This is a genomic window from Tissierella praeacuta (assembly GCF_040396155.1).
GTDB classification, from domain to species: Bacteria; Bacillota; Clostridia; order Tissierellales; family Tissierellaceae; genus Tissierella; species Tissierella praeacuta_A.
The window spans coordinates 57,672-115,342 of record NZ_JBEBOY010000009.1; the positions used below are offsets into that span (position 1 = coordinate 57,672).

The following is a 57,671-nucleotide window of genomic DNA, read 5'->3' on the forward strand; positions in this document are numbered from 1 at the left end:
CTAAAATCTAAAGTAGATAATATAATATCTATAAATGCAAGGGAAATAGCAGAGGAACTTGGAGAACCAAGATCTCAGAATATAGTAATGTTAGGACTTATAGTTAAAGCATTAGGCTTAGAAAATATAGATTGGAAGAGTAAAATTAAAAAATTCCTTCCAGAAAGAGTACATGAAGTAAATATTAAAGCATTTGAAAGAGGAATAAGTTTATAAAGATAGTGGACACTTTAAGGTGTCCACTATTTTTATCTGAAAGCAAGGAAATTAGTAGTCTAGATATAAATTTAACATTCTGAGAATAAAAAATATTAATTTTTTGTAACAAATATGAAAAAATGAGATAATAAGAGAAATACTTAAATAATAGGCGGAAAATAAAGAAAAAATTATTATTGATACCTGATACATATATTATTCTAATTCCTATTAACCATTAGGAAGATTATTTAAGTTTACATAAGTTATAAGAGGAGTATAATAGTTTAGTCGAGGAGTGATAGTTATGGATGAAGTTATCAATAAGATAATAAATATTGATAAGGAAACAGTGAGTATGAAGCTTAAAACTGAGGAAATTGTAGCAGATAAAGAGAGGACGTTAAAAGAAACTCTTCAGAAAATAGAAAAAGAATATATGGAAGAAGGTAGATTAGAAGGGGAAAGGATTTATAAAGAAATAATAAAAGATGGTGAAATGGAAATAGGAAGATTACAATCTCAAGATATTGAGATACTAGAGAATATAGACAATGTCTATAAAGTAAATAAAGAGAAGTTAATAGATGGACTATGGAATAAATTGTTCAGAGGCAGAGAATAGAGGGAAAACCATGAATAGTGAAAGAATATTTGCAGCTATAAACACTAAGATAAGGGTCTTGCGGACAAATTTATTAGATAAAAAAGATTATATAAATCTAATGGAAAAGGAAAATGTAGAAGAACAAATACATTATCTTAGGGAAAACACCATCTACAAAGAAGAATTAAGTAAGATAGAAGATTTAGATAATATTCAGCAAATAGAAATAGAGCTAAAACGTCATTTAATATCTGAATTTGAAAAGATAATGAAATATTTTACTGATGAATATAGAAAATTATTTAGAACCTTGATGTTAAGACACGAAATAGAAGAATTAAAACTATATTTAAGAGCATTTGAGAGAAAAGAAGATCTTGTAAAAATAGAAAATTTAAGTTTATTAAAAGAAAAATATTATAGTTTTGATCTTAAAAAGGTAAGGAATTCATCTAACTTAGAAGAATTCATTGAAAATTTAAAGGACACTATGTATTATAAAGCCTTAAACCCTTATAAAAATGAAGAACATTCAAAGGTTATATTTTATATGGAAATGAACTTAGATAGACTATATTTTAATGAATTAAAATCCCAATCTAAAAACCTGAAAAAAGAAGATAAAATAATATTTGAAAAAATTCTTGGAGTAAATGAAGATCTGTTGAATATTGAATGGATTTATAGAGGCATTAAGTTTTATAATTTACTTCCAGAGGAACTAATAAACTTTACATTACCCTATGGATCCGAATTTAACTATAAAAAATTAAAAGAAATGTGTTATTCAAATGAGGAACAATTAAAAGAGATAGTTTTAAAAACACAGTATGATTTCTTGTTTGATACTGAAAAGGATATAGATTTATATATGGAAAGAAGGATTCAAAGATATCTATATTATAGGTTTTTGGATGTTTTTAAAAGGGCAAAAATGGATATAAACTTGTCCATGGCATATATCCATCTTTTAGAATATGAAATAAGGGATATTATTTCTATATTGGAAGCTAAAAAATATGGACTAACTTTACAAGAGACAAAAGATTATTTAGTAAGGAAAGTCGAAGGAAGTGATGAGTAATGTCTGTTGAAAAGATGACTATGATGAATGTCATTGGAAATATATCAGATGTAGATAATGTACTAAAAGATATAATTTTATCTGGCAAAGTAGATTTAGTATCTGCATTATCACAAATAGAAGAAAATAGTTTTGTTTTTAATGTAAAGGATGAAAACTTAGAAAAAGTAATAGATTTAAACTACATTACATCTTTTTCAAAGGATAAAAGCTATGAAGAACTTCTTAAAAAGGGAGAAGAGTTAGAAAAAATATTAAATATAGAATCTGATTATATGAAATCTGACCTTAAAGAGGATACAGATATAGATACGATTTCTCAAGTATTAAATAATATATATGAAGAAGTAAAAGAACCTAGCCAAGTCTTAAACTTAACTAAGGAAAAGTTAGAGAAGACTCAAGAGTTTTATAAGAATTTTTCTGAAATCAGAGACATTAATATCCAAATAGATAGTTTAAGAGATCTTTCATATTTTGATTTTAGGTTTGGAATTTTATCTAAGGAGGATAGGATAAAACTTAAGAAAAATTATGATAATATTTTGGCTGTTATTCTTCATACTGGAACAGGTAAGGAAGGCGAGGTATATTTAGTACTCTATCCTTCTAATATAAAGGAAGAAATGAATAGAATTTTAAGATCCCTAAACTTCCAGGAAATTCAATTACAGGAAGAGTATAAAGGAACACCTAAGGAACTAATTGAGTATTTAAAGGGTAAAAAAGAAAAACTACAAAAAGAAATAGATTCTCTAGAAAACACATTATCAGATTTAAGAGAAACTCATAAAGATACTATATTATCTTTAGTAAATCAATTGAGGACAAAGGGAAAAATAGAGGATATTAAAGAAAAATTAGCAAGATCAAATAAATTCTTCTATCTTTCAGGTTGGGTATCTAAGAAGGACAAGGAGAAAATAGGGGAAACTTTAAAATCATATAAGGATATATTGACAATATTTAAAGATGAAACTGATCTTACTCCCCCTACAAAACTGAGGAATATTTGGCTTTTTAAACCCTTTGAGTCTTTAGTTAAAATGTATGGAATGCCATCATATAACGAATTGGATCCTACTCCATTTTTATCTCTTTCATATATGTTTTTATTTGGGGCAATGTTTGGAGACTTAGGACAAGGACTTATATTGCTATTAGCTGGAATATTATTGGGACGTAAAAATAAAATGTTCGGCGGTTTATTGGGAAGACTTGGGTTTAGTTCCATGGTATTTGGAACCTTATATGGTGCAGTATTTGGATTAGAAACAGTCATACCTGCACTGCTTATAAAGCCCTTTGAAAATATAAATAAGGTTTTAGTATCAGCCATATTCATAGGTATAGCTCTTATACTTATATCCTATATTTATGGAATGATCAATAGCGTCAAAAGAAAAGATATGGAAGATGGATTATTTGGGAAAGAAGGATTGGCAGGATTTTTATTCTATTTATGTTTACTTATTTTAATAGGTGGAAATCTTTTGAAAAAACCTATACTTTCCATGGAAGTAGGAGTAGTAATTATCCTATTATGTATAGCAGTTATGATATTCAAGCAACCATTGACTCATTTAATAAAGGGAAAACGTCCTTTACATGGTGAAGATGTTACAGGATACTATATAGAATCTGTATTCTCCATTATAGAAACTTTACTCAGTATGTTAAGTGGTACAGTGTCTTTTATTAGGGTAGGAGCATTTGCTTTGACCCATGTTGGTTTATTTATAGCTTTTGAAACCATAGGACATATGATAGGAACTACAGTAGGGAATATTATAGTACTCATTATAGGTAATATTGTTATTATAGGTATGGAAGGACTTATAGTATTTATTCAAGGGCTAAGACTTCAATACTATGAATTATTCAGTAGATATTATAAAGGTGAAGGTAAAGAATTCAAACCTGTAAATATTAAATAATTAGGAGGAATTAAAATGGAATTTATATTAATATCAACAACTTTAATGGTTTTAATGACTATAGGAACTGGAATTTTTATGATTTACAAAAATGTAGAAGGTAATAGAAGGAAATTAAAGAAGGTTTTAAGAACAAATTTATACGTATTTTTACCAATACTTGTTGCAACAATAATAACTTTAGTACCAGGAATAATTAACGCTGAAACAGCTGGCGCATCATCAGTATCAGGATTTGGATTTATTGCAGCAGCATTATCAACAGGTCTAGCAACAGTAGGTGCTGGATATGCAGTTGCCGTAGTAGGTTCTTCAGCTCTAGGAGCTGTTTCAGAGGATCCTAGTATATTAGGTAAGACTTTAATTTTCGTAGGTCTTGCAGAAGGTATCGCCATCTATGGTCTTATAGTATCTATATTAATTCTTGGAAGGTTATAATATGAAATCCTTTCTAATTAGTGATAACAAGGATACAATCATAGGACTAAGATTAGCTGGAATAGAAGGAGCCTTAGCAGAAACTAAGGAAGATATTGAACTTTACTTTTATAAATCCGTTCATGACCCTGATATTGGGATTATCATTATAACAGAAAAGATATTTGAAGAAATGAAGGAAAAGGTATTAGAGCTTAAAAGAACTGGGAGTACACAAATAATAACTACTATTCCAGATAGAACAGGTCTAAGGGATAAAAACTTTATAATGAGATATATAAAGGAATCCATAGGTATAAAAATTTAGGTGGTGATTCAATGATTACTCTTGATGATAAATTAGATATATTCTATAAAGTAATATTTAAAGAAGAAGAGGAAAAATGTAAAAAAACATTAGAAGAACTGGAAGCTAAGAACAACTCCATCTTAGAGGAGAAAAAAATAGAGCTGGAAAAAAAGAGAGATGAAATAATTAACAGAAAGAGAATGTTAGCAGAAACACAAAAAAATGAAATGGTTTCAAAGGCTACTCAAGAAAATAGAGAAAAGATCCTTGTAAAAAGAGAAGAGGTACTAAAGGATTTAATATCTTCTTTAGAAGATAAAGCAAGAAAGTTTGTTTTATCTAATGATTATAATGATTATAATGATTATATTCTTAGTAAAATTACAGATATAATAAAAGAAGTGCCTGAAAAAGAAATTATTATAAATGTTATAGAAGCAGATAAAGAAAGATTCCAAGATTCCATTATTAAAATAGGTAAGGAAAACAATAAAAATATATCTTTGGGGATTACTTCATCGGATATAATTGGAGGATTTACATTATCAGATAAAGATAGAAATTATAATTTAGATAATAGCTTTAAGACTATTATAGAGGAAAACAAATACCTAATAGGTAAGAAATTATACTCATCCCTAGAAAAGACAGGTGGTTTAAATGGATAATTTAACAGGTAAAATAGCCATGATAAATGGCCCAGTAATAGTTGGGAAAAATATGACTGGATTTAAGATGAGGGAAATGGTATTAGTAGGAAACAAGAAGTTAATCGGTGAGATTATATCCATAGATGGCGATCATGGTACAGTACAAGTATATGAGGAAACAGAAGGACTAAAAAGAGGAGAGTTAATAGTATCAACAGGTAAACCCCTTTCATTAAAATTAGGACCTGGTATGCTTGGAAATATGTTTGATGGAATTCAAAGACCACTAAAGAAAATAAGAGATGATTTCGGCAGTTTCATACCAGAGGGTATAGGTCTTATATCCATTGATGAGGAAAAACTATGGGAAGTAAATTTAAATGTAAAAAGCGGAGATTATTTAAAAGAAGGTCAAATATTTGGAACTGTACAAGAAACTTCTTTGATTACCCATAGACTTCTAGTGCCTGTTGGCTTAGAAGGTAAGGTTACTAAAGTAGTTAAAAACGGAAAATATAATATTGAAGAAGAATTAGTTGAATTAGAGGATAACTTTGGAAATAAACATTCACTTAAGATGTATCAAGAATGGCCAGTTAGAATTCAAAGACCTGCTAAGGAGAGATTACCTATAGATAAGCTATTGGTTACAGGCCAAAGGGTATTAGATATATTCTTTCCTATAGCTAAGGGCGGAACAGCTGCAATACCTGGTGGATTTGGTACAGGAAAGACTATGACTCAACATCAATTGGCTAAATGGTCAGATGCAGATATTATTGTATACGTTGGCTGTGGTGAAAGAGGAAATGAAATGACAGAAGTACTAGAGGATTTCCCTGAACTTATAGACCCGAAAACTGGTAAGCCTATAATGGAAAGAACTGTTCTTATAGCTAATACATCTAATATGCCAGTAGCCGCAAGGGAAGCCAGCATATATACAGGAATTACTATGGCAGAGTATTTTAGAGATATGGGTTACCATGTTGCCATAATGGCGGACTCTACTTCCCGTTGGGCAGAAGCCCTAAGGGAGATATCAGGAAGATTGGAAGAAATGCCTGCAGAAGAAGGCTATCCCGCATACTTGCCTTCTAGACTTGCTCAGTTCTATGAAAGGGCAGGATATGTAAAGTCCTTATCTGGAGAAGAAGGTTCTGTAACTATTATAGGGGCAGTTTCCCCTGCAGGAGGAGATTTCTCTGAGCCAGTTACAGAAAATACTAAGAGATTTGTCAATGTATTTTTAGGATTAGATAGAGAATTAGCCTATTCAAGACATTATCCAGCTATTAATTGGCTAAATAGTTATAGCGGCTATATTGAAATGTTAAAGGGATATTATGAAATGGAATTAAATGAAGAAGTAGAAAATCTTCGTGGAAAGATGCTAAGACTTTTATTTGAAGAAAGCAGACTTCTTGAAATAGTTCTTTTAGTTGGAGAAGATGTTTTACCAGATGATCAAAGATTAATTCTAGAAATAGCAAGGGTAATTAAAATAGGATTCTTGCAACAAAATGCTTTTCATAAAGAAGATACCTATGTACCATTGAAGAAACAATTAGAAATGTTAAAGACTATAGACTTATTATATGAAAGAGGTCTACAAGCTATAAAAAGTGGAATACCTATTTCTCAAGTTAAAAATGGAGAGCTTTATGGTGAGATTATAAAGATGAAGTATTCCATACCTAATGATAATATAGGTAAGATAGAAGAATTAAATAATATGATTAACGATTTTTACAATAAATTAGAATTAGATTATTCTAAATAGTAGGTGAAGCTATGAAAAAAGAATATTTAGTATTAGACAAAGTAGAAGGGGCATTAATTGAACTATCAAAAGTTCATGCAGTTGGATATGGAGAAATAGTACAGGTAGAAAACAATTTAGGTGAAAAGAAACTAGGCAGAGTTATTAAAATAGATGGGGATAAAGTAGTAGTACAGGTTTTTGGTTCTACATTAGGACATTCTGTAGAAAATACTAAGGTAAGTTTTGAAGGGAGACCATTTGAAATCCCTTTGTCTAAGGATATATTAGGAAGAACATTTAATGGTATAGGTATGCCTATAGATAACGGTGGGGATATATATTCTGATAATTTCTATAATGTAAATGGCAGACCTATAAATCCAGTATCTAGAGAATATCCAAGGGACTATATTCAAACTGGAATATCTTCTATAGATGGACTTATTACTTTAATTAGGGGACAAAAATTGCCTATATTTTCAGGCTCAGGACTTCCTCATAATGAATTGGCTGCCCAAATAGTCAGACAGGCAAAGATTAAAGTAAAAGGAGAAGAAAGCAACAATTTCTCCATAGTATTCGCAGCCATAGGTGTAAAACACGATGAGGCATTTTTCTTCAAAGAAGCTTTTAAAAAAGCAGGAGTTCAAAACAAGGTTGTTATGTATATTAATTATGCAGATGACCCAATAATGGAAAGAATAATAGCCCCAAGAGCTGCCCTTACAGCGGCGGAATATTTGGCCTTTGAAGAAAATCAACATGTATTAGTTATAATGACAGATATAACTAGCTATGGTGAAGCATTAAGGGAGGTTTCTTCCTTAAGAGAAGAAGTACCTAGTAGAAGAGGCTATCCAGGATACCTTTACTCTGATTTAGCATCCCTTTATGAGAGAGCTGGAATGTTAAAGGATAGGGAAGGTTCTGTAACATTAATACCTATTTTAACAATGCCAAATGACGATATAACCCATCCTATACCAGATTTAACTGGTTATATAACAGAAGGACAGATTGTATTATCTAGAGAATTGCATCAAAAGAATATTTATCCTCCTATAAATGTACTTCCTTCACTATCAAGACTTATGAAGGATGGTATAGGTGAAGGATATACAAGAGAGGATCATCCAGATGTAGCCAATCAATTATTCTCAGCATATTCCAAGGTTCAAGATGTAAGGGCATTGGCACAAATAGTTGGGGAAGATGACTTATCTGATAGAGATAAAAGATATATGAAATTTGGAGAAGCTTTTGAGGCAAATTTTGTTACCCAAAGTTATAATGAAAATAGAGATATAGATAATACATTAGATTTATCTTGGAAAATTCTTTCCTTATTATCACAGGAAGAATTAGATAGATTAAAACCAGCCTTAATAGAAAGGTACATGAAATAAGGTGATTAAATGGCAGTATATAAATTGACTCCTACAAAGGCAAATTTGTTAAAATCTAAAAATTCCCTTCAGTTTGCAAAGAAAGGATATGAATTATTAGATAGGAAAAGAACAGTTCTCATAAGAGAAATGATGTCCTTAATAGATAAATCCAGTGAGTTACAAGAAAGAATAGATACAGAATTCAAAGAAACCTATGAGGCTTTAAAATTAGCCAATATAACCATGGGTACTGAGTCAGTAGAAGAGATATCAAGTTCCATTGAAAAGGAAGAAGATTTCCATATACTATTTAAATCAGTAATGGGAGTAGAAGTCCCCATAATAAAAAAGGAAGATACTAAACTTACTACAGAGTATGGATTTTTTAGAACAAATCCAGCCTTTGATAAAGCTGTATTACAATTTAATGATATAAAAAGACTTATTTATGAATTAGCAGAACTAGAAAATTCAGTATATAAACTAGCAATGGAAATAAAAAAGACTCAAAAAAGAGCCAATGCCCTAGAAAAAATCCAAATTCCTAAATATACTGCAACTATTAAGTATATTGAAGAAGTATTGGCAGAAAAAGAAAGAGAAGATTTCTTTAGACTTAAGAAAGTTAAAGGAAAATAAATAATAAAATTCCAGAAAAACTTAGTGTTTTTCTGGAATTTTATTATATTTAGATTATTAATTTATTCCCAAGGTAAAGCAATAGCCGTTTAATCCAAAAAATGACCACTTAGTCCAAGCTTTAACAATAATTAAGTAATATCTGTTATGATTGCTATAAGTTAATTATTTTTTGTCTATTACTATTTCTGTGACAATGTATTTTAGTTTTGTATTTTAGAAACAAAAATGTATGGCTATTTAAGAACAAGTAAATCATTGAAATTATGGATTTGTATATGCTGAATAGATTACTATTAGCAATAGACTTAATAAAAATTATTTAAATGGTGGAGGTAATACTGCTTCTGTTGTTTTAAGATATATCTATACTTATGAAGCTACTAAAGATATTATAGATATTGGGGGAGCAGCCAAGGGGTTATAGGGTTATTTTATTTAATAGAGTGGATAAACAAAGGTCTTTATTCGTTAATGTGAGAGGGTTGAGGCTAGTATGGAAAAAAATAAAAAAATAGGTTTTTCTTTAATTATTTTTCTTATAGCAATAATAATAGGGAAAATATTTGCAACATATTCACAAATGGACAGAATTGAGTCCTTATTATTATTGATATTTGCTGTGAATTGTATGATTTTATTTTTGCTAGTTGTTGATGAATAATAAAAAAATAGAATTCACTTTCAAAGGACTTGGAATTTTTCTGGGTCGTTTTTTACATAGTGTATATAGAGCATTTAATGAATATGATATAAAAATCTGAACTAGGATTATTGGAAGAAATTAAGAACTTTAAGTACAACTAAAAAATACTATATACTATGGCTGGTGGGAGATTATTGTAATCTTGATGATTATATAGATGCAAGAGGGACAATAAGCCAATAAATTAATTTCAAACGAAGCAATGGTTACCATTATAGGTAACCTATTGCTTTTCGTCATTTAAATTTTTAATATATTATTTTTTTATATAATGTACAAATCATCAATTTCACTGGAGGATTGAAGTATGATAATTCATGAGATAATTAGATTGATTACAAAATTAAACATAAAAGTAGATGGAGTAGCTATTGTATTAGTAGCTATAGCTTGTTATATATTTTATAGAAAATCTAGGAGAACTAGAATATTAATAGAAGAGAAAAATCTATTGAAAAAACAAATGCTTGTAATTTTTATTACTTTTTCTTATATAATTCTAATTTTTGATGTTACTCTCTTAAATAGAGGAATGTACGTTGATAAACATGTTAATTTTGATTTGTTTAGTTCCTACAGACAAATCTGGGATACTTTCAATAAATCAAGTCTGCAGCATATAATATTAAATATATTAATGACTGTACCATTAGGAATACTGTTGCCAATTCTACATAATAAGTTCTATAAAGTAAGATGGACAATTGTAGCAGGTATAATATTTATATTAGCAATTGAATTTACACAATTAAAAACAAATTCGGGAGTTTTTGATGTAGATGACATTTTTAATAACAGTATTGGAATATTGATAGGGTATTGTACTATAATGTCAGTTTTGAATATAAGAAAAGGGCAAAAAAACGGATTTTCAAAAGCATTAAAATATACATTACCACTTTTCATTATGACAATTATATTTGTAGGAATGATTATATATTACAATACTAAGGAGTTCGGCATTTTAAAATTACCGGGATACATAAAAATGAATACTAAAAATGAAGATGTTAAGTTTGAAACTGGATTAGACAGTAGGGAATACATGATTCCTATATACAAAGCTCCAGATTTTAATAGTAATAAGACAAAAATCTTTGCTGAAAGTTTTTTTAAAAATATAAACATTGATGGTATAGAGTTAGAAGAAGATTTATATACTAATTTAGTTTATTATTGGTTAAAGACTAACAATAAGAACTATGTATTGATGATAAAATTTTTAGATGGAAGCTATGATTATACAAATTTTTCAAAGCATGAGGGAACTGAATATATAAATATGGATGAAAAGACATTACTAGAAGAATTAAGTCGTTTTAATATAAAAATTCCAGAAGGAGCAATATTTAGCTCACAAAAAGACAACACTTATACATGGAAAATAGACAAGCACATATATGGAGATTTATTAACAGATGGACAGCTAGAGTGTATGTGTTATGATGATGGAACAATCGAAACAATCAAAAATAATATAATTACTTATACCAAGGTAAAAGATGTTCTTATCATGAGTGAGAAAGAGGCATATGAAAAAATACTGGAGGGAAATGCATGGATGTTCTTTTCCGCTGAGGAAATTGATTCTATTGAGGTTATAGATGTATATATGGACTATAAATTGGATTCAAAGGGATTCTACCGACCAGTATATATTTTTAATTGTAAAGGTGATGGAAAGAAATTTGAAATTGTTGTAGACATATTGAAATAAGGATGGATTTTCCGCTATGGAAATCTAAAACTCATAAACCTTGAATACGAGTGGCAACTTTTATTTAATCCAGGTTAATGGTTTATACCATATTTATTTTTAGCAGTATTATTAATTATAATTTTATTCTTGCATAACTAAAGTTATAATCTAAATACTTTAATAACTAGAATGTATGATACAATTAGTTAAAGGAGAGGATTTTTTATGAAAAAAACGCTTATTACTATTTTCATAATTATATTAATTATTATTTCAATTTTATTTTTTTTCGATCGTGATAAAATAACTTTTTTTCTGACTAAAAATACAAACTTAGAAAATGAGAATATAGATAATATAAAAATAACAGATAATATAAATTCATCTTTTTTTATTGAAAATTTTTCTAATTATATCAATCCTGAATATCATAATATGTTTTACTTTAGAAATCCAAATATAAAATCTTATCGTTTAACTTTTAATGAAGAAAACGCTCCTCAAATAACAGTAGGTTTTATTGAGCAAACTAAGGAAATTGTATATATTTCAAAATATAGTGAATTCGGAAAAAACTCATCAAGGAAAAAAATAGGAAATAAAGACATTTATATAGGTGATAATCTAAAAAAGGTTATAGAAGTTTATGGGGAAAATTATTATAATTATGGTCATAATGATAGTGGTGCTAAAGGCATTGGATATGTAGATAAAAGAAATAAACTTAATGCTATTTTTTTATATGATGGTCAAAATAACATATATTTTTATTCAATAGAAAAATATAAAACATAAAGAAAAAAGCTATATTAAAATGAAATACCTTCTTTCTTTATTTTTGTACTAATTTTTATAATTATTACAACAAACAAAACTAAAGACAGTTTAAATTTGGACTAAGTGGTTATTTCTTGTATTGAATGGTTACTCAAATGGAGAATAATAGTAACTGAATATTCATTATTATCCTTTTGTATATCTATGTAACCATCATATTTATTTACAATATCCTTTATTATACTAAGACCATATCCAGAGGAAATATACTTCTTCTTATTAAAGTAAAATTTTTTATCAGAAGTATTGCTAATAGAACTGTAGCTATTTTTAATCTTATAACATAAGAAGTTTCCATCAGGATATAACTCTAAAGAGATATATTTATTTTTTCCATCATAATTTAGACAAGCTTCTATTGCATTGTCTATAGTATTAAACAATATAGAACTTAAGTCCATATCATCAATGTTTACTTTGGGAGGGGCTATTGCCTTTATGTCAAAACTTATTCCTTGAGAAATTCCTTCTAGATATTTATCGTTTAATATTATATTAATTAATTTATTTCCAGTACTTATTGTATTAGGGATTGATTTAAGTCTGTTTTTTATTGAATTAATATATTCATTATGAGTGCTACTTTCTACTTTGTCCATACTTTCCAATACCTTAATATGATTTCCTATATCATGCCATATTTTAGATAAGGTATCATTTCTTATTTCAGCATTAGTAATAAATTTTTCATATGACCTATCGTAAATCCTTTTAGTAGTTTCTTTTTGTAAATCAATATAAAAATTATTTGCATAAAAATAAATTATCAAAATACCTATGCTGATAAATAAGGTGAATAAACAAATAATAAATAAAATAAATTGAATACTTTTAGACGGTGATTTCAAATTAGAATAAAACAATAAAACCATAGAGATTGTGGATAGCAGCAATATAAATATAATAATATAATTTAAGATTATTGGGAGTATAATTTTCCTATTAGCAAATTTTCTTTTGACTAAGGAAAGAATTAATACAGCCAAGAACTTACTAATTATCCCTAAGAAGAAAAAAGAATAGCTATACCCTCCAATACTATCTACCCCTGTCCTTAAAATATTTGAGGCTAATAAAGTAATCAATAATTCCGAGATAATTAATATAAAATAATACAATATAACGATTAAAAGTTGTTGATAAAATTTAAGATCATATAAAAATGTTGCAAAAAATAACAGTATGGAAATGAGGACTATTTTAGTGTAAAGAACAATCCCCAGTTGAGTAAAGAAAAATATTAAAATAGATATTCCAGCTATTATAACAATATCATCAGTGAACTTATATCCATTTTTATTGTTTTTAAAAATATATAGTAGATTTATAAAAATCATAGCATCTATTATACAAAATAAAAAGTTTAATGTAATATTAAGACTTGACATTATTATCCCTCTCTTTTAGATGAAATATATTTATAGAACTCTTCTTTAAATCCATGGAGTCTTCTTCTTGCAATATAAACTATATCTCCATTAGAAAGCATAATTTTATTATCTATGAAATCCTTCACATGATTGAGATTAACCATTATACCTCGATATACTTCATAAAAATGTTTTGTTGTCAAATCAAACGGAATATCTTTTAAGGAACGATAGGTTGAAATGTATGTGTTTTCTCTGGTATGTATAATTAGCTGTCTGTTTAGTATTTCAAGATATATAATATCGTAAAGTTTAAAATAAATATTATTATCATCTATTGGAAAAGCATATTTTTCGGTTAAATAGTCAAGTTTTTTTATTAATGAATCAAGGATTAAATTAATTTCCTTTTGAAAGTGACTTTTTCTAATAAAATGGAAAATAGTTAAATCTAAAGCTTCATATACTTTTTCATCTAAATATGTGATAAATATAAATATGATATCATCATATAATTCTCTAATTTTTCGTGCCACTTCGATTCCATTTAATTTTGGAAGTTCTATATCAAAAAATATGACATCATATTTCATCTTTGAATTTAATATTTCATCAAGAATATCTTCTCCTGAATAAAAACAGTTTATATTATACTCTATATTATACTGATTAAATTTTTTCTCAATAATTGATTTTAATTCAGATGAAAAGGATTTGTTATCTTCACAAATTGCAATCTTGAACATAGGTACCCCCTTAAAAAACCGTTTAATCCAAAAAAAGACCACTTACTCCCAATTTAAATTATACCAAATTTTACCTGATATAATTATTATAAGGGAAAAGGATTAGGATTAAAAGTGATAAGCTAATTTATCAGGAGTTGTTTTTTACAATTAACAACAGATGAAGATGAGATTGAAGTAATATTTTATGGGATGAAAATAATTATTCCTTTATCATTAACAGTTTTTGATGATATAGCATTAAGTATTAATAATAAAACTATAGGGGAGGGCTATTTTGTGAAAAAGAACATTTCTAAAATTTTAATAATTATTATCTTTATAAGTATATGTTCAATTATTTATACAAAAAGTGTAAAAGCAGATATTGTTGACATAAGAGGAAATAATGATTTTTGGAAAGCATCTCTAAATATAAGTCCAAGGTATAATTGTGAATTAGTAATTTCACCAGCTACAGATGAATTTGAACTGCCTTCTGAAATAAATGTTGATGTTTTAGTGAAGAATAAAAGTATATATACTGATAAGTTAAAAATAATAAAAAACAAGAATTTTTCAAAATTTGGTGTATATAAGTCTACTTTTGACTCAAATAAATATTTAGAAAGAAACTACAAAGATGTATATGTAGTTATAAGCTTTAATGATGAAACTAGCGAAATTCCATTAACATTAATAAAATATCCTTAGCATACTATATATAAACTAGGAATATAAGAAAGGATTATCTTTTATTCTTAGTTTAATTAAAGTAGCACAGATAGAAAGTTACTCATACAAATTTATTATCATGTACTCCATTTTTTTAGTTTTCCATAAGCAAATATATATAATTGCTTTAATTAACTTTTTATAAACTTATTTATCATTTAATATTGTTTATATATTTATTTTCTTAAGCATTATATGGTACATTACAATAGTGCTTTTTTCTGCCTTTTTATAAGAACGAATTCTCATGCTTCTATGGTTTATAAACTCATTCATTAATGGAAAAGTAGTTCGAGAGAGTTGAGTAAAGTTCTCGAATTATTTTACATTCACTATAAATAAAACATCTTCTTTGGTAAACTCGAAGTTATTAAAGTTCTTTTCACTTTGAAAGTATTTAGAGAATTTATCGAAGCTTATATACTCTTTTTCACAAGTTTTGAAGAATTTTTCATAATATCCAGTAGCACATTTAGAATTATCTTCCCATACTACAATAAATTTAAAATTACCAAGTTTTTTAAATTCTTTTATTAACCACATAAAATACTCATGCTCTCCAAAATTTTCACATAGGGGCAAATCTTCTTTATATTTTTCTAGTTTGCTTGTGTTAGATAAAACCCATGGCGTACAATTATAATATCTATAACCTGGTTTAGCATCATAAATATAATTTACATTTTCTTCTAACAAAAATCTCATTATACGAGATTGTGCGATAACCTTAAAAGGTAATTCTTCCTTAGTTACAATATGGTAAAATCTACTCATCTGATCAGCTCATTTTTTTCCACAATTATATATCCATGATTATAACAAATAAAACTAAAGACTGCTCAAATATGGATTAAGTGGATATTTCTTGGGCTGAGTGGTTATTTAGATAAAGAACGATAACAATCGAGTATTCTTTATTATCTTTCTTTATATTCATAAATCCAATATATTTATTTATAATATATTCTATTATACTGAGGCAATGTCTAGAGGAAATATATTGCTTTTGATTTTCTTAAAGAAATTATTATTAACAGGCATATATATGTTTTTAATTTTATTACGTAGGAAATTTTCATCAAGATGTAATTTTAAATAAATATATCATTTCTTTTCACTGTAATTCGCACAAGCTTCTATTGTGTTATTTATGGTATCACTTTAAAAACCGTTCAGTCCAAAAAAAGACCACTTACTCCAAATTTTAACTATTTCGAATTTTACTTGTTATAATGATTATAAGGGAAAGGGGTAAGGATTAAAAGTGATAAGCCAATTTATTAAAAGTTGTTTTTCACAATTAACAACGGATGAAGATGAGATTGAAGTAATGTTTTATGGAATGAAAATAATAGGAACTAGTATTTTAACGGCTTTAGTTGTTATTTTAATTGGAATGAGTATGGGACAAGTCGCATCTGCTGTTATATACCTGAGTGTATTGATTTTACTTAGAAGAAATGTAGGAGGATATCATAGTAAGACATACTTAGGGTGTCTATTTATTACATGCTTGAATTTTATAGTAATAGTATTTTTAGAAAAATGGCTGGATCAGAATTTAAAAGAAATTATAGGAATATTATTTATTATTTATGCTACTATAAAGATTTATCTCTCTAGACCTACAGTGCATAAAAATAGAATTGTAAATGAAGAAATTATAAATAAAAGTAATACCAAAAAAGATATATGGCTAAGTATTATCTTAGCTTTAGCAACAATATGCCATGCATTAACAGTAATGGGATTAGTAGATGAAATTAATTACTTCTTTGCCGTTAGCAGTTCTCTAATGATAGTGGCATTGAGTATTAATAATAAAATAAAAGGGGAGGAATAGGAATATGAAGAAAGTTTTAAGTAAAGGGATGGAGAAAATGGGTAAGGTTGCAAAAAAAGTAGCACAAGAATCTCCAAATACAATTTCTGCATTTTTATATTATGAACCTAAGGCACCTAAGGCTCTAAAGAAATAAGATAAGAAAAGAATACTTAATCTCCTTATTCTTATTTGTAATAGAGTGATTTAAATTTTCAATGAAAGCCTAAGAGCTAGATTATTTAATTTGTCCAGATTTATTTAAATTACACTGGTTTTCAGAATTAATCTGAAGACCAGTGTTTCTTTTTTCATTGATACATATATTGAGTATAAAGTTGGTACTAAATATTTATTTTCAATTAATAATATAAAATATATAATTGAACAGACTGCTGACTTAGCTGAATTTAGATATGAGGTTAATGCTAAAATAGACAAACTAACTGAAGAATTTTATACGATGGAAATAGTCACGTCAAAGAATTGGAATGATATAGCCAAATTAAAAGCAGCTAGATAATACTGAGAACTGAGAATATAGAGAATGTAAATAACTTTGTGCTTTAGAGATAATTAATAATCTCTAGTCTGACAAGAAATATTAAATTGGATAAAGCTTACAACTGAATATCTTGATTTTATCTTTGCCAAAGCTATTTTATTTTATGCATTAAAATGATTAGTTTTGGCAATAATTTTATATAAGTGATTTTATGACTTTTTGTAAATATATATTAGATATATCTTTACAAAAAGATTTTTTGTTTTTAGGAATCAGAACTTTTTACCAGTCTCATGTATTATCTTAAGACCCAGAATTCCAGGCTTAGGAGGTTCTTATATATTATATAATGCTTACATTACCAGTAAAAAACCGAGATGCTTCAATATTGAAATATCTCGGTTTTAATATTTACCTATGTTTTTTTAAGAGTTCATTTTTAATATCCCATAATGATTGAGATAAATCTACAAAATATCTATGGGGTTTTTCAAATCTTTTGACTTCATCCCACATTAAATCTAATTGATCTTTGCAATATTCCTTTACTTTATGAATATTTGGATTTTCATAAATACAATGACCATTTTCAAATATCTGTACTAAAAGTTTTTTAGCGTAGAAATTCTCTAAGATTTTTCTCTTCCATGTATATAGAGGATGGAATATTTCATAAGGCTTAGTTTCATCGATGACCTCATCATGTAATGTGATTACATCAGCAATAGCCTTATTTGTTATTTTATCAAATAATCTGTAAACCTGTTTAAATCCTGGAGTTGTTATTTTACCTACATTCTCACTAACTTTAATCGTTGGTATAAGTTTTCCGTCCTTCTCTATTGTAGTTAATTTGTAGACTCCACCAAAAACTGGCTGAGATTTTGCAGTTATAAGTCTTTCTCCAACACCAAAGGAGTTAATTTTTGCACCTTGGATTAATAAATCTCTTATAACATATTCATCTAAGGAGCTAGATGCTACAATACCACAATCCTCAAATCCTGCTTCATCAAGCATCCTACGAGCTTCTTTAGATAAATAGGCAATATCTCCACTATCAATTCTAATGCCTTTTGGTCTAAATCCTAATGGTATAATCTCCTCATTAAATATCTTTATTGCATTTGGAATACCTTCTTTTAAGGTATTGTAAGTATCGACTAGAAGAGTACAGTTGTCTGGATAAATCTTAGCATATGCCCTAAATGCGTCTAATTCAGTAGGAAACATTTGTATCCAACTGTGAGCCATAGTTCCCATTGCAGGAATGTCAAAATCCCTATCTACTATGGTATTGGCAGTTCCAACACATCCACCAATATAGGCAGCTCTGGCACCAAGAATTGCACCTTCATAACCTTGAGCACGTCTAGAACCAAATTCCATTACAGCTCTGCCATCGGCTGCTCTAACTATTCTATTAGCTTTGGTAGCGATTAAACTTTGATGATTTATAGTTAGAAGAACCATTGTTTCTATAAGTTGGGCTTGTACTACAGGGCCTCTTACAATTACGATAGGTTCTTGAGGGAATATGGGAGTACCTTCTGGAATTGCCCATACATCGCATTCAAACTTAAAATTCCTTAAGTAATTTAAAAACTTTTCACTGAAAAACTTTTTAGATTCAAAATATGCAATATCTTCTTCATCAAATTTGAGATTTCTTAGATACTCTATTAGTTGTTCAACACCAGCCATAATAGCAAATCCACCATCATCTGGTATGTTCCTAAAGAACATATCGAAATATCCAATTTGATTTTCCATGCCATTTTCTAGATACCCGTTGGCCATAGTGAATTCATAGAAATCTGCTAACATAGTAAGATTCTTTCTCTCTTTCCAATCTAAGCTTATCATAGGTAGTCTCCTTTTTATATATTGTTACTCTCATTATAGACCTATACTGAGGAAAGTTCAACAAAGGAAATAAACAAAAAAATAGATAGGCAGCTTCTAATATCTTTAGAAACTACCTATCATTTAAAATAAAACTTTTTATAACCATTCCAACCAAGTGGACTTACTTCAACTGCTAAACTCAATCTTATGATACACTCCTTACGTTGATTTAATGAGGGTTTAAAAGGTTTTAACATTTACTATACAGAATATCTTCTTCATTTACTGCCGATCAACTGTTGTTGTTTTTAAATATTTACTAATGAGCCAAATACTAAATTTTGGGTTGGAAATAGTTAAAGTTTTATTTAAATTAATTATACTGCACTTTAGCAATTTATTCAAGTAAAATATTAAAATATATTTTATTTTTTTCTAGTTTTAGATATAAAAAAAACCTTGTTAAAAGAAGAATTTAGCAAGGCCTTTAATACATCAATGATTTATATATTTTCTAATAACCTTTTTCCTTTATCAGTTATTGTAATAGTTTTTATTGGGACTGAATTACAAAAAGCTTTCATTGAACAACAACTACATTTGGTTTCACAAGTAGGTGAACCCATGTCTTCAACAATATACTCCATTCTTGATAATTCCTTTACTCCATCTTCAACTAAGACCTCAGATATATCTAAATTTTTTGCTATTAAATGTATGGAGAATACTTTAGCACTAGATATTTCTTTTAAGATATCTTTAAGCATGAGAACCTCCTAAAAACCTAATAATCTACCAACTTGATAAACGATTACTGCTGATATCCAACCTATTATAAAAGTATAGATAGCCATGAATATTGCCCATTTAGCAGAATTAGTTTCCTTTTTTACAGTACCTAGTGCTGCAGCACAAGGAGTATATAAAAGTGTCATTACCATAAAGGAAATAGCAGTAAGTGGAGTAAACACATTTTGTAAGGCGCTAACTAACTGAGAGCCTTCAGATACGCCAGCATATACCATGCCTAGAATAGCTACTACAGCTTCCTTAGCTGCTATACCTGCAAATAGACTAACTGTAGCTTGCCAAGTACCAAATCCAGCAGGTATAAATATTGGTGCTAAAATAGTACCTATTTTACCTAAGACACTTTCTTGACTATATGGTTCCACTCCAAATGGCAATATAGATAAAAGCCAAAGTAAAGAAACTACAATAAATATAATAGTTCCGGCCCTATGAAGGAAATCCCATACCTTATCCCACATATCCCTTAAGACATATTTAAATATAGGTAATCTATATGGTGGTAGTTCCATAATAAAATGAGATGATTCACCTTTAAATAATGTCTTTGAAAATATTTTACCCACTAATAATGCCATTACAATGCCTAGAGCATAAAGTGCAAACAATACTATTCCACCATGTCTAGGGAAAAATGCAGCAATAAACACTAAATAAATAGGTAATCTTGCTCCACAGGACATAAATGGATTAATAAGAAGGGCTATCATTCTATCTTTTTTATTATCTAAAGTCCTAGTAGACATTATACCAGGAACGTTACAACCAAAACCTACTATCATAGATATAAAAGTCTTACCATGAAGACCAAGAGATCTCATTAATCCATCCATTACATAAGCGGCTCTAGCCATATAACCTGTATCCTCTAATATACCAATGAAAAAGTATAATACTACAATAAGAGGTACAAATTCAAATACAGCACCAACTCCGCCAAAAATACCTTCAGAAATAAAAGATTGTAACCATTCTGGTGAATTTGCCATAACCAATAGATTAACTACATATTCCCCAATTTTCTCTATAATAGTTGCCACATATCCTCCGAGTACATCTTGACCAAGGACAAAAGTAAGCTCAAATATTCCAAACATAATTAAAGCAAATATAGGAATTCCCCAATATTTATGGGTAACAATTTTATCTATTTTATCAGTTAGTGTTTCTGATGTATCAGATGGTTTTTTTACAGCTTTATTTACAATTCCACCAATAAAATCATATCTTTTATCTACGATTTGCAATTCATATTCTGTAGCTTTTTCTTCTAAATAAACAAGTCTTTCTTTAATAGGTGCAGGACCTTCATTTTCTATAAGTCTGTAGACTTCCTTATCACCTTCTAATAGTTTTATAGCTACCCATTTATTAGGATATTCTAAGCTTGAATTACTAAGCATAGACCTTATATTTTCAATTTCTTTATCAATATCTTGTCCATAGCTAAATGTCAAATTGGAACTTTCTTTTTCTTTGGCATATTGAATAGACTTATCAATTAATTTATCTAAACCCTCAGATTTAGAAGCAATAGTAGGTATTACTGGAACCCCTAGTTCTTGTGATAATTTATCTAAATCTATTTCAATATTCTTTTGTTTAGCTTCATCCATCATATTAAGGGCCACAATAACTTTTGTACCCATTTCAATTAATTGTGTTGTTAAATATAGATTTCTTTCAATATTAGTAGCATCAACTACATTGATTACGACATCTGGGTTTCCTTTAAGTATATAATCACGAGCAACCACTTCATCTTCTGAATAGGCTCCAAGACTATAGGTACCAGGCAAGTCAACAACATTATATTGATTACCTTTATATTTAAATTTTCCTTCCTTTTTTTCAACAGTAACCCCGGGCCAGTTTCCAACATGTTGGTTAGAACCAGTTAGGGCATTGAACAACGTAGTTTTTCCACTATTAGGATTACCTACAAGAGCAATGGTATTCAAAAAAATTCCTCCTTTATAAATGATAGCCATTATCAATTAACAACAAAAAATTAACGCTCCACTATAATATGACAGGCTAACCCACGACCTAGAGCCAATTTGTTGCCAGACAGATTGATAATAAGAGGACCAAAGTCGTTTTTTATAACTTTAACACATGCATTTTTATGAAGTCCAAGCTCATATAATCTTTTTTTAGCCTTACAACATCCTGAAATTTCCTTAACCCTTCCGCACTCATTAGGCTTCAAAGAAACTAAAGATAAAGTGCCCATAAATATCATCCTTCCATATGCGATATAAATCATAATGATAACGATTCTCAACATTTTAAGTATAATATATTTTTTAGATAAAAGCAATGATTTTGTTGCAAATAGTGGCTTGTATAAATTGTAAATTAATTCGTTGGAAACCTATAATTCTAAATCTTTTATTTTCCGATATAGTGTTCTAAGACTAATGCCTAATTCCTCAGATGCCCTTTCTTTTCCTTGTAAATCCCAGCCATATTTATTAAGGGTATCGATAATTAAATCTTCCTCTTTTTGTGCAATTAATTCTTTAAAATCCTTTCTTCTATTGTTAGCTTTTATAATTCTCTTGGGAAGGCTTTCAAGCTGAATAGTTTCTGTATCCTCCATATTGATTGCATATTCAATTGTATTTTCAAGTTCTCTTATATTTCCAGGCCATGAATATGATTTCATAAGATCTAAGGTTTCCTTGGAAATACTCTTAATACTTTTCATCAATCTTCTATTATATTTATTTATAAAATGAATAGAAAGTAAATCTATATCAGATAGCCTTTCATTTAGTGGAGGTAAATAAATTGGTATAACATTTAATCTATAGAATAAATCGTCTCTAAATTTATTTTCGCTTATCATTGATTCTAGATCCTGATTAGTTGCGGCTAATATTCTAATATCTAATGGAATATTTGTAGTACCACCTAATCGTTGAATAGTATTTTCTTGAAGTACTCGAAGTAGCTTAGACTGTAGATGAATTGGCAGTTCACCTATTTCATCTAAGAAGATAGAGCCGCCGTTGGCCATTTCAAATATACCTAATTTACCACCTTTTTTAGCACCAGTGAAAGCCCCTTCTTCATAGCCAAAAAGTTCAGATTCAAAAAGTGATTCTGGTATATTGGAGCAATTTATTGGAATAAAAGGATTATTAGCTCTATTGCCGGTATAATGAATGGCTTTTGCTATCATTTCTTTACCTGTTCCTGTATCACCAGTTATTAAAACTGATGATGAGGAATTAGCTGTTTTCTTTATCATTAATTTGATATTTTTAATTTGATGATTATTAGAGATAATGGCATCTAAATAGTCTTTATGAATAATATTCTTTGAACTACTTTTTTCTCTTTCCAATTTTAAAATATAAGCCAGTATCTCTCCACCTATTTTCAAAGGCTTAGAGTGTAGTATTCCTTTAAAATTTTCTGTAGCACAGTACTTTTTACCTTCCTTTATTCCGTTAAATATCCAATTTGTAATATCCTTGGGAAACATAAGGTCTATAGTCTGAGTATATAAATCACAATAAGAAAATAAATCTTCTACACCTTTACTCCAATGAATTAGAACTCCCTTATTATCTATAATAAGATAATTATTATCTGTTTCTTCAATAATAGATCCTATTATTTCATGGAGAATTTGAGTATATTTTTTGGAGTTTTCATTAAAAGCAAACATAGATATTAAATTTGAGATATCCTCCAACATATCTGTATAAACACGAATATTATCTTCAATCCTGTTATGTCCTTCTTGGGAAAATGATGTAAGGCTTATTACACCTATAGGATCTCCATTTAATTTTACACAAGATAAAATTTCTATAGTTGAAGGACAGTTATTAACAAATCTACAGCCAATACATGATTTCATAAGTCCCGGTTTGTTTACAATTACATTTCCTTGATTTAGAACTTCTTCAATAGATGCTGAATGTACGTTTTGACCTTTTCTTTGTAAATAGACTTGAGTGCTACTTACTAATTCTGCATTAGTATTAAATATTGCATATTCCATGTCAGTTAGGTTAGCCATTGTTGATATTATATTTGTTAAACTACCTTTTAAGTTTCTTAAATCAATCATATTGGTCACCTGCCATATGTAGCAATAAAATTGCTATATTTGTCATTAAAGACAATCTAATTATACCACATTACTCTAATAAAATAATTGTGAAATTATTAAAAGTCTGAAAATATAGGGAATTTGATAAAAATATTTTTTTACCTAGCATTTTGGCATGATTAATGCAATATAGTCATATCAATAGGACTTAATGAAAATTATTTTACGAGGAGGAGAGTTATGAATAACCCATTGAGTTTAGAAGGTAAGGTGGCAGTTATTTCAGGAGGAGCTTCTGGTATAGGACTTGGTACAGGTAAATTGTTAGCGGAATATGGTGCAAAGGTTGTATTACTTGATATTAATCAGGAAAAAGGGGATATGGCAGCTGGAGAAATTATAGATGAAGGCAATTTTGCCATATTCAAAAGATGTGATGTAACTAATGATGAGAATTGTAAAAATACTATTGAATCTATAGAAAAGGAATTTGGAAGAATTGATATATTATTTAACAATGCAGGAGTTACTGTTAGAAAGACAGTTGTCGATTTAACAGAAAAAGAATGGGATTTTGTCATTGGTGTAGGTCTTAAAGGTACGTATTTGCTTTCCAAATATACTATACCGATTATGGCTAAAAATGGGGGAGGAAGTATAATAAACACTGGTTCAGGCTGGGGACTAAAGGGTGGAGATAAGGCTGCTGTATATTGTGCAGTAAAAGGTGGAATTGTGAATCTAACTCGAGCTATGGCAATTGACCATGGTCCGCAAAATATTAGAGTCAATTCTATAAATCCAGGGGATACTGACACAGCAATGTTAAGAGATGAAGGAAGACAGCTTGGAGAAACGGAGATAGATGATTTTCTTGTGGAATCAGCTAAAGGTAGACCGTTAGAAAGATTAGGTACACCACTAGATATTGCAAAAGCAGTACTATTTTTGTGCAGTGATTTATCAACTTGGATTACTGGAGCTGCCTTAGTTGTAGATGGCGGTGGAATTGCATAATAAAATTTAGGAGGTAGAAGTATGACAATACGTGGATTTAAAAATCATCCCTATATTCCAAATTCAGATGTAGAAGTTCAGCAAGAGATGTTAAAGGAAATAGGTTTAAAGTCCCTAGAAGACTTACATGTTGAGATACCAGAAGAATTGAAGTTAAAGAAATCTTTGAATTTGCCAAAGCCTTTTGAGTCAGAATATGAGCTAGAAAGGGGCATAGAAAAAATATTAAAGAAGAATATATCATCTAAAGAATATTTGAATTTTCTTGGAGCTGGATGCTGGCAGCATTATGTACCAGCTGTGTGTGATGAGATAAATAGTAGGTCGGAATTCTTAACTGGTTATGCTGGAGAGCCATATAATGACCATGGTAGATTTCAGACATTATTTGAATATGAATCTTTGTTAGCTGAATTGCTTGATATGGATGTTGTAAATGTGCCAACTTTTGATTGGGGTCAGGCAGCAGCTACATCTCTTAGAATGGCTTCCAGAATTACTGAAAAGTCAGAGGCATTAGTTGTAGGGACTATAAGTATTGAGAGACTAATGATAATGAAAAATTATTGTGATCCTGGAGTTAAAATAGTTTTAATTGACTATGATGAAGAAACTGGAAAAATGGATTTAGAAGATTTAAAGAAAAAAATCTCCAATAATACTGCAGCAATATACTTTGAAAATCCATCATACTTAGGGTTCGTTGAAGACCAAGGAGCTGAAATATCTAAAATAGCCCACGAAGCTGGAGCAATATCTGTAGTTGGTGTTGACCCAAGTAGTTTGGGAGTTATGGCACCACCATCATCATATGGGGCTGATATTATATGTGGAGATCTTCAACCTTTAGGAATGCATATGAATTATGGTGGGGGGCAATCAGGATTTATTTCTACTAGAGATGAAGAAAAGTTTGTAATGGAATATCCATCTAGATTATTTGGTGTGGCACCAACTATTAAAGATGGAGAATATGGATTTGGGGATATAGCATATGAAAGAACTTCTTTTGGAAATTTAAGAGAGAAAGGCAAGGAATATGTAGGTACTCAGACGGCTTTATTAGGCATTACTGCAGGAGTTTATTTATCTTTAATGGGACCTAATGGAATGGTTGAATTAGGGCAAAATATTATACAAAAATCTTTATATACAATTGAAGAATTATCTAAAATCAAAGGTGTTAAAGGTTCTAGATTTAACAATATAAGTTTTAAAGAATTTGTAGTGGATTTTAATGATACTGGAAAAACCGTAAAGGAAATAAATAAAAAATTGTTAGAGGAAGGCATATTTGGCGGTAAGAATTTGTCTGAGGAATTTCCTAGATTAGGTCAATCTGCTTTATATTGTGTTACTGAAGTTCATTTAAAGGAAGATATAGATGTTTTAGTAAATGCCATTAGAAAAATCATCGAAGGATAATCTATAGAAAGGATTGATTAAATGAAGCGAATAAATAGAAACTCTAGAGTTACAGACTTCCACCAAGCAAGATGGAATGAACCAATTATATTTGAGCTAAGCCGTAAAGGCGAAAGGGGAATGTTGGTTCCTAAGGCAGAAGAAGCTATTGTTAATCAAGTAGGAGATGGATTATCCAAACTTCCCTTAGGCATTAGAAGAAAAGAATTACCTAATTTACCGGAAATAAATCAAAAAAGGGTTTTAATGCATTATTTAAGGCTTTCTCAGGAAACTTTAGGTGGAGATATAAATATAGAAATTGGTCAAGGAACATGTACTGTAAAATATAATCCAAAGATTAACGATAAAATTGCTAATACTGAAAAGATGATGGATTTACATCCTTTACAAGATGAAAGTACAGTTCAAGGTATATTAGAAATAATGTATAAAACAGATTTAATGATGAGAGAAATCTCAGGTATGGATTATTTTAGTTTTCAGCCAGGTGGAGGCTCTCAAGCTACTATGACTATGGCCTCTATTGTTAGGATATATCACAGATTAAGAGGAGAAGAACATAAGCGGGATGAGATAATAACTACAGTATACTCACATCCTTCTGATGCGGCAGCACCAGCTCTAAAAGGATATAAAATAATTACAATTATGGCTGATGAAAACGGACATCCAGATTATGAAGCTTTTAAATCTGCAGTTAGTGAAAGGACGGCTGCATTTGTTGTGGCAAATCCTGAAGATACAGGTATATTTAATCCAAGGATAAAGGAATTTACGGATTTAGTGACAAGGGCTGGAGGATTAAATTGCTATGATCAAGCTAATGCCAATGGACTTTTTGGTATAGCAAGAGCTAGGGAAGCAGGATTTCATATATGCTATTTTAATCTTCACAAATCCTTTGGAACACCTCATGGCTGCGGGGGACCAGGTTCTGGTGCGGTGGGAGTTATAGAGGAGCTGAAACAATACTTACCAAAACCATTAGTAGATTATGATGGCGAAAAATATTTCCTAGATTATGATTTGAAAAATAGCATTGGAAAAGTAAAAGCTTTTTATGGTACACCTCAAGTTGTTCTTAAAGCATATGCTTGGATAATGAGTTTAGGAGCAGAGGGGTTATATGAGGTTGCTAAGGTGGCATCTCTTAACAATTTGTATTTAATTAAAAAATTATTAGAGCATAATGGAATAACGGTTCCATATAAAATAGATACACAAAGAGTTGAGCAGGCTAGATATACTATTGAGAAAATAACTCAGGATACTGGAATCACTTCTGCTGATATATCCCGTAGAGTAATGGATTTTGGTATGCATATTTGGTCAAGTCATCACCCTTATTATATTCCTGAGCCAATTACATTGGAGCCAACAGAATCACCTTCTAAGGAAGATTTAGATGAGTATGTAGACACGCTACATCATATATTTAAAGAAGCCTATGAAACACCAGAAATAATTCATGATGCACCGCATAATAGTACTATTCATCAAGTAGATGAATCTAGCTTAGATGACCCAGAAAAATGGTGCCCTTCTTGGAAGGTATATCTTAGAAAGACAAGAGAAGATTAATTAGATGAGTAGTATGAAAACTATTGGATTAATTATCAATCCTATTGCTGGAATGGGTGGTAGAGTTGGACTTAAAGGGACAGATGGCAAATTAATTTTGGATATGGCAATAAAACTAGGGGCTGTAAAGGAAGCTCCTAGTAAGGCAATTAAGGCTTTGAGAAAACTTAAATCCATTAAGGAAGAATTATTGATATTAACTTCCTCTTTAGATATGGGGGAAAATCAATGTAGACTTTTGGGATTTAATTATGAAATAGTTCATAAATCTAATCAAGAAACTAATGCTTTTGATACTTTAAAGACAGCTAAAATAATGGAAGAAAGGGGTGTTGAACTAATTATTTTTGTAGGTGGAGATGGTACTGCTAGGAATGTTTACGAGGCTGTAGGAAATAGAGTAGTTGTAATTGGTATTCCTGCTGGTGTAAAAATTCATTCTCCAGTCTATGGAAATACACCAGAATCAGCTGGGGAATTGGCTTTATTGTATTTGAATAATGATAATCTCTATGCAAAAGAGGAGGAAGTTGTTGATATAGATGAAGAAGCCTTTAGGAATGATGAAGTAAGAACCCAACTCTTTGGTTATCTAAAAATACCTTATAAGAAAGAATTATTACAAAATAAAAAAGCTCCTACTCCTTTGGGAGAGGAGGAAAATAAATACGCGATTGCATTAGATATCATAGACAACATGGAAAAAGATATATATTACCTAATAGGTCCGGGAACAACTACTAGGGCTATTATGGAGAAATTAGATTTGCCAAGTACTTTATTGGGAGTGGATATAGTTAAAGATAAAAAAGTAGTTAAATTGGATTGTAATGAAAAGGATATCTTAGGTATTTTAGCTGATGAAAATGGAAAGTTAATCATAACTCCAACAGGTGGTCAAGGATATCTTTTAGGAAGAGGAAACCAACAGATAAGTCCTAAGGTACTTAAAAGAATTGGAAGGGATAATATCTTAATAATATCTACTAATTCTAAAATAATTGAATTAAAAGGAAATTCTCTCTTAATATACACAGGAGATAAGGATATGGATAGGGAATTAACAGGATATTATAGGGTTAAAGTTGGCTACAAAATGGATATTATATATAGGGTTTCAGGAGTATAAATGAAACCTTATTTTATAAAAAGATATTTCAGAAAATTGAGAAAATTGATAAACCATTAACAAACCCAATTTATCAAGGAGGTAATATTATGGCGTTTATTAAATTAACACCTATATTTTTATTGGCAGGATTAATGATATCTGGTATGGATTTAGTTATGGCAGCACCTTTATCTACAATTTATGCTGGATTGGTGGCTGGATTTACTGAGAAGCATAGATATGATGAAATAATGGAAAATGGTTTTAAAGCTGTAAAGGAAATGATTCTAGTATTCTTCATTTTAATGTTTGCATATGCAGTGGCAGAAACCTTTATGGCAACGGGAGTTGGCGCATCTATTATAATCATTTCTTTAAAATTAGGAGTTACTGCTAAAACTGTGGCTGTAGTTGGATTTATAGTTACATCTCTATTATCCATAGCTACGGGAACCTCTTGGGGAACCTTTGCATCTTGTGCACCAGTATTTTTATGGCTTAACCATATAGTAGGAGGAGATGTCTTACTTACAACAGCTGCAATAGCTGGAGGGTCATGCTTTGGGGATAATATTGGATTGATTTCAGATACAACAGTTGTGAGCTCTGGATTACAAAAAGTTAATGTAACTGATAGAGTTAGACATCAAGGAGTTTGGTCAGCTTTAGTGTTGGTTGTATCTGGAATAGTAATATATTTAGTTAGCCTTTCAATGGGATTACCTAATACAGTAGGTAGTGCTGCTGAGGCTATTAACTCCATACCTGCTGATGTATTTGAAAGATTAGCAAAGGTTAGACCTGCGGCAGTTACATTACTAGAACAAGTGAAATCAGGGGTTCCTTATTTTATGGTTATTCCTATGTTTATTGTAATAGCCATAGCCTTTAAAGGAGTTCCTACTATGATCTGTCTTGGTGCTGGAATTGTCTCGGCACTTATCTTTGGATTAGCTGCTGGTACAGTGGAATCTTTAAAAAGTTTTTTAGGATTAGTTCAGACTGGATTTGAATCGGCAGGAAGTTGGTCAATAGTTATGATGCTTTGGATAGGTGCCTTTGGCGGTATTATGAGTAGTATTAATGCATTTAAGCCTATATCCGATTTTGTACTTAAGATTTCTAAATCAGTTAGACAATTAATGTTCTATAACGGTGTTCTTTGCTTAATCGGCAATGCTGCTTTAGCTGATGAAATGGCACAAATAGTAACTATTGGACCAATAATAAAGGAAATGACAGATGAAAATGTAGAAGCATCAGAAGAAGATATGTATAAACTAAGATTGAGAAATTCAGCATTTTCAGATGCAATGGGAGTATTTGGATCTCAGCTAATTCCTTGGCATTGTTATATGGGATTTTATGTAGCTATATGTATGGCGGTCTATCCCTTAAAAGAAATTACAGCTTTAGATATTATGAAATATAATTATATGGCAATAATAGCCGTAGTTTCAATGCTAGTTCTTACATTAACAGGACTTGATAGGTTCATTCCGTTATTTAAAATACCATCAGAACCTCAAGTAAGTTTAAAGAAGAAAAAACAAAAAGCATAAAATTAGCATTTAATATATTTACTTCCTTTGTTTGAAATAGGTTAAAATTCATATAGATTAATTTATATTTATATTGGGTATATTTAAAAGACCTCTAAAGATTAAGACCTTTAGAGGTCTTTATGTATAATTAGAAGTTATTATAAAATAATATTGACAAAGCAGAAAGTTGATAATATAATATAAGCGAATGCACCCCCCATGGGGGAGGGGATAAAACAAAGGAGTGATATAATGGCAATCAAAAAGATAAGTATAGATATAGTTGGCATGACTTGTGCTGCCTGCTCAACGAGAGTTGAAAAAGTATTATCGAAACAAGAAGGGGTAGTATCTGTAGTTGTAAACTTATTGGCTAATAAGGCTAATATTGAATTTGACTCAGATAAGATCGAGCCTCAAGACTTAATTAAAGTCATAGAAAAGACAGGATATAAGGTTCCGCTATTGAAAACAACATTAATAGTTGGAGGTATGACCTGTGCTGCTTGCTCTACTAGGGTAGAAAAGGTATTAAATAAACTTGATGGTGTAACTAAAGCTAATGTAAATCTATCTACTAATAAGGCAGTAGTAGAATACCCATCTGGATTAATAGAAGAAGATATCTTAGTTAAAACCATAGAGAAAGCTGGATATAATGCAGAGGTAGAGGTTGAAAGAGATTTAGATAGGGAAAAAGAACTGAGGGAAAAGGAAATCAAATCTCTTAAGACTTCCTTTATGTTTTCGGCAGCGCTTAGCCTGCCTTTATTCTCAGCTATGTTCTTCCATATGGCTGGAGTTCATACTATTTTAACTAATGGCTGGTTTCAATTAATCCTTGCAACTCCTGTACAATTTATCATAGGTTATAGATTTTATAAAGGAGCATATAACTCTTTAAGAGGCGGAGGAGCTAATATGGATGTTTTAGTATCTATGGGAACTTCCTCAGCTTATTTGTACAGTATATATAACCTTATAAAGGGAGTTAATGAATATTATTTTGAAGCTTCAGCAGTTATTATAACTTTAATTCTTTTGGGGAAAACCTTTGAGGCAGTTGCAAAGGGGAAAACTTCTGAGGCAATAAAAAAACTAATGGGATTGCAGCCAAAAACAGCTAGAGTTATAAAAGATGGAGTAGAGAAGGATATTCCAATAGAAAAAGTGGAAATTGGAGATATTATAGTAGTTAGACCAGGAGAAAAAATTCCAGTAGATGGAGTAATTGTAGAGGGACATTCAGCTGTTGATGAGTCTATGATTACAGGGGAAAGTATTCCAATAGATAAAGCTGTAGATGATGAGGTAATAGGTGCTACAATAAATAAATTTGGTACATTTAAGTTTAGAGCAAATAAAATAGGCAAGGATACAGTATTATCTCAAATAATTAAACTTGTTGAGGATGCCCAAGGTTCAAAGGCACCAGTTCAAAGATTAGCAGATAAGATATCAGGTATATTTGTTCCAGTAGTTGTAATTATAGCATTAGTTACTTTCCTAGGATTTTATTTTATTAAAGGAGATTTTAATGTAGCTATTATAAATGCAGTGGCAGTTTTAGTTATAGCTTGCCCGTGTGCATTGGGGTTGGCCACACCTACGGCTATTATGGTAGGTACAGGTAAAGGTGCTGAGAAGGGTATATTAATTAAATCAGGAGAGCATCTAGAGAGAGCTCATAAAATGGACACAATAGTATTTGATAAAACGGGAACAATAACTAAAGGTGAGCCAGAAGTAACAAATATTATCACCTTTAATGATGTAGCTGAAAGTGAGATTCTTAGGATAGCTGCTTCAGTAGAAAAAACTTCAGAACATCCTCTAGGTCAGTCCATAGTAAAAAAAGGTGAAGAACAAGCATTAAAGTTATCGGAGCCTGAAAAATTTATGGCAGTTCCGGGAAAAGGACTTGAAGCCACTTTTGAAGGAAAAGAAGTGCTTATTGGTAATAGAAGACTGATGTTTGATAACAATATTTCCATAAAAGATGGAGAAGAAATTTTATTAAAATTAGAAGAAGAAGGAAAAACAGCAATGTTATTATCTTTGGATAATAAGCTGTCTGGTATAATAGCAGTGGCAGACCAAATTAAGGAAACATCAAGGAAAGCCATAGAAGAATTAAAATCTATGGGATTAGATGTATATATGATAACAGGAGACAATGAAAGGACAGCACAGGCAATAGCTAAGGAAGTTGGTATTACCAATGTCTTGGCAGATGTATTACCTGAAAATAAGGCAGAAGTAGTAGAGAAGATTAAATCTGAGGGTAAGCATGTAGGGATGGTTGGTGATGGTATCAATGATGCCCCAGCATTAGCAGCATCAGACGTAGGATTTGCCATAGGTACAGGTACAGATGTGGCCATGGAAGCAGCAGATATTACTCTTATGAGAGGAGATTTATCCGGTGTAGTTACAGCCATAAGACTTAGTCATAGAACTATGAAAACCATAAAGCAAAATCTATTTTGGGCATTTTTCTATAATAGTATAGGTATACCTTTTGCAGCACTTGGATTTTTAGACCCAATGATAGCAGGTGCAGCTATGGCATTTAGTTCAGTTTCTGTAGTTACAAACTCACTTAGGCTAAAGAAATTCAGTGAGTAGTAAAGATTTAATATTTTAGATTATTAACTATTCATTGTGTTTTAGTTATTTGCTAAATTTATAAGGAGGAATAAAAATGAAAAAAACATTATTAGTAGAAGGTATGAATTGTGGACATTGTGAAAAGGCAGTGAAAAATGCATTGGGAGAATTAGATGGTGTTTCAAAGGTAGAAGTAGATTTAAAGTCTAAAAAAGTAGAAATAGAAGGAGAAAACTTAAACGATATCCTTATTAAAGGAGCTATAGAAGATGCAGGATATGATTTAATAGAAATAAGGTAGAAAGTAGTGGATTAAATGAATGAAGGAAAGAGAAGGGCTGCAAGCAAGTTAAAAACTGCTAGAGGGCAAATAGATGGCATAATAAAGATGCTAGAAGATGATAGATACTGTGTAGACGTGTCTACACAGATACTATCTGCCATTGGACTATTAAAAAAGGCAAATATAGATGTATTAAATGGACATATAAGGTCCTGTGTGACTACAGCAATTTTAGAAGGTGAAAAACAAGGTGAAGAAAAGATTGAAGAAATAATAAACATTATAGATAAATATATAAAATAAAAAATAAACTAAAATGGCTTGTATTCTAATAGTAGGTACAGGCTGTTTTAGTCTAGTAATATAAATTTTTAGAAATATTCTAAAAAAATATTGTATGGGTATATTTTTTGCCGTATAATAGTAATATTATTGCTATTAGGAGTGAAGGGATATGAAGAGAAAGATAAACAAAATTAGGGAAAAACTTCATAAAGAGATGGAAATCAAAGATATTACCCAAGAAAACGTAGTTGAAATATCTGAACAATTAGATGAACTTATTGTACAATATTATTTGGAAGAAGAAAAAAGACTTGAAGGAAAAGGGTTTGAAGAAAAGAAATAATTATGTAAATAAGAAATATGCCAACTCCTCCTAATATTAAGAATATCGTTAATTCAAAGGTCAAAGATGGTCAATGTATTATAGATAAATTTATTTATTAAATATTTAAGATTATTTTCCTGTATAAGACAGGATAAGTTTATAAATATCCTTTATTAAGGAGAGTTGTTCTTTAGAACTGCCTTTTAGAATATCTAATAATTCCTTTAATTCTTTATCAATAGACTCCTTATAACTATTATCAAAAGCTTCTAATACGGATATATTCTCCATATAATAAGTATAACCATAGAGGAGATAATCTACCGATACATTTAAACTATGAGATATATTTGCCAATGTATCTGTACTCATTTTACGGTCACCTCTTTCAAGTTGACCAATATAAAATGCTGATAGTTCAACTATTTCAGCGAATCTTTCTCTAGATAATCCTAGCTTTTCTCTTTCTAATCTAATCCTCAATCCAATTTCTTTATAGTTTAATGTCTTTTTAATTTCATTCATTTTCGCCACCTCAATATTACTGTATACATATATCTGTCTTAGCTAAATTGGCTATTGGCATGTAAATAAAATTGCCTATTTGCGCAATAAGGATTGTATTAAGCATAATGAATATTATATAATAAATACAATAAAATTCATTGGAGGGAAAAAATGAAGACAGAAATAGAGAGACTAAGACAAATTTTATATAAGACTATAGAATCTGGAAACTGTAAAGAAGTACTAAAGATAAGTCAGGAATTAGATGAATTAATAATAAAATATATGAAAAATGAAGATAATATAGAGGAAAATAATATTTTACGAGATTCATAGAGCTATTGTATTGATTTTTTTTAATAAAATATGTATAATTGAAGTTAAGGTCAAAGAAAGTCAAAAATAAATTGAATTATAAAAAGGGAGCAGATTGTATGGAGTATAAGGATTATTATAAAATACTAGGGGTAGAAAAAGCTTCGTCTCAAGACGAAATAAAAAAGGCATATAGAAAATTAGCAAAGAAATACCATCCAGACTTACATCCAAATGATGATAAGGCTCAGGAAAAGTTTAAAGAGATAAATGAAGCATATGAAGTGCTAGGTGATGCTGATAAAAAGCAGAAATATGATACATTTGGCTCAGGATATAATTTTACTGGCGGACAAAACTTTGATCCATCTCAATTTGGTTTTGGAAACGGATCTTATACCTATACTACATCAGGAGATTTTAGTGATTTCTTCAATATGTTCTTTGGAGGAGCTGGCGGAGGTCAAAAGACCAGTAGTAGAATGGGCGGATTCGATTTAGGAAATTTATTTGGTGGAGGAAGAAAATCGGCAGGAAGACAAGCGGCATCCTATGAATCGGAATTAAATATTACTTTAGATGAAGGTTATCATGGTGCAAAGAAGAATATTGTCCTTAATATAGGAGGAGAAAATAAATCTATAGCAGTTAATATTCCGAAGGGAATATTGCCTGGGAAAAAATTGAAAGTAAAAGGTGAAAAATGGGGGATAAAAGGGAATATCTTATTTAAGATAAATCTTATTGAAGATGGAAAGAAAAGACTTGAAGGTTTAGATATAGTATCAAAGCTAGACTTATTTCCATGGCAGGCCGCCCTTGGTGATAAAGTAGTAGTATCTACATTAGATGGAAAGATTAAAGTTGATATTCCAAAATCCATTTCATCAGGCAAGAAAATTAGAATACCAAGAAAGGGATATAAGGACATGAAAGGAAATCAGGGAGATTTATATATTGAGATAAATATAATAAATCCACCAAGTCTTACAGAAGAAGAGATCGAACTATATAAGAAATTAAAAGAGATATCTAATAGAAGCTAGAAATTAGATTATCTTTGATATTAAGAGATCTCTAAGAAAAATTAATCATATTAAATAGATTCAGTAACGATACTATTAGAAGTTATCTAAATTTCTTAATATTTTGGGTATATCATAATAATTAAGCTATAGTTAAAGTATTTAAGAGGAAAAAGTATTATATGTATATTAAATATAAGAAAAGAATTAAATCGAAAAAAGGCCAGATAAATGACAAAAATTTTAAATTTATTTGAAGAATTATATATAATATTTGAATTAGTAAGATTAACATCAAAATATATAGAATAATATAAAATAATGTAGAAATTAAAATATAGAAGTAAAATCCTCTTCAGTTTGGGTGTAATAAAATTGATTTTAGAAATTATCCTAGAAGAGGGTTTATATATTTCGAGTTAAATAGAAGGGAGATAGAAAGATATGGATTTAAATAAGTTCACACAAAAATCTTTAGAGGCAGTACAAAATTCACAAGAAATGGCCATAAAAAATGGGAATCCACAATTGGAAGAAATCCATATTCATTATGGCCTAATGCTCCAAAATGATGGATTGATCCCTAAAGTATTATCTTATATGGGAGAAAATCCGGAGCTAATTACCATGGATGTAGAAAGGGAAATAGAGAAATTACCAAAACAATCAGGTAGCGGAGGTTCTATATATCCTAGCAGAATATATACAAAGGTTCTATTAAATTCTCAAGAAGAAGCTAAGAAATTTGGAGATGAGTATGTAGGAGTTGAACATATTTATATATCACTTCTCAAGGAAAAAGCAACAGCATCAGAGAGGATATTTAGTAAATATAATATTAATTTACAAAGATTTTTAGAAGCTTTAAAGAAAATAAGAGGAAATCAAAATATTACCTCAGATAACCCAGAAGCTACTTATGAAGCATTAACTAGATTTGGAAGAGATCTAGTAGAAGAAGCTAAATCTGGGAAGATTGACCCAGTTATAGGAAGAGATAGTGAGATAAGAAATGTAGTTAGGATATTATCTAGGAGAACTAAAAACAATCCAGTTTTAATAGGAGACCCAGGAGTAGGCAAGACAGCCATAGTAGAAGGTCTAGCTCAGAGAATAGTCAATGGTGATGTACCAGAAGGCCTTAAGGATAAGACAATATTTGCATTAGACATGGGAGAATTAATAGCAGGTGCTAAATATAGAGGAGAATTTGAAGAAAGATTAAAGGCAGTATTATCTGAGATAGAAAAATCAGATGGACGAATAATAATGTTCATAGATGAGTTGCATAATATAGTAGGTGCCGGAAGAACTGATGGGGCAATGGATGCATCGAACCTTTTGAAACCTATGTTGGCAAGGGGAGAAGTCCATACTATAGGAGCTACTACATTAGATGAATATAGACAATATATTGAGAAAGATGCAGCATTAGAGAGAAGGTTCCAAAAAGTATTAGTTACAGAACCAACAGTAGAAGATACTATATCTATACTTAGGGGACTAAAAGAGAAATATGAAATCCATCATGGAATAAGAATATCCGATGGTGCCGTAATAGCTGCGGCAACTCTTTCTGACAGGTATATATCTGATAGATTCTTACCTGATAAAGCTATAGATTTAATGGACGAAGCTTCAGCTATGATAAGAACTGAAATAGATTCCATGCCTGTAGAACTTGATGAAATAAGAAGGAGAATACTTCAATTAGAAATAGAAAAATCTGCATTGAAGAAAGAAACCGATGAAGCATCTAAAATAAGGTTGGAAAAACTAGAAAAAGAGTTATCGGATTCTAAAGAGAAATATGATATTATGAAAGCTCAATGGGAAGATGAGAAAAAGAGCATATCTAAAGTTAAAGAGATTAAAGAAGAAATAGATAGAGTAAAAAGACAAATAGAAGAAGCAGAAAGAAAATATGATTTAGAAAAGTTATCACAATTAAAATATGGTACCTTAGTTGAATTAGAGAAAAGACTACAAGAAGCAAATGAAAAGAATGAAAAAGATGAAAGAATGTTAAAAGAAGAGGTTACAGAAGAAGAAATAGCAGAAGTTGTGGCTAAATGGACTGGAATACCAGTGGCTAAATTAGTTGAGACAGAAAGAGAAAAACTTTTAGGTTTAGGTGATATCCTTCATAAAAAAGTAATAGGTCAAGATGAAGCAGTTGAATCTGTAGTAGACGCTGTAATTAGGGCAAGGGCTGGAATGAAACTGTTAAATAGACCTATAGGATCATTTATTTTTCTAGGACCAACTGGAGTAGGTAAAACAGAATTATCTAAAGCTTTAACTTCATCTTTATTTGATGACGAAAGAAATATGATAAGAATAGATATGTCTGAATATATGGAGAAACATTCTGTGTCAAGGCTTATAGGAGCACCTCCAGGATATGTAGGCTATGATGAAGGAGGGCAATTGACAGAGGCAGTTAGGAGAAAACCTTATTCAGTAATCCTATTTGATGAAATAGAAAAGGCTCATCCAGATGTATTCAATATATTGCTTCAAGTATTAGATGACGGAAGATTGACAGATAACCAAGGCAGAACAGTGGATTTCAAAAATACAGTAATAATAATGACTTCTAACATAGGGTCTTCATATTTACTTGAAGGTATAAGACCAGATGGAAGTATAGATGAATCAGCAAGAGATAAAGTAATGAGTGAAATGAGGAGAATGTTTAGACCAGAGTTTTTAAATCGTGTAGATGAAATAGTAATGTTTAAACCATTGCAAAGAGATGAAATCTTTAAGATAATAGATCTTCAAATAGATGAGATTAGTACTCTCCTAGAAGACAGACAAATATCTATAGAACTAACAGATGAAGCAAAAGAGTTTGTTTTAAATAGGGCTTATTCTATTCAATATGGAGCAAGACCAGTTAAGAGATTTTTACAAAAATATCTTGAAACTGAAATTAGTAGAATGATTATTAAAGGAGATTTGAAAGATAAGGATAAAGTATCGGTATCTGTAGAAAATGATGAATTAAAAATAATCTTAAATGTTGACAATAGACCATAGTTTATACTAATTTTCCAATTTTATAAAATAGGTTTTATGGACTTTGGACGTTTATAATAAACTTCAATTATTTTTATTAAATAGTTGGAGTTTATTATTTTTTATTGACTAATATTATTATGGTTAAATAAACGCTAATAATAGGATTAATATTAATTAAATAGGAAAATTATAGATTGTTTTTAAATACAAGGGTAAAAATTATTATAATTGTTTTTTCTATATTGTTTTAATAAAAATAATGGTAAGATTAAGGTATCTATTAGATATTAAAAATAAAATATGATAATAGGAAAATGGAAGATATTGATTATATTGTTTTTAAGGATAAAATATAAATATATTTTCTAGGAAATAAATAATTTCAAAACAAATATATTAAGGGAGGTGGGTATTATGAATAAATGCCAAATCTGCATTTGTGAATTTAATACTTTTTTACAGGAGGTACTGATATTTGAGTTACAAAAATGCAGCAGAAATACTGCCACCTTATTTATTGAAAGAGGTTCAAAAACATATTGACGGAGGATTAGTATATATCCCTAAAGCAAGCAGTAGAGTTGGTTGGGGGTGTCTAACAGGCTCTAAAGAGGCTATTGAAAAGAGGAATAGAGAAATTATTAAATTGTTTCAAAATGGTATTTCCATTAGTGAGATATCAGAAGAATATTATTTAAGCCAAGAAACCGTCAGAAAAATAGTATATGGTAAAAAACTATTATAATTATTCTCTCTATATCATTTTTATATAATAAATGAGAGAATATAATTAACCGGTTAGTATAGAAGAAGGGAGATGGTATTGTGAAAATAGTAGAGGTGTTTTCAGTCTAAACCTTTAAGAACAGGCTAGGTCATAGGATGCGACTTAGCCTGTTTTATTTTTTGATTATATAAATTTTTATTGTTTTGTTATATAATATTGGCAAACTATGATTAGTTATTAACTATTTATCACTATTATCATATAGAAAGTAGGTAAATAAATGAAAAAGATTATAATGATTACTCCAGGAAAAACAACTTCTATTAATTTGGCTATTCAGCTTGAAAATATTTTTGGCGAATACACAGAAGTTCAATCTTATTGCTTGGAAGATGAATTAGATTTTGATCCTACAAATGCATTAGTTGTTTTATCATCTCCTAATACTATAGATAAAAGAATACAGGATCTAATAGATAATGGCTTAGAGTATATTATAGCCCAGAGAGTAATAAATCACAGATATATATCCGAATTATTGAATTTGCCTAAGGGAACAGAGGTTTTGTTAGTTAATGACAGAGAAGAATCCAGTTATGTAGCAATGGTTCAGCTACAAGCTTTAGGAGTTAATTATATAAAATACTATCCTTATTATCCAGGTATAGCTTCTTATCCTGAATTAGATATATCAGTTACAGTAGGAGAACCTCATCTTGTTCCTTTCGGTGTAAAGAAAGTAATCAATATAGGAACAAGACAAATAGATATTGTAACAGTAGTAGATATAGCTAATAAACTAGGATTGATGAAGGCTCTAGGTGATAGACTTTCTTCCCAATATATAAACGATATAATAAATTTGTTAAATAGAATAAATGATACAGCTAAGGATATGAGAGTTATTAGCAGAAGATTAGAAACAGTTGCCAATTGCTTAGGAAAGGCAATTATATACATAGATAAATTTGGAGACGTTATAGTTAGTAATCAAGAAATGGGAAATATATTAAAATGTTCTTTTGAAGAAATCATTGGAAAAAATATTAAAGATATATTACCTCAAATATTAAAAATAGATGGTCATGATGAAGTAGATATTATTAGAATCCACAATAAGGAGTTATTTGTTACATCAAATGTTATAAAAGGAAAAGGCAGCGAGGATGGAATTATATATACCTTTGAAAAAAGTGAAGAGATTGAAAAGAATGAGCATGAAATACGAAGAAGGACTTCAGAAAATGCCATTAGAACAAAATATTATACATTTGAGGATATTGTTTATAAAAGCAGTAATATGAAGGATTTAATAGATAAGGTCAAATCCTTTGCACCAACAGATTCTACTATTTTAATACAAGGGGAAAGTGGTACTGGAAAAGAATTATTTGCACAATCCATTCACTCAGATTCCCATAGAGCATCAGGCCCATTTGTACCAGTGAATTTTGCCTCTATGTCGAGTAGTTTAATAGAGAGTGAACTATTTGGATATGAAGAAGGCTCTTTTACAGGTGCAATGAAAGGTGGTAAAAGAGGACTTTTTGAAGAAGCCCATGGAGGAACTATTTTTCTTGATGAAATAGGTGATGCTTCCTTGGATTTTCAATGCAGGTTATTAAGGGTTATACAAGAAAGACAAGTTAGAAGGGTTGGAGGATTAAAAGAGATACCTATAAATGTTAGGATAATTGCTGCAACTAATAAGGATTTAGCATCTGAAGTTAAGGAAGGTAAATTTAGAGCGGATTTATATTATAGATTAAATGTCTTGCCAGTTCGAATGTTAAGTTTAAGAGAGAGAAAAGCAGATATATTGGTATTGGCAAATTTCTTTTTAGAAAAATATAGCAATAATAGAATTACTGATATAGAAAAAGTATTAGAAAAAGACGCTATTAATTTATTACATGAATATGATTGGCCTGGTAATATTAGACAATTGGAAAATGCCATGGAGTACATCGCTAATGTGGCTAGGAGAGATAGAAAACTATGTATAAAAGAACTTCCTGAATATATTACAGATAGATGCGAGAAGGTGGAAAGTTCCATATTAACAGATATTTTAGGAGTAAATACAATATGGATGCTTAAAAAGATAATGGAGGCTAATGGATTAGGAAGAAGATACTTAGCCGAATTAGCAAAGGAAGAGGATATAGATTTAACAGAGGGAAAAATTAGAAGTTTATTAAATAGTGTTGAGGCCCTTGGCTTAGTTGAATCTAATACAGGAAGAAAAGGAACGGTTTTAACAGAAAAGGGATATAAGCTTATGTCTTCAATTAACGACTAGATAAATTTCATATATTTCAAAATAAGAATAAATTTAAATAGAAACAGGATACATAATGGGATGATATTTGACCCTAAGCCATATTTAATATTTATAAATCCTTATAATTCAAAGTGTTTATATAATGGCATATAACTTGCATGTGATTATGCAATAAAATTAGCTAAAATCATTCTTTGAATAAGGGAGAGGAATAACAATGGATAATAGGGAAGGAACTTTGGTTAGATTATTGGATTTAGATGATGAGTTTGTTATTGATTTAAAATATGCAACATCTAATAATTTTACACAAAAAAAGATTTATAATAGTGATGAATGTTATATAAATAAAGATACAGCTGAATTATTGATTAAGGCAAAAGAAATATTTAAGCGGGATGGATATAAAGTAAAAGTTTGGGATGTTTATAGACCCATAAGTGCTCAAAGATTAATGTATGAAATCATTCCAGACAATAATTTAGTTGCTACTCCTCCAGATATGAGTAAGCCAATAGACTTTGAATATAGTCATATGAATGGTATGAGTGTAGATATAACATTATTAGATTTAGATGGAAATGAAATTGAAATGCCTACGGAATTCGATGATTTTACTGAAATGGCAAATTTAAAATGCCCAAGGATACCGATGGAAGCTAGAAGAAATGCTGAGTATTTGAAAGAAGTAATGGAAAGTGTTGGATTTGAGGGTTATGATTATGAATGGTGGCATTTCAATGATATAACAAATGAGCCTACACCATATTTAGATATTCAATTTGAATAAGTTAAACTTTAGAAGTCTAGAGTATAGGGTTATGAAAGAATTAACCCAGTATTCTAGACTTTATTTATTATGGGAGATTTTAATATTATTGGGAAAGGCATTATTTATAAAATAGCAACAAATTTATGGGATAAAGGGTTATTAAATAGGATAAAATATTTCCCTAAAATCAAGATGGTATTTACTTATATTTGAAAATCAAGATATTTATCCATTGGCATATAACTTGCATATGTAAGAAGTAGCTTATTATATAGAGGTGGTTAAAATGATTTTAGGAATAATGGGGGGAATGGGGCCTGCTGCTACCTGTGACTTATTTAAAAAAATTATTGATCTTACCCCAGCAACTAGAGATCAAGAACATTTGCATATTATTATCGATAGTAATGTAGAAATCCCTGATAGAACTGCTTATATTTCTGGAATAGGGGAAAATCCTGCTATGGAAATGATAAGATCTGTTTTGAAGCTGGAAATGATGGGAGCAGATTATATAGCAATACCATGTAATACGGCTCATTATTTTTATAATGAGATTATTAAATATACTAAGATAAAGGTATTGAATATGATATATGAAACTGCAGATTATTTAAAAAAGAATTTTATTCATAGGGACTATTTGCTTCTTGCAACAAAAGGAACTTATAAATCTGGGATTTATGAGAGCATATTTTCAGACTTTAATTTAAATATTATAGAACCTGATAATGATGACCAGCAGATTATTATGAATTGGATATATAATGTAAAATCTTCGAAGTTTGATATAAGCACTATGGAGGTTGCAAACCTTATAAATAAATATACTAAAAATAAAGATATACCTATAATTCTAGGGTGTACTGAATTACCTATTCTGGCGGAAAGAATAGGGATGCCACAAAGATATATTGACCCAGTTTCCATACTGGCTAAACGTTGTATAGAAATTGGTAAATCTAGTTTATCTATGTCATCTTAGTTGCATCTATATATAGAAGAAACTAAGGGGAATTATGTAGTATTTATGCAAATTTATATTATATAGATTGCTATAAAATAACATAATAGGAGGAAAACACATGGCGAAAAAACAGATGTTCAATGAGGTGGAAACCAGTAATTCTGAATTTAAACAGGAAATTGGGGTTTTTGGCGGTGTAAGTATTATTGGCGGTATTATGATTGGATCGGGTATTTTCTATTTAGGATCCTACGTTATGCAGCGAACGGGTATGAGTATGGGACTATCATTATTATGTTGGATAATAGGTGGTTTAATCTCATTGCTTGGAGGTTTATGTTTTGCTGAATTAGGAGCATCTCGTCCTGTAGCAGGTGGAATGGTAGTTTATTTAAATGAGGCTTATCATCCTGTAGTTGGATTTATGTATGGTTTTGGAAGTTGGCTTATTAGTGGTGCAGGTTCTATTTCAGCCGTTGCTATTGCACTTCCCACTGCATTAAAGGCATTTTTCAATCTTAATGATATTGCTATTAAAGGTATAGCAATTGGATTAATAGTTGCACTTACTATTTATAATTATTTTGGCGTTAAGAAAGGTTCTGCTTTACAAAATATTTCAATGGTTGCCAAATTAATACCTATAATTTTGATTATGGGGGGAGCTTTAATTTTCGGTAAACATACTCCTGATCTTAGCCTTATGCCAGCTGATGGAAGTGAAGTTACCTTTAGTAGCATAATAGGAATGATCGCCTTTGCTACAGTAGCTACATTATGGGCATATGAAGGTTGGACGAATTTAAACACTGTAGCAGAAGAAATGAAAAACCCTAAGAGAAATTTACCTTTTTCTTTGATTATTGCCATTGGAGGAATTACGGTTTTATATACTTTATTTAATTACTCTATTTACAAAGTTTTACCACATGATAAAATAGTTTCAATGATTAATAGTGGAGATTTTTATCTTGGTACTGAAGTTGCTAAGACTATCTTTGGTAATGTTGGAGGAATTATTGTTATTTTAGGTATGGTTATTTCTATGTTTGGTTCACTTAATGGAATGATTTTGACATTTTCTAGAACATATTATGCAATGGCTGAAGAAGGACATTTTTTCAAAAGCTATAAAAAATTGCATCCTAAGTATAAGGTTCCTACTGCATCTTTAGTTGGGCAATGTATTATTTCGGTTATTTTAGTTTTATCTAGAAGTCTTGACCAGCTTACATCAATGGTAGTTTTTATAGGTATGTTTTTTAATGTTTTATGTATTGCAGCTGTATTTATTTATAGAAGGAGATTTCCATCTTTAGATAGACCGTATAAGATATGGGGCTATCCAATTACAGTAATAATAACTGTTTTAATATTTACAGGATTGATGATTAATACATTTATTGAAGATCCAGTGACAGCATTAATTGGTTTTGTTGTTCCAGTTTTAGGAGCTTTAGTTTATATATACTTTGATAAGAAGAATAAAGAGGAGGCAAGAAAAGGCAATGATACTATTTAAAAATGGTAATATACAAACTATGGATTCTACATTACCTCAAGGGAAGGCAATGGTTGTAGAAGGAAACAAATTTGTATATGTAGGAACAGAAGATGGTGCTCGTGAATACTTAAATAAACATGGGCAGGCAGATAAAGAGATTGACTTAGAAGGACGTTTAGTAATTCCGGGATTAAATGATTCTCATATGCATTTTATACACCTTGCTAAGAGTCTTAGAAGTGTAGATTTAGTAGGAACTAAAAGTATAGATGAAGTTAAGAATCGTATAAAACATGCAATGGACAATAGAGATAAAGAAGATACCACCTGGCTTGAAGGAGAAGGATGGAATCATGATTATTTTGAAGATGAAAAAAGATTTCCTAATAAGTTTGATTTAGATGGAATAACAGGTGATGTGCCTACTATTATTATGCGTGCGTGTTTTCATATAGGAGTACTGAACACTGCTGCTATGAATGAAATTGGATTAAATAAAGAAACTGCAAAGGAATATGGAAATTTAGTAGAACTATTACCGAATGGAGAACCCAATGGGGTCATAAAGGAAAGTCTTTTAGAAAAAGTTAAGGCTATGATATCTAAGTTAACTTTAGATATTACCAAGGAAATCATCGTTGCTGCTCAGGATAAACTGTTTGAGGCAGGTATAACTTCTGTACAAACAGATGATATTGGATATATGCCTAATAGAGATTATGATTTGTTTTTCCAAGCACTTGATGAACTGGAAAAAGAGGAAAAATTGAAGGTTCGTATAGGAGAGCAATGTTTGTTTGAAGACAGACTGTCCCTTGAGGAGTTTTTTAAAAAAGGTTATGGTGAAGGTTGGGGACGTGATAAGTATAAGATAACATCTATAAAACTATTAAGTGATGGTTCCCTAGGAGCACGTACTGCAGCATTGAGAAATCCATATGCAGACGACTCTTCAACTAAAGGAATAGCTTTATTTAAGCAAGAGGATTTAGATGAATTAGTTATGATTTCCCATGACAACAACTGTCCAGTAGCTATACATGCCATAGGAGATGGGGCTATTGAGATGTCATTAAATGCTATAGAAAAAGCTCAAAAGAAAAATCCAAACAATGATTTACGTCATGGAATTGTCCATTGTCAAATTACAGATGAAGGGCTTTTGAATTGTTTTAGAGAATTAAATGTAACAGCCTTCATTCAACCTATTTTCATTGATTATGATATGAATATTATTGTAGATAGAGTAGGTAATGATTTAGCTGAGACTTCTTATGCATGGAAAACTATGAAGGAAAAGGGAATTCACATGCCATTTGGAACAGATTGTCCAGTAGAGTCTTTTAACCCTATGGCGAATATATATACAGCTGTAACACGAAAGAATATTACTGGAAATAGCAAAAATGTTTATTTGCCTAATGAAAAATTGAGTATGAGCGAAGCGATTTATGCTTACACTGTGGAAGGGGCATATGCTTCTGGTGAGGAAAAGATTAAGGGTACTATAACTAAGGATAAATTTGCAGATTTTGTTGTAATGGATAGAGATTTGTTTAATTTAAGTTGTGAAGAGGATATCCTTGATGCAAAGGTAATGAAAACTTATGTGGATGGAAAATTAGTTCATGAAAGATTATAGGATTTCAATTTCAGACAAAACTAAAGGTCAATTTGCCATTGTAGGACATGTAGGCGTAGGTCATGTTCATAGTCATAGTTCCTTTGTTCAAGATGATTCTGGAGGATTTGCAGTAGTGGCTTCCTTAATGAAGGAAGCATTAGATGTAGATACAACTATAAAATATGTAAAGGGAGATCCGCTAAAAGGCGATATAGTGGTAAAGACCAATGGAGGAGGAATTGGAAGGACATTTTGTCGACGAGGTATAACTCCAATTGAATCAGAATTAATGAATAGAGCTATTGGTGAGGACGGGATATATACTCAAAGAACAGCAATAAATGTATTTGGACGTATATATGGTCAAGGCGTTATGGAAGTTCCTGTTGCATTGCAAGGTGCCATAGCATTAGCAGTTCTAGATTCTTTTCATAGAAAAAATCCTAATAAGGTTTATATAACTTCACAGAAATATCTTGGAAGAATTGATAAAATGGCAGGAATGATTGTTGGTATTAATGGAATTTCCGTTTCTGTTTTATTGAATATCAATGGATCTGAAGGTGGAGTGGGACCTGATGAAGATAATGAGGGGAATACTGCTATTGGAGAAAAAGGAGAGCTGATGAAGGCAATTGGAATTGACAGCATACCTACTGTAATTGCAGAAAGTAAAGCATATATTCCAAATATGTCTAATAAAATTACTGATAATACTTTTTTATTTCGTGCTCAGGAGGGGATTGATAATTTACTTCTAGCTGAGACATTAGCTGAAGTTGCAGGGAAAGCTGAAATTCCTTATATAACTTCTATAGATTCTCTTCCTCAAAAGAAAGGACAATTATTTGAAGCTACAGCAGACTTTGCAAATAAGATTATCAAATTAGGAGAGGAATTGAAAGATGTAGATACATCTAAGGATAAGGTAGCAATAGTTGCAGATATGGCTAAGTTAATTAGTGAAGATGCTGGAGGAGTTACTTTTATGTCCAATAGTTTACATGAAGTAGTTAGATCTCCTGGGATTGTACCAGGTACTGCTGCAGTCATATCATTGTTAGTGCCTGTTGATTATATAGAGTATTGGAAAATACCTATGTTGACTTCAGATGATATTCGTAGCTATAGAAGAATAATCCTTGGGGCTATGGATGAAATCTGTCATAAATCTTTATAATTTAATTATAACAAATTATTGAATGACTATTTTTTCAATTAATAAAATCCCTTATGATAATTTCTTATCGTAAGGGATTTTATTTGGATAATATCAACAAAAATTTTATTTAGAATAAAATTTTTAATCAAAATTACAATTTGCCTGACTTAAATATTGATATTAAAAGTAAAAATCCAGCTAATCCTGCACCTAAATAACCTATAATTCCTATGGCAGAAACACCATAAATATTCAAGCCTACGTTGGCATTTATAACTAATGAAGAACTAATTAATAACCCAGCAACAATAACAGAGAAGATAATTCTATTTACCATTTTATTAACTTCATTAAAGTTCTTATCTATATTTTTAAAATCTAAATTTAACTTAAGCCTACCCTCTAAACCTCTGTCAATAATTTGTGAGATTTTTAAAGGTAAATCTAAGGAAGCTTTTCCAGCAGATATAATCTTGTTTCCTAATAAGGCTAAGTCATAATCTTTTAATTTATCTTCTACTATTCTGTTTTTAAAATAAGGAAGGGCAATATCCATAACATTTAAATCCTTATCCATCTTTGCTAGGACTCCTTGGAGAGTTAGCATGCCTTTTGCTAGCAAAGTAATATCCTTAGGCATTACTATATTATTTTTTTTACAAATAATAATAATTTCTTCTAAAATCTTAGCTAAATCATAGTTATATATGGATTCATTTATATAGGTATCGTAAATTAAGTTTATATCTTGATATAGTCTGTTTATATCAACATCACCTTTTCTAATACCAATGCTTAAAACAGAACTAGTCATTAAATCCACATTATCAGTGGCAATACCTTCTAGAAATAAGTTGAATTTTTTCTTAATGCCTTGGTCTAGACTTCCCATTAGACCAAAGTCAATAAATCCAATTTTGTTATTGTGAATTAAGAGATTTCCCGGATGTGGATCTGCATGAAAAAACCCATCTTCAAAGATTTGTTTAAAATAATTGTAAATAAGTTTTTGTGCAATCTCTTTAATATCATAGCCTTCAGTCAAAAGAGTAGAAGTATCATCTATTTTTATACCGCTAATAAATTCCATTACCAATATATGAGAAGTGCAGTATCTTTCATAAACAGCAATATTTTTAATATATTTAATATCCTTGTTATTTGAATTAAATTTTTTAATGTTTTCTTTTTCGACTAAAAAGTCTAATTCTCTTTCTGTGGCAGTCTTGATTTCTTCAATGACAGATTTAACATCTAATACTTCATTCTTTGTTGTAAATTTAATAAAAGGAGCTAGTTTATTTAGAATAGCTATATCAGCTAAGATTTTTTCCCTTACAAATGGACGCTGAACCTTTAGAACCACTTCTTCTCCTGTTTTTAATCTAGCCAAATAAACCTCAGCTAAGGAAGCGGAGGCTAAAGGAGTGGTTTCAAAGTCTACGAAGACATCTGAAATAGGGCCGCCTAAATTTGTTTCAATAATTTTTTGCATAACATGGAAACTTTCTGGTTTTACATCGTCTTGAAGTTTCTCTAACTCTAATATGTATTCTTTAGATAATAAATCAGGTCTTGTAGATAATATTTGTCCAATTTTAATAAAGGTTGGTCCCAGATCTTCTAGAAACAATCTTAGTTCATTAGGCTTTCCAATTCCATTCTTGAAACCATGTTTAATTGCAACAGAAACAATTTCTTTAAATCTTGATCGAGTATAGTTTTTTTCCATATTGAAAAATACCTTGAAAAAATCAAGGTATTCATTCCCCCCAAACTAACGGTTTTTTTCTAAATCGCTAATTCTTGATTCTAAATTAGCTATATCTTCTTTAGTAGCTAGATTTAGTTCTTTTAATATTTCCTTTAAGTCTGATTTATTATTTGCAGTAGTAGTTTCTTTATTATTCATAACTCTTTTTAATTCTTCATTTAATTCTTTACCTTGATCCATGGTGATTTTTCCTTTTTCCACCATGTTTCCTACTATTTCATTAGCTTTTTCATATGTTACAGCTAATGTACCAATACCAGCTAAAAAAACTTTCTTTAACATATCTTCCATAGTAATCCCTCCTACTATCAAACAATATACCCATGTTTATATAAAATATTCAGATTTATGTCATAATATCCAAAAGTATTCCTTGAATATCATTTAATCTTTTTAATATATTAATTCTTTTATTTTCTAAATCTAAAAACTCCTGAGTTAGTTCATCTAACTCTTGGTCTACTTTTTTTACCAATGAATAAACTCTATGGCGTCCTCGTCTATCAAGGGAGTTTTCTTTGAAAAACACATGGGAATTATTTACAGTTACGTTTAAGAATTCCCTAACTAATTTTTTATATTGAATTAAATCATCTATAAATAATTTATTAGATAATTTATCAGATTGAGTTTCGATTTTATCATATAAAGATTTTAATTCAGTTCTAATTTGATCTTGCTCTAATTCATTTAATTTTAATTTAAAAGTATCCTTTATAGTCTTTCTATCTACAGCTCGTGAAATTTCAATAGGTGAAATACTATCCATGCCAAGTTTATTGATTTTATTCACAATGTCACCCCCTATATCATTCATTATATAATATCGGCAGAAATATTAAAATGGATAATAAGTCCCTCAAGAAAATTGAATAAATTGACGATAGATAAAGTGAGAATATTGATTATAGTCAATGAAAAATAAAATTTGACTATAGATAATAGGAAATACTAATGCCTATTTTATATATCTTAGATATATTTATTATCTTTGATAAAATTAAGGAACCAGTATTTATGAAAGGAAAATTCAATGGAAATTTTGAAAATAAATAATAAAGAAAATTTAATAAATAGCTATGGAATAACCCCTACTCTCCCTTATGATGTGGAAGGAGTACTTGTGGAGAAAAATGGCAAGGATATAAAGATTGAAAAAACCATAGATAATAAAACAGTAGAATATTCTCTGAGATTAAGAGAGGAAATACAAGCAAATTTAGGAGACAATATAATAGTTGAGAAAGAAGACATAGTTTCTGCTAAATTAGAAGAGAAAGAAGAAGTAGAAAAAGAAGAAGAGGATGTAAGGAAAGTAGCAGATATAATAAGCGAACTGGGATTGGAATATACAGAAGAGAATATTAGAATGGTAGAGTTTTTAATTAATAGTGGTATACCAATTTCAAAGGGAAATGTAGCTTCCTATATAAAATCAAGAGAATATCTAAATAAAATAATTGAAGGTATAGATACTAATTCTTTTGTGAAGCTTGTAGATAGAGGAGTAGATTTAGAAGGAGATAACCTTCAAAAAATAGCTCAAGCATTGGAAGATATAAACAATGAAAAAATTCCTTTTTCTTTGAGAAGATTTCTAAAACTTGAAAGAGATCTTACTTATAAAGAAGCCGAAGAAATATCAAAAGAAATTTATGGTCAGAAGATGGGAAAGGATGTATACGATACAATAATAGCTTTACATAAAGAAAAATTGCCTATTACAAGGGAAAATATAGATAAGACCATAGAAGTAATATCCAAACTTCATAATTTAAAAGAGTTGAAAGATGATGTTTATATCAAGGTATTAAATGAGGAAATATCATTCAATATAGATAATTTATATAAATTAAATAACTATTATACTATAAACTCCATAGAAAATAATATGGAAGCTAAAAGCTTTGAAGGCTTTACTATAGAGAAAGAAACAACTATAGATGGCTTAAAAGAAATATTAAATAACTTAAACTTAGATGATAATATGGAAAACATCAATATCTTAAGGGAATTTATAGTAAATGATATGGTAATGGACGAAGAAAAACATAGTAAAATAATTGCTATGAAAGAAGCTGTAAGAGAATTAATAGATTTATTAGGACATGAAGAAGTAGCAAAACTAAATAAGAAGGAAATAAATCCATTAGAGGAACCTATAAATCAATTGGTAGAGGAATTAAAGAAAGAAAAAGATATTAAAAAAATAGACAAGCCTTTAAATGAAGATGAAATTCAAGAGATAAAAGAGAATCTAGAAATTTTAGGAAAAATTAAAGATAAAGATCTCCTAATGTTAATAAAAAATGGAGAAGATTTCACATTAAAGGCTATAAAGGAAATTGTAGATACAAATATAGATAAAGAGCTAAGTCTTGAGCATAAGACCTTGGATAAAACCATTTATATATCTAATATATTAAACAAATTAGATGAAAACATAAGTACAAATACAATATCTCTTGCACTTAATAGAGATAAAGATATAACCCTAAATAACCTATATATGGCTGGAAAGGAAATAACTACAGGTGAAGAAAGTTCTGAGCCAGTCGATAGAGTGAATGAGGGGCTAATATTTGAAGAATATCTTAGGGCAAGAAATAATTTAACAATTAATATGGTAAAAGAAAGTATAAAAGATGGTCATACTTTGGAAAATATGCCGCTTAATGAATTAAATAGTTATATAGAAAAGAAAATAAATAGGTATAAAGAAAACCAAAGAATGACTAAGGAAATAAAAGATATCAAGGGAAATCAGGAGAGAATATTACCAATTATAATTAGAAACCAACTTCCTATGACTTTGAAAGAAATTAAAGATATAAATTCTTTCTTAAATGGGGAAAAGGGGTTAGCTAATACACTAAAGGATATGATAGAACCCAATAACCCACGATATACTGAGAAGTTTAAAGAAGGCATAAAGTTACTTCAAGAGAAAATCTCCACATCTATTAAAGAGGGAGATGCTAATTTTAAAGATAATTATAAGGAGCTGATAAATTCCCTAAATAGTTCCAATGATTCCTTTGATACTAATAAAAGGGAAAAGTCAAAAGAGGATGAATATATAAAGATACAATCTAAAATATCTAAGAAGGATATTATATTTCAGTTACCTGTACAAATCGATAATGAATATAGAAGTTTAAATATTATAGTGCCTGATATGGAAAAAGGTATCGATAAAAATAATATGAAGTTCTTTATAAGCCTAGAAACAGATAATATAGGAACAGTGGATATTGAAATTAATGTAAAAGGAAAAGAAGTCCAAATCAATATAGATGAGGAAAAAAATACTCTAAAAACCAATTTAAGTTTACTTGACAAAGGTCTTAAAAGTCTTGGATATGCTTTGGTCTATTAGGTGATGTGATGAAAAGACTGATATCACGAAAGAGTATTGAAAAGGCATATAAGACAGATACATTAGTTCAAGATATAGAGTTAAATCTAGAATCCACAGAAGAAAAAATTGATAAATTGCCTAAGGAAATGTTTCAAATATTAGGAGAGGTAATATCATTTATAGAAAATACAAATAAATTTGAGGGGGATAAAAACCATGAGAATAAATAATAATATACCAGCGTTAAATACACACAGATTATTAAATGTTAATACTGAAGGTCTGCAAAAATCATTGGAAAGACTTTCTTCAGGAAAAAGAATTAATAGAGCATCGGATGATGCAGCTGGACTTGCTATATCACAAAAAATGGAAGCACAGGTAAGAGGACTAAGACAAGCCTCAAGAAACTCTCTAGATGGAGTATCTTTGATTCAAACGGCAGAAGGTGCTTTAAATGAAGTCCATGAAATGCTTCAAAGAATGAGAGAGCTTAGTGTACAAGGTGCTAATGGAGTGTATGAAGAAGAAGACCTAGGAGCTATAGCTAATGAGATGAGAGAATTGACTGAACAAATTAATATGATAGGAAGAGATACAGAGTTTAATGGTATAAAATTATTAGATGGTTCAAATACATCAGGATTAAGACTTCAAATAGGTGCTAATAAGGAACAATTCATTAATGTAGAGATGAAAGATATTAATGTTAAAGTTGGAAGTGGTTCTGGAGAGTTAAATATTGAAACTGGCATTATTAAAAAAGATGGCAGTGGAGGGTTTACTGTTGTATCAGGAGGAGTAAAGTCATCTGAATTTGAATCAGCCATAACTGTGTATAATAATGCTATAGAAAAAGTATCTTCTATACGTTCCAAGTTAGGTGCAATCCAAAATAGACTTGAGCATACTATAAAGAATGTGGATAATACAGCGGAAAACTTAACAGCAGCTAAATCTAGAATTGAGGATTTAGATATGGCGAAGGAAATGAGCGAGTTTACAAAACTTAATATATTACAACAAGCAGGTACATCAATGCTAAGTCAAGCAAATCAACTGCCACAAACGGTGCTCCAACTACTACAAAGATAGGAGTGACATATAAATGGAAACTATTACTCTAGAAAAAAGGGTAATGTCAACAAATGATTGGGGATTAGTAGCAATGCTCCATGAAGGACTGATGGAAAGATTAAATGAGTCATTAAAAGCCATAGAAGAAAAAGATTATGATAAATTGAGCATACTTATCAACAATTCCCGAGATATATTAACGGAATTGTTAGTAACATTTAGAGAAAAGGATGAGTTATCCACAAACCTTAGATCTCTTTATCTATATACTAATAAGTTAATAACAGAAGGAGATATAAAGAAAGATATTATTTTTTTTGAAAATGCTGTAGATGTAATAAAGCCAATATATATAGGTTTCAAGGGCTTAGAATCAAAAGAAGAACCTAATATAGTATCAGGACTTACTTATGGCAAAGGAAATCTTGAAGATTATAGCACAAAGTCAGGGAAAATTTTCCAAGGTTAGATAATAAATATAATGGGCTGATTCTATGAATCAGCCCACAAAAAAATCTGTGGTATATATACCACAGATTTTACTTTATGTAACCGTGCACCCAGTTTTGGCAGTCCTATTCCAAGCGTTACCCAAACAGTTAACTCAGACCAGGCTTCCCTACGGCACACGAAAAGATTCACTTACCGCTGCTTCCTTCCGGATCTGACGGGGTTCATGAGTTTCCGTTGCGTAGGACCCAATCGTCACTGCCACTTATTCGGGGCAGACCTCACAATAGAGATGTCTAGACTGGGAATTCAATCCTGCTATAGCGGATTGCAGGTTATAGGGCACCGCTACCTCCCCATCTAGCACGGTAAAAATTTCTAATGGCGGAGAGAGAGGGATTCGAACCCTCGAGACGCTTTCACGTCTACCCGCTTTCCAGGCGAGCGCCTTCGACCAACTCAACCATCTCTCCATAGTTTATTGTCTCACAGGATTATATTATAACTAAAATATAGGTATATGTCAACATCTAAAAACAAAGAGTGGATAAAATAGGTGTAATCTTAGGCACAATCTGATATAATATAATATATTATAAAAATGTAGGTGAAAATATGTATCAAGCCTTGTATAGACAATATAGACCAAAGACTTTTGATGAAGTCCTAGGTCAAAAACATATAACAATTACGTTAAAGAACCAAATACAGAAAGAGAATATTGGTCATGCATATTTATTTTCAGGTACTAGGGGAACGGGAAAGACCTCTACAGCAAAAATATTTTCTAGAGCTGTTAATTGTTTAAATCCAAAGGATGGTAATCCGTGTAACGAATGTGAAATCTGTAAGGGAATATTGGATGAGAGTATCATGGATGTTATAGAAATGGATGCAGCTAGTAATAATGGTGTAGATGATATTCGAGATTTAAGGGAAAAGGTAGTATATCCTCCATCTAGAGCAAAATATAAAGTATATATAGTGGATGAGGTACATATGCTATCCAAAGCTGCATTTAATGCATTATTGAAAACACTTGAAGAGCCTCCTAAACATTTGATATTTATCTTAGCAACTACAGAGCCAGAAAAATTGCCACAGACAATTTTATCCAGATGTCAAAGATTTGATTTTAAAAGGGTCACTGTAAAAGACATAATTGAAAATATGAGAAGTATATGTAATAAAGTCGATATAAATGTAGAGGATAAAGTATTAGATTTAATAGCAAGAAATTCCGATGGAGCCATGAGAGATGCTTTAAGTTTATTAGACCAATGTATATCCTTTGGAAGTGGAGAGATTACTTATTCAGATGCTATTAATATTTTAGGAATGGTAAACTTTGATGTTGTATTAAATATTACTAAGGATATAATAGATAAAAATCTAGAAGATGTGCTGCAATCTATAGATGAAGTTATTCAGAATGGTAAGGATATTCATCAGTTTATTAAAGATCTAATAAGTCATTTTAGAAATCTAATGATAATCAAAACATCAAAGGATCCTATTGGATTAATGGATATGGATGAAGAGTCCTTAAGAAAATATTCAAATCAAAGCAAAGATATTAGTATAGATTTTATACTTAAGAGTTTAGATATACTTACAATAGCAGATGAAAAAGCTAAATGGTCAACTCAGCCAAGGATAATTCTTGAAATCGCAGTTATACAGCTAATAAGAATAGAAGATGAACTTTCATTGGCAGAGAGGGTAGAAAGACTTGAGAAGGGTATAATACCAAAAAGAACTCTAAAGGAAGAACCATTAAGACATGAAAATAAGACTCTTGAGAATAAGGTTATTGAAACCAATAAAGAACCAATACAAGTAGAAAAACAACCAATAGAGAAACCAGAAGAAGTACAAATGCAAGAAGATTTTGTAGATGATGGTAAGGAACTAGAATTTACAACAATAGTTAATGAGTGGAAAAATGTGCTTCAAGCAATAAAATCCATAAAAGTTAATGTATTTGCGCTTCTTATGGAAGGAGAACCTATTAGCTATTCGGGTGGTGAGCTTACAATAGGATATGGAGATAATTTTGGAATTCATAGAGCAGCAATTAGCACGCCGACAAATGCGGAAGTTGTAAACCAAGGGGTTTCAGCTTATTTCAAGAAAAAAATAGAGGTAAGGTTTGTAATGATAGGTGATAAGCTTATAGACAAAAAAGAGGGAAACAAAAATAAGGAAAAAGCCATAAAAGAGGTCGTAGACTTCTTTGGAGAAAATATAGTAGAAATAAAATAAGGAAGGAGAATTTAATATGGCAAAACGTGGATTTCCAGGAATGGGTGGAAATATGGGTAATATGATGAAGCAAATGCAGAAGATGCAAAAACAAATGGAGGAAATGCAAGCGCAACTTGAAGAAACAGAAGTGGAAGCAAGCTCTGGTGGTGGTGCTGTTACAGCTAAATCAAATGGAAAGAAAGAAATATTAGCAATTACTATAGATGAAGGAGTAGTAGATCCAGAAGATGTAGAAATGCTACAAGATCTAGTAATGACTGCTGTAAATGAAGCCCTTAGAAAGGCTGATGAAATGATGAGCAAAGAGATGGGGAAATTAACTGGAGGAATGAATATTCCAGGATTGTTCTAATAGAGAGGAAGTAATATAATGGAGCAGTATGCACTACCAATAGCAAATTTAATAGAGCAGCTATCAAAGTTACCAGGCATTGGTAGGAAAACTGCTCAAAGACTTGCGTTTTATATATTAGAAATGGAAGAGTTGGAGGCAGAAAAACTGTCAAAATCCATAACTAA

The 57,671-nt window shown here is 30.2% G+C and carries 54 protein-coding genes, 1 tRNA gene and 1 other RNA gene (2 of these 56 cut by a window edge); 42 read left to right on the top strand and 14 right to left on the bottom strand.

The features are described 5' to 3' along the window. The 13 genes from ABWP20_RS06550 to ABWP20_RS06610 form a co-directional block, all read left to right on the top strand. Positions 1-216, top strand: partial view of an indolepyruvate oxidoreductase subunit beta gene (locus ABWP20_RS06550; RefSeq protein ID WP_353094917.1) — the 3' end only. The gene continues 354 nt to the left of window position 1, outside the view; the window shows 216 of its 570 coding nt (coding positions 355-570); its start codon lies off the left edge, out of view; the stop codon is at positions 214-216. A 289-nt stretch (positions 217-505) separates the two neighbouring features. Continuing rightward, complete coding sequence (locus ABWP20_RS06555; protein ID WP_353094919.1) at positions 506-823, top strand: hypothetical protein; 318 nt, start codon at positions 506-508, stop codon at positions 821-823. A 10-nt stretch (positions 824-833) separates the two neighbouring features. Beyond that, positions 834-1,889, top strand: a complete 1,056-nt coding sequence (locus ABWP20_RS06560; RefSeq protein WP_353094921.1) for a V-type ATPase subunit — start codon at positions 834-836, stop codon at positions 1,887-1,889. After that, a complete protein-coding gene (locus ABWP20_RS06565; protein ID WP_353094923.1) occupies positions 1,889-3,826 on the top strand; it encodes a V-type ATP synthase subunit I in 1,938 nt (645 codons plus the stop codon). The genes ABWP20_RS06560 and ABWP20_RS06565 overlap by 1 nt, the downstream gene beginning before the upstream one ends. A 15-nt stretch (positions 3,827-3,841) precedes the next feature. After that, entirely contained in the window at positions 3,842-4,264 is a 423-nt protein-coding gene (locus tag ABWP20_RS06570) for an ATP synthase subunit C (RefSeq protein WP_353094925.1), read from the top strand. A gap of 1 nt (position 4,265) precedes the next feature. Next, entirely contained in the window at positions 4,266-4,571 is a 306-nt protein-coding gene (locus ABWP20_RS06575; protein ID WP_353094927.1) for a V-type ATP synthase subunit F, read from the top strand. A gap of 11 nt (positions 4,572-4,582) precedes the next feature. Beyond that, complete coding sequence (locus ABWP20_RS06580) at positions 4,583-5,221, top strand: V-type ATP synthase subunit E (RefSeq protein ID WP_353094929.1); 639 nt, start codon at positions 4,583-4,585, stop codon at positions 5,219-5,221. Further along, positions 5,214-6,986, top strand: a complete 1,773-nt coding sequence (locus ABWP20_RS06585; RefSeq protein WP_353094931.1) for a V-type ATP synthase subunit A — start codon at positions 5,214-5,216, stop codon at positions 6,984-6,986. Before ABWP20_RS06580 ends, ABWP20_RS06585 begins: the two co-directional genes overlap by 8 nt. An 11-nt stretch (positions 6,987-6,997) precedes the next feature. Next, positions 6,998-8,374, top strand: coding sequence for a V-type ATP synthase subunit B (locus ABWP20_RS06590; RefSeq protein WP_353094933.1), 1,377 nt, complete (start codon positions 6,998-7,000; stop codon positions 8,372-8,374). Between the two features lie 9 nt (positions 8,375-8,383). Then, complete coding sequence (locus tag ABWP20_RS06595) at positions 8,384-8,995, top strand: V-type ATP synthase subunit D (protein ID WP_353094934.1); 612 nt, start codon at positions 8,384-8,386, stop codon at positions 8,993-8,995. Positions 8,996-9,491: 496 nt separating this feature from the next. Then, positions 9,492-9,659 (top strand): hypothetical protein, encoded by a 168-nt coding sequence (locus ABWP20_RS06600; RefSeq protein WP_353094936.1) that lies wholly within the window; start codon positions 9,492-9,494, stop codon positions 9,657-9,659. Positions 9,660-10,008: 349 nt separating this feature from the next. Beyond that, the gene (locus ABWP20_RS06605) at positions 10,009-11,418 is read left to right on the top strand and encodes a VanZ family protein (protein ID WP_353094938.1); all 1,410 of its coding nucleotides are present in this window, start codon (positions 10,009-10,011) and stop codon (positions 11,416-11,418) included. Between the two features lie 207 nt (positions 11,419-11,625). Further along, positions 11,626-12,195 (top strand): hypothetical protein, encoded by a 570-nt coding sequence (locus ABWP20_RS06610; RefSeq protein ID WP_353094940.1) that lies wholly within the window; start codon positions 11,626-11,628, stop codon positions 12,193-12,195. Positions 12,196-12,296: 101 nt separating this feature from the next. On the opposite strand, the gene ABWP20_RS06615 is transcribed toward ABWP20_RS06610, so the two are convergent. Beyond that, positions 12,297-13,625, bottom strand: coding sequence for a sensor histidine kinase (locus ABWP20_RS06615; RefSeq protein WP_353094942.1), 1,329 nt, complete (start codon positions 13,623-13,625; stop codon positions 12,297-12,299). Between the two features lie 2 nt (positions 13,626-13,627). Continuing rightward, entirely contained in the window at positions 13,628-14,353 is a 726-nt protein-coding gene (locus ABWP20_RS06620; protein ID WP_353094944.1) for a LytR/AlgR family response regulator transcription factor, read from the bottom strand. Between the two features lie 279 nt (positions 14,354-14,632). Between ABWP20_RS06620 and ABWP20_RS06625 the strand changes: the two genes are divergently transcribed. Further along, positions 14,633-15,046: a hypothetical protein gene (locus ABWP20_RS06625; RefSeq protein ID WP_353094946.1), complete on the top strand. Its 414-nt coding sequence runs from the start codon at positions 14,633-14,635 to the stop codon at positions 15,044-15,046. 339 nt (positions 15,047-15,385) lie between these two features. Here ABWP20_RS06625 and ABWP20_RS06630 read toward each other — a convergent pair whose 3' ends face one another. Then, positions 15,386-15,841, bottom strand: coding sequence for a hypothetical protein (locus tag ABWP20_RS06630; RefSeq protein WP_353094948.1), 456 nt, complete (start codon positions 15,839-15,841; stop codon positions 15,386-15,388). Between the two features lie 490 nt (positions 15,842-16,331). On the opposite strand from ABWP20_RS06630, the gene ABWP20_RS06635 reads away from it, so the two are divergent. Then, the gene (locus ABWP20_RS06635; RefSeq protein WP_353094950.1) at positions 16,332-16,910 is read left to right on the top strand and encodes an accessory gene regulator B family protein; all 579 of its coding nucleotides are present in this window, start codon (positions 16,332-16,334) and stop codon (positions 16,908-16,910) included. A 4-nt stretch (positions 16,911-16,914) separates the two neighbouring features. Next, positions 16,915-17,046 carry a cyclic lactone autoinducer peptide gene (locus ABWP20_RS06640; RefSeq protein WP_353094952.1) on the top strand — a complete coding sequence of 44 codons (132 nt, stop codon included), beginning with the start codon at positions 16,915-16,917 and terminating at the stop codon, positions 17,044-17,046. A 759-nt stretch (positions 17,047-17,805) separates the two neighbouring features. Here the strand turns inward: ABWP20_RS06640 and ABWP20_RS06645 are convergent. From ABWP20_RS06645 to ABWP20_RS06665, 5 genes are all read right to left on the bottom strand, one after another. Further along, positions 17,806-19,260 carry a nicotinate phosphoribosyltransferase gene (locus ABWP20_RS06645; protein WP_353094954.1) on the bottom strand — a complete coding sequence of 485 codons (1,455 nt, stop codon included), beginning with the start codon at positions 19,258-19,260 and terminating at the stop codon, positions 17,806-17,808. 485 nt (positions 19,261-19,745) lie between these two features. Beyond that, positions 19,746-20,009, bottom strand: coding sequence for a hypothetical protein (locus ABWP20_RS06650; protein WP_353094956.1), 264 nt, complete (start codon positions 20,007-20,009; stop codon positions 19,746-19,748). Positions 20,010-20,018: 9 nt separating this feature from the next. After that, a complete protein-coding gene (gene feoB, locus ABWP20_RS06655) occupies positions 20,019-22,013 on the bottom strand; it encodes a ferrous iron transport protein B (protein WP_353094958.1) in 1,995 nt (664 codons plus the stop codon). A 50-nt stretch (positions 22,014-22,063) separates the two neighbouring features. After that, positions 22,064-22,288, bottom strand: coding sequence for a FeoA family protein (locus ABWP20_RS06660; RefSeq protein ID WP_353094960.1), 225 nt, complete (start codon positions 22,286-22,288; stop codon positions 22,064-22,066). Between the two features lie 141 nt (positions 22,289-22,429). Then, positions 22,430-24,142 carry a sigma-54 interaction domain-containing protein gene (locus ABWP20_RS06665; RefSeq protein ID WP_353094962.1) on the bottom strand — a complete coding sequence of 571 codons (1,713 nt, stop codon included), beginning with the start codon at positions 24,140-24,142 and terminating at the stop codon, positions 22,430-22,432. A gap of 222 nt (positions 24,143-24,364) precedes the next feature. On the opposite strand from ABWP20_RS06665, the gene ABWP20_RS06670 reads away from it, so the two are divergent. The 9 genes from ABWP20_RS06670 to ABWP20_RS06710 all read left to right on the top strand — a co-directional run bounded on the left by ABWP20_RS06670 (position 24,365) and on the right by ABWP20_RS06710 (position 34,326). Then, on the top strand, positions 24,365-25,141 hold the full coding sequence (locus ABWP20_RS06670; protein ID WP_353094964.1) for an SDR family NAD(P)-dependent oxidoreductase: 777 nt from the start codon (positions 24,365-24,367) through the stop codon (positions 25,139-25,141). Positions 25,142-25,162: 21 nt separating this feature from the next. Then, the gene (gene gcvPA / locus ABWP20_RS06675; protein ID WP_353094965.1) at positions 25,163-26,566 is read left to right on the top strand and encodes an aminomethyl-transferring glycine dehydrogenase subunit GcvPA; all 1,404 of its coding nucleotides are present in this window, start codon (positions 25,163-25,165) and stop codon (positions 26,564-26,566) included. Positions 26,567-26,587: 21 nt separating this feature from the next. Beyond that, positions 26,588-28,150 carry an aminomethyl-transferring glycine dehydrogenase subunit GcvPB gene (gcvPB, locus tag ABWP20_RS06680; protein WP_353094967.1) on the top strand — a complete coding sequence of 521 codons (1,563 nt, stop codon included), beginning with the start codon at positions 26,588-26,590 and terminating at the stop codon, positions 28,148-28,150. 4 nt (positions 28,151-28,154) lie between these two features. Beyond that, positions 28,155-29,279, top strand: coding sequence for an ATP-NAD kinase family protein (locus tag ABWP20_RS06685; RefSeq protein ID WP_353094969.1), 1,125 nt, complete (start codon positions 28,155-28,157; stop codon positions 29,277-29,279). A gap of 89 nt (positions 29,280-29,368) precedes the next feature. After that, on the top strand, positions 29,369-30,823 hold the full coding sequence (locus ABWP20_RS06690) for a Na+/H+ antiporter NhaC family protein (RefSeq protein ID WP_353094971.1): 1,455 nt from the start codon (positions 29,369-29,371) through the stop codon (positions 30,821-30,823). Between the two features lie 234 nt (positions 30,824-31,057). Beyond that, the gene (locus ABWP20_RS06695; protein WP_353094973.1) at positions 31,058-33,433 is read left to right on the top strand and encodes a heavy metal translocating P-type ATPase; all 2,376 of its coding nucleotides are present in this window, start codon (positions 31,058-31,060) and stop codon (positions 33,431-33,433) included. A gap of 76 nt (positions 33,434-33,509) precedes the next feature. Beyond that, a complete protein-coding gene (locus ABWP20_RS06700) occupies positions 33,510-33,716 on the top strand; it encodes a heavy-metal-associated domain-containing protein (RefSeq protein ID WP_353094975.1) in 207 nt (68 codons plus the stop codon). A gap of 15 nt (positions 33,717-33,731) precedes the next feature. Then, the gene (locus ABWP20_RS06705) at positions 33,732-34,001 is read left to right on the top strand and encodes a metal-sensing transcriptional repressor (protein ID WP_353094977.1); all 270 of its coding nucleotides are present in this window, start codon (positions 33,732-33,734) and stop codon (positions 33,999-34,001) included. A 151-nt stretch (positions 34,002-34,152) separates the two neighbouring features. After that, on the top strand, positions 34,153-34,326 hold the full coding sequence (locus tag ABWP20_RS06710) for an aspartyl-phosphate phosphatase Spo0E family protein (protein WP_353094979.1): 174 nt from the start codon (positions 34,153-34,155) through the stop codon (positions 34,324-34,326). A gap of 111 nt (positions 34,327-34,437) precedes the next feature. On the opposite strand, the gene ABWP20_RS06715 is transcribed toward ABWP20_RS06710, so the two are convergent. After that, positions 34,438-34,833, bottom strand: coding sequence for a helix-turn-helix domain-containing protein (locus tag ABWP20_RS06715; RefSeq protein WP_353094981.1), 396 nt, complete (start codon positions 34,831-34,833; stop codon positions 34,438-34,440). A gap of 153 nt (positions 34,834-34,986) precedes the next feature. On the opposite strand from ABWP20_RS06715, the gene ABWP20_RS06720 reads away from it, so the two are divergent. The 10 genes from ABWP20_RS06720 to ABWP20_RS06765 all read left to right on the top strand — a co-directional run bounded on the left by ABWP20_RS06720 (position 34,987) and on the right by ABWP20_RS06765 (position 48,240). Further along, positions 34,987-35,151, top strand: coding sequence for an aspartyl-phosphate phosphatase Spo0E family protein (locus ABWP20_RS06720; RefSeq protein WP_353094983.1), 165 nt, complete (start codon positions 34,987-34,989; stop codon positions 35,149-35,151). A 98-nt stretch (positions 35,152-35,249) separates the two neighbouring features. After that, positions 35,250-36,176 carry a DnaJ C-terminal domain-containing protein gene (locus tag ABWP20_RS06725; RefSeq protein WP_353094985.1) on the top strand — a complete coding sequence of 309 codons (927 nt, stop codon included), beginning with the start codon at positions 35,250-35,252 and terminating at the stop codon, positions 36,174-36,176. A 423-nt stretch (positions 36,177-36,599) separates the two neighbouring features. Continuing rightward, complete coding sequence (clpB, locus tag ABWP20_RS06730; RefSeq protein ID WP_353094987.1) at positions 36,600-39,200, top strand: ATP-dependent chaperone ClpB; 2,601 nt, start codon at positions 36,600-36,602, stop codon at positions 39,198-39,200. 457 nt (positions 39,201-39,657) lie between these two features. Further along, on the top strand, positions 39,658-39,927 hold the full coding sequence (locus tag ABWP20_RS06735) for a CD3324 family protein (RefSeq protein ID WP_353094989.1): 270 nt from the start codon (positions 39,658-39,660) through the stop codon (positions 39,925-39,927). Positions 39,928-40,189: 262 nt separating this feature from the next. Then, positions 40,190-42,211: a sigma-54 interaction domain-containing protein gene (locus tag ABWP20_RS06740; protein WP_353094991.1), complete on the top strand. Its 2,022-nt coding sequence runs from the start codon at positions 40,190-40,192 to the stop codon at positions 42,209-42,211. A 199-nt stretch (positions 42,212-42,410) separates the two neighbouring features. Then, positions 42,411-42,983, top strand: coding sequence for a M15 family metallopeptidase (locus tag ABWP20_RS06745; protein WP_353094993.1), 573 nt, complete (start codon positions 42,411-42,413; stop codon positions 42,981-42,983). A 268-nt stretch (positions 42,984-43,251) separates the two neighbouring features. Beyond that, positions 43,252-43,950 (top strand): cysteate racemase, encoded by a 699-nt coding sequence (gene cuyB / locus ABWP20_RS06750; RefSeq protein WP_353094995.1) that lies wholly within the window; start codon positions 43,252-43,254, stop codon positions 43,948-43,950. A gap of 100 nt (positions 43,951-44,050) precedes the next feature. Continuing rightward, on the top strand, positions 44,051-45,454 hold the full coding sequence (locus ABWP20_RS06755; protein WP_353094997.1) for an APC family permease: 1,404 nt from the start codon (positions 44,051-44,053) through the stop codon (positions 45,452-45,454). After that, positions 45,441-47,078 (top strand): amidohydrolase, encoded by a 1,638-nt coding sequence (locus ABWP20_RS06760; protein WP_353094999.1) that lies wholly within the window; start codon positions 45,441-45,443, stop codon positions 47,076-47,078. The genes ABWP20_RS06755 and ABWP20_RS06760 overlap by 14 nt, the downstream gene beginning before the upstream one ends. Beyond that, entirely contained in the window at positions 47,065-48,240 is a 1,176-nt protein-coding gene (locus tag ABWP20_RS06765; protein WP_353095001.1) for a hypothetical protein, read from the top strand. The genes ABWP20_RS06760 and ABWP20_RS06765 overlap by 14 nt, the downstream gene beginning before the upstream one ends. 133 nt (positions 48,241-48,373) lie before the next feature. Here the strand turns inward: ABWP20_RS06765 and ABWP20_RS06770 are convergent, their stop codons facing one another. From ABWP20_RS06770 to ABWP20_RS06780, 3 genes are read right to left on the bottom strand one after another with little or no spacing between them, the layout of a single operon-like run. Beyond that, positions 48,374-49,954, bottom strand: coding sequence for an ABC1 kinase family protein (locus tag ABWP20_RS06770; RefSeq protein ID WP_353095003.1), 1,581 nt, complete (start codon positions 49,952-49,954; stop codon positions 48,374-48,376). A 45-nt stretch (positions 49,955-49,999) separates the two neighbouring features. Further along, a complete protein-coding gene (locus ABWP20_RS06775; RefSeq protein ID WP_353095005.1) occupies positions 50,000-50,287 on the bottom strand; it encodes a phasin family protein in 288 nt (95 codons plus the stop codon). A 55-nt stretch (positions 50,288-50,342) separates the two neighbouring features. Next, on the bottom strand, positions 50,343-50,789 hold the full coding sequence (locus ABWP20_RS06780; protein ID WP_353095007.1) for a YaaR family protein: 447 nt from the start codon (positions 50,787-50,789) through the stop codon (positions 50,343-50,345). A 240-nt stretch (positions 50,790-51,029) separates the two neighbouring features. Between ABWP20_RS06780 and ABWP20_RS06785 the strand changes: the two genes are divergently transcribed. Genes ABWP20_RS06785 through ABWP20_RS06800 form a run of 4 tightly spaced genes read left to right on the top strand, consistent with a single transcriptional unit; the run spans position 51,030 to position 54,903 of the window. Then, positions 51,030-53,375, top strand: a complete 2,346-nt coding sequence (locus ABWP20_RS06785; protein WP_353095009.1) for a DUF6240 domain-containing protein — start codon at positions 51,030-51,032, stop codon at positions 53,373-53,375. An 8-nt stretch (positions 53,376-53,383) separates the two neighbouring features. Next, entirely contained in the window at positions 53,384-53,587 is a 204-nt protein-coding gene (locus ABWP20_RS06790; RefSeq protein ID WP_353095011.1) for a hypothetical protein, read from the top strand. Further along, on the top strand, positions 53,574-54,452 hold the full coding sequence (locus ABWP20_RS06795) for a flagellin N-terminal helical domain-containing protein (RefSeq protein WP_353095013.1): 879 nt from the start codon (positions 53,574-53,576) through the stop codon (positions 54,450-54,452). Before ABWP20_RS06790 ends, ABWP20_RS06795 begins: the two co-directional genes overlap by 14 nt. 13 nt (positions 54,453-54,465) lie before the next feature. Continuing rightward, a complete protein-coding gene (locus ABWP20_RS06800; protein WP_353095015.1) occupies positions 54,466-54,903 on the top strand; it encodes a flagellar export chaperone FliS in 438 nt (145 codons plus the stop codon). A gap of 83 nt (positions 54,904-54,986) precedes the next feature. Here ABWP20_RS06800 and ffs read toward each other — a convergent pair. Together ffs and ABWP20_RS06810 are read right to left on the bottom strand one after the other, a co-directional pair. Continuing rightward, positions 54,987-55,253, bottom strand: an RNA gene (gene ffs / locus ABWP20_RS06805) — signal recognition particle sRNA large type. A 13-nt stretch (positions 55,254-55,266) separates the two neighbouring features. After that, a tRNA-Ser gene (locus tag ABWP20_RS06810) sits at positions 55,267-55,357 on the bottom strand. A 142-nt stretch (positions 55,358-55,499) separates the two neighbouring features. On the opposite strand from ABWP20_RS06810, the gene dnaX reads away from it, so the two are divergent. The 3 genes in view from dnaX to recR are tightly spaced (at most 18 nt apart) and all read left to right on the top strand, a layout consistent with a single transcriptional unit that may run on beyond the window. After that, positions 55,500-57,149, top strand: a complete 1,650-nt coding sequence (gene dnaX, locus ABWP20_RS06815; protein WP_353095017.1) for a DNA polymerase III subunit gamma/tau — start codon at positions 55,500-55,502, stop codon at positions 57,147-57,149. 16 nt (positions 57,150-57,165) lie between these two features. Next, entirely contained in the window at positions 57,166-57,504 is a 339-nt protein-coding gene (locus ABWP20_RS06820) for a YbaB/EbfC family nucleoid-associated protein (protein ID WP_353095019.1), read from the top strand. Between the two features lie 18 nt (positions 57,505-57,522). Further along, positions 57,523-57,671 carry the start of a recombination mediator RecR gene (gene recR, locus ABWP20_RS06825; protein ID WP_353095021.1) on the top strand. It continues 451 nt past the right edge of the window, so 149 of the gene's 600 nt are visible here — the first part of the coding sequence; its start codon is at positions 57,523-57,525; its stop codon lies off the right edge, out of view.

What these genes read in the sequence shown, in the direction of transcription:
- ABWP20_RS06670 (WP_353094964.1), top strand. Translation starts at nt 24,365, where the DNA reads ATGAATAACCCATTGAGTTTAGAAGGTAAGGTGGCAGTTATTTCAGGA.
- ABWP20_RS06695 (WP_353094973.1), top strand. Translation starts at nt 31,058, where the DNA reads ATGGCAATCAAAAAGATAAGTATAGATATAGTTGGCATGACTTGTGCT.
- ABWP20_RS06590 (WP_353094933.1), top strand. Translation starts at nt 6,998, where the DNA reads ATGAAAAAAGAATATTTAGTATTAGACAAAGTAGAAGGGGCATTAATT.
- ABWP20_RS06685 (WP_353094969.1), top strand. Translation starts at nt 28,155, where the DNA reads ATGAGTAGTATGAAAACTATTGGATTAATTATCAATCCTATTGCTGGA.
- ABWP20_RS06615 (WP_353094942.1), bottom strand. Translation starts at nt 13,625, where the DNA reads ATGTCAAGTCTTAATATTACATTAAACTTTTTATTTTGTATAATAGAT.
- ABWP20_RS06765 (WP_353095001.1), top strand. Translation starts at nt 47,065, where the DNA reads ATGAAAGATTATAGGATTTCAATTTCAGACAAAACTAAAGGTCAATTT.
- ABWP20_RS06600 (WP_353094936.1), top strand. Translation starts at nt 9,492, where the DNA reads ATGGAAAAAAATAAAAAAATAGGTTTTTCTTTAATTATTTTTCTTATA.
- ABWP20_RS06640 (WP_353094952.1), top strand. Translation starts at nt 16,915, where the DNA reads ATGAAGAAAGTTTTAAGTAAAGGGATGGAGAAAATGGGTAAGGTTGCA.
- ABWP20_RS06650 (WP_353094956.1), bottom strand. Translation starts at nt 20,009, where the DNA reads ATGCTTAAAGATATCTTAAAAGAAATATCTAGTGCTAAAGTATTCTCC.
- ABWP20_RS06595 (WP_353094934.1), top strand. Translation starts at nt 8,384, where the DNA reads ATGGCAGTATATAAATTGACTCCTACAAAGGCAAATTTGTTAAAATCT.
- ABWP20_RS06605 (WP_353094938.1), top strand. Translation starts at nt 10,009, where the DNA reads ATGATAATTCATGAGATAATTAGATTGATTACAAAATTAAACATAAAA.
- ABWP20_RS06665 (WP_353094962.1), bottom strand. Translation starts at nt 24,142, where the DNA reads ATGATTGATTTAAGAAACTTAAAAGGTAGTTTAACAAATATAATATCA.
- ABWP20_RS06560 (WP_353094921.1), top strand. Translation starts at nt 834, where the DNA reads ATGAATAGTGAAAGAATATTTGCAGCTATAAACACTAAGATAAGGGTC.
- clpB (WP_353094987.1), top strand. Translation starts at nt 36,600, where the DNA reads ATGGATTTAAATAAGTTCACACAAAAATCTTTAGAGGCAGTACAAAAT.
- ABWP20_RS06585 (WP_353094931.1), top strand. Translation starts at nt 5,214, where the DNA reads ATGGATAATTTAACAGGTAAAATAGCCATGATAAATGGCCCAGTAATA.
- ABWP20_RS06690 (WP_353094971.1), top strand. Translation starts at nt 29,369, where the DNA reads ATGGCGTTTATTAAATTAACACCTATATTTTTATTGGCAGGATTAATG.
- ABWP20_RS06565 (WP_353094923.1), top strand. Translation starts at nt 1,889, where the DNA reads ATGTCTGTTGAAAAGATGACTATGATGAATGTCATTGGAAATATATCA.
- ABWP20_RS06570 (WP_353094925.1), top strand. Translation starts at nt 3,842, where the DNA reads ATGGAATTTATATTAATATCAACAACTTTAATGGTTTTAATGACTATA.
- ABWP20_RS06790 (WP_353095011.1), top strand. Translation starts at nt 53,384, where the DNA reads ATGAAAAGACTGATATCACGAAAGAGTATTGAAAAGGCATATAAGACA.
- ABWP20_RS06620 (WP_353094944.1), bottom strand. Translation starts at nt 14,353, where the DNA reads ATGTTCAAGATTGCAATTTGTGAAGATAACAAATCCTTTTCATCTGAA.
- ABWP20_RS06630 (WP_353094948.1), bottom strand. Translation starts at nt 15,841, where the DNA reads ATGAGTAGATTTTACCATATTGTAACTAAGGAAGAATTACCTTTTAAG.
- ABWP20_RS06555 (WP_353094919.1), top strand. Translation starts at nt 506, where the DNA reads ATGGATGAAGTTATCAATAAGATAATAAATATTGATAAGGAAACAGTG.
- ABWP20_RS06800 (WP_353095015.1), top strand. Translation starts at nt 54,466, where the DNA reads ATGGAAACTATTACTCTAGAAAAAAGGGTAATGTCAACAAATGATTGG.
- ABWP20_RS06795 (WP_353095013.1), top strand. Translation starts at nt 53,574, where the DNA reads ATGAGAATAAATAATAATATACCAGCGTTAAATACACACAGATTATTA.
- ABWP20_RS06715 (WP_353094981.1), bottom strand. Translation starts at nt 34,833, where the DNA reads ATGAATGAAATTAAAAAGACATTAAACTATAAAGAAATTGGATTGAGG.
- ABWP20_RS06710 (WP_353094979.1), top strand. Translation starts at nt 34,153, where the DNA reads ATGAAGAGAAAGATAAACAAAATTAGGGAAAAACTTCATAAAGAGATG.
- ABWP20_RS06755 (WP_353094997.1), top strand. Translation starts at nt 44,051, where the DNA reads ATGGCGAAAAAACAGATGTTCAATGAGGTGGAAACCAGTAATTCTGAA.
- ABWP20_RS06720 (WP_353094983.1), top strand. Translation starts at nt 34,987, where the DNA reads ATGAAGACAGAAATAGAGAGACTAAGACAAATTTTATATAAGACTATA.
- ABWP20_RS06740 (WP_353094991.1), top strand. Translation starts at nt 40,190, where the DNA reads ATGAAAAAGATTATAATGATTACTCCAGGAAAAACAACTTCTATTAAT.
- ABWP20_RS06575 (WP_353094927.1), top strand. Translation starts at nt 4,266, where the DNA reads ATGAAATCCTTTCTAATTAGTGATAACAAGGATACAATCATAGGACTA.
- ABWP20_RS06645 (WP_353094954.1), bottom strand. Translation starts at nt 19,260, where the DNA reads ATGATAAGCTTAGATTGGAAAGAGAGAAAGAATCTTACTATGTTAGCA.
- ABWP20_RS06745 (WP_353094993.1), top strand. Translation starts at nt 42,411, where the DNA reads ATGGATAATAGGGAAGGAACTTTGGTTAGATTATTGGATTTAGATGAT.
- ABWP20_RS06610 (WP_353094940.1), top strand. Translation starts at nt 11,626, where the DNA reads ATGAAAAAAACGCTTATTACTATTTTCATAATTATATTAATTATTATT.
- ABWP20_RS06725 (WP_353094985.1), top strand. Translation starts at nt 35,250, where the DNA reads ATGGAGTATAAGGATTATTATAAAATACTAGGGGTAGAAAAAGCTTCG.
- gcvPB (WP_353094967.1), top strand. Translation starts at nt 26,588, where the DNA reads ATGAAGCGAATAAATAGAAACTCTAGAGTTACAGACTTCCACCAAGCA.
- ABWP20_RS06820 (WP_353095019.1), top strand. Translation starts at nt 57,166, where the DNA reads ATGGCAAAACGTGGATTTCCAGGAATGGGTGGAAATATGGGTAATATG.
- dnaX (WP_353095017.1), top strand. Translation starts at nt 55,500, where the DNA reads ATGTATCAAGCCTTGTATAGACAATATAGACCAAAGACTTTTGATGAA.
- gcvPA (WP_353094965.1), top strand. Translation starts at nt 25,163, where the DNA reads ATGACAATACGTGGATTTAAAAATCATCCCTATATTCCAAATTCAGAT.
- cuyB (WP_353094995.1), top strand. Translation starts at nt 43,252, where the DNA reads ATGATTTTAGGAATAATGGGGGGAATGGGGCCTGCTGCTACCTGTGAC.
- ABWP20_RS06760 (WP_353094999.1), top strand. Translation starts at nt 45,441, where the DNA reads ATGATACTATTTAAAAATGGTAATATACAAACTATGGATTCTACATTA.
- ABWP20_RS06775 (WP_353095005.1), bottom strand. Translation starts at nt 50,287, where the DNA reads ATGGAAGATATGTTAAAGAAAGTTTTTTTAGCTGGTATTGGTACATTA.
- ABWP20_RS06705 (WP_353094977.1), top strand. Translation starts at nt 33,732, where the DNA reads ATGAATGAAGGAAAGAGAAGGGCTGCAAGCAAGTTAAAAACTGCTAGA.
- ABWP20_RS06700 (WP_353094975.1), top strand. Translation starts at nt 33,510, where the DNA reads ATGAAAAAAACATTATTAGTAGAAGGTATGAATTGTGGACATTGTGAA.
- ABWP20_RS06785 (WP_353095009.1), top strand. Translation starts at nt 51,030, where the DNA reads ATGGAAATTTTGAAAATAAATAATAAAGAAAATTTAATAAATAGCTAT.
- ABWP20_RS06770 (WP_353095003.1), bottom strand. Translation starts at nt 49,954, where the DNA reads ATGGAAAAAAACTATACTCGATCAAGATTTAAAGAAATTGTTTCTGTT.
- ABWP20_RS06580 (WP_353094929.1), top strand. Translation starts at nt 4,583, where the DNA reads ATGATTACTCTTGATGATAAATTAGATATATTCTATAAAGTAATATTT.
- ABWP20_RS06660 (WP_353094960.1), bottom strand. Translation starts at nt 22,288, where the DNA reads ATGGGCACTTTATCTTTAGTTTCTTTGAAGCCTAATGAGTGCGGAAGG.